At 42.7% G+C, this 57,671-nt stretch carries 55 protein-coding genes (1 of these 55 running past the window's edge); 44 read left to right on the top strand and 11 right to left on the bottom strand.

Annotated elements, in window-relative coordinates:
* Both ABG082_RS01565 and ABG082_RS01570 read left to right on the top strand, forming a co-directional pair.
* Positions 1–907: the 3' portion of a response regulator gene (locus tag ABG082_RS01565; RefSeq protein WP_008342149.1), read on the top strand. Its footprint begins 32 nt before the window's first position; the window shows 907 of its 939 coding nt (coding positions 33–939); its start codon lies beyond the left edge, outside the window; it ends in the stop codon at positions 905–907.
* 193 nt (positions 908–1,100) lie between these two features.
* A complete protein-coding gene (locus ABG082_RS01570; RefSeq protein ID WP_017366546.1) occupies positions 1,101–2,192 on the top strand; it encodes an SEC-C metal-binding domain-containing protein in 1,092 nt (363 codons plus the stop codon).
* Between the two features lie 48 nt (positions 2,193–2,240).
* Here the strand turns inward: ABG082_RS01570 and ABG082_RS01575 are convergent, their stop codons facing one another.
* A complete protein-coding gene (locus ABG082_RS01575) occupies positions 2,241–3,281 on the bottom strand; it encodes a DUF4352 domain-containing protein (RefSeq protein ID WP_017366547.1) in 1,041 nt (346 codons plus the stop codon).
* A 466-nt stretch (positions 3,282–3,747) separates the two neighbouring features.
* On the opposite strand from ABG082_RS01575, the gene ABG082_RS01580 reads away from it, so the two are divergent.
* Complete coding sequence (locus tag ABG082_RS01580) at positions 3,748–4,677, top strand: aldo/keto reductase (protein WP_008342143.1); 930 nt, start codon at positions 3,748–3,750, stop codon at positions 4,675–4,677.
* Between the two features lie 36 nt (positions 4,678–4,713).
* Here ABG082_RS01580 and ABG082_RS01585 read toward each other — a convergent pair whose 3' ends face one another.
* A complete protein-coding gene (locus tag ABG082_RS01585; RefSeq protein WP_348936449.1) occupies positions 4,714–5,679 on the bottom strand; it encodes a GHKL domain-containing protein in 966 nt (321 codons plus the stop codon).
* A gap of 11 nt (positions 5,680–5,690) precedes the next feature.
* Entirely contained in the window at positions 5,691–6,392 is a 702-nt protein-coding gene (locus ABG082_RS01590; RefSeq protein WP_007498366.1) for a LytTR family DNA-binding domain-containing protein, read from the bottom strand.
* 160 nt (positions 6,393–6,552) lie between these two features.
* Between ABG082_RS01590 and ABG082_RS01595 the strand changes: the two genes are divergently transcribed.
* The 4 genes from ABG082_RS01595 to ABG082_RS01610 all read left to right on the top strand — a co-directional run bounded on the left by ABG082_RS01595 (position 6,553) and on the right by ABG082_RS01610 (position 9,260).
* Positions 6,553–7,293: an ATP-binding cassette domain-containing protein gene (locus ABG082_RS01595; RefSeq protein ID WP_007498365.1), complete on the top strand. Its 741-nt coding sequence runs from the start codon at positions 6,553–6,555 to the stop codon at positions 7,291–7,293.
* Complete coding sequence (locus ABG082_RS01600) at positions 7,293–8,474, top strand: ABC transporter permease (RefSeq protein ID WP_046526598.1); 1,182 nt, start codon at positions 7,293–7,295, stop codon at positions 8,472–8,474. The genes ABG082_RS01595 and ABG082_RS01600 overlap by 1 nt, the downstream gene beginning before the upstream one ends.
* 173 nt (positions 8,475–8,647) lie before the next feature.
* On the top strand, positions 8,648–8,986 hold the full coding sequence (locus tag ABG082_RS01605; RefSeq protein WP_348936450.1) for a hypothetical protein: 339 nt from the start codon (positions 8,648–8,650) through the stop codon (positions 8,984–8,986).
* Between the two features lie 40 nt (positions 8,987–9,026).
* Positions 9,027–9,260 carry a hypothetical protein gene (locus ABG082_RS01610; RefSeq protein ID WP_249670463.1) on the top strand — a complete coding sequence of 78 codons (234 nt, stop codon included), beginning with the start codon at positions 9,027–9,029 and terminating at the stop codon, positions 9,258–9,260.
* A 29-nt stretch (positions 9,261–9,289) separates the two neighbouring features.
* Here ABG082_RS01610 and ABG082_RS01615 read toward each other — a convergent pair whose 3' ends face one another.
* Complete coding sequence (locus tag ABG082_RS01615; RefSeq protein ID WP_007498351.1) at positions 9,290–10,351, bottom strand: DUF4352 domain-containing protein; 1,062 nt, start codon at positions 10,349–10,351, stop codon at positions 9,290–9,292.
* Between the two features lie 539 nt (positions 10,352–10,890).
* Between ABG082_RS01615 and ABG082_RS01620 the strand changes: the two genes are divergently transcribed.
* Both ABG082_RS01620 and ABG082_RS01625 read left to right on the top strand, forming a co-directional pair.
* A complete protein-coding gene (locus ABG082_RS01620; RefSeq protein ID WP_008342138.1) occupies positions 10,891–11,319 on the top strand; it encodes a cell wall hydrolase in 429 nt (142 codons plus the stop codon).
* Positions 11,320–11,431: 112 nt separating this feature from the next.
* Positions 11,432–12,214: a glucose 1-dehydrogenase gene (locus ABG082_RS01625; protein WP_017366553.1), complete on the top strand. Its 783-nt coding sequence runs from the start codon at positions 11,432–11,434 to the stop codon at positions 12,212–12,214.
* Between the two features lie 19 nt (positions 12,215–12,233).
* Here the strand turns inward: ABG082_RS01625 and ABG082_RS01630 are convergent, their stop codons facing one another.
* A complete protein-coding gene (locus ABG082_RS01630) occupies positions 12,234–13,274 on the bottom strand; it encodes an acyltransferase family protein (RefSeq protein ID WP_057078603.1) in 1,041 nt (346 codons plus the stop codon).
* A gap of 212 nt (positions 13,275–13,486) precedes the next feature.
* Positions 13,487–14,479, bottom strand: a complete 993-nt coding sequence (locus tag ABG082_RS01635; protein ID WP_348936451.1) for an LLM class flavin-dependent oxidoreductase — start codon at positions 14,477–14,479, stop codon at positions 13,487–13,489.
* Between the two features lie 417 nt (positions 14,480–14,896).
* Here ABG082_RS01635 and ABG082_RS01640 point away from each other — a divergent pair, with 417 nt between their 5' ends.
* From ABG082_RS01640 to ABG082_RS01710, 15 genes are all read left to right on the top strand, one after another.
* Entirely contained in the window at positions 14,897–15,499 is a 603-nt protein-coding gene (locus tag ABG082_RS01640; RefSeq protein ID WP_017358594.1) for a TerD family protein, read from the top strand.
* Positions 15,500–15,519: 20 nt separating this feature from the next.
* Positions 15,520–16,101 carry a TerD family protein gene (locus ABG082_RS01645; RefSeq protein WP_008342133.1) on the top strand — a complete coding sequence of 194 codons (582 nt, stop codon included), beginning with the start codon at positions 15,520–15,522 and terminating at the stop codon, positions 16,099–16,101.
* Positions 16,102–16,142: 41 nt separating this feature from the next.
* Positions 16,143–16,721 (top strand): TerD family protein, encoded by a 579-nt coding sequence (locus ABG082_RS01650; protein ID WP_007498343.1) that lies wholly within the window; start codon positions 16,143–16,145, stop codon positions 16,719–16,721.
* 140 nt (positions 16,722–16,861) lie between these two features.
* Positions 16,862–17,641, top strand: coding sequence for a TerC family protein (locus ABG082_RS01655; RefSeq protein ID WP_008342130.1), 780 nt, complete (start codon positions 16,862–16,864; stop codon positions 17,639–17,641).
* An 82-nt stretch (positions 17,642–17,723) separates the two neighbouring features.
* Entirely contained in the window at positions 17,724–18,917 is a 1,194-nt protein-coding gene (locus tag ABG082_RS01660; protein WP_008342129.1) for an HpcH/HpaI aldolase/citrate lyase family protein, read from the top strand.
* Positions 18,901–20,232, top strand: coding sequence for a phosphoribosyltransferase family protein (locus ABG082_RS01665; protein WP_348936815.1), 1,332 nt, complete (start codon positions 18,901–18,903; stop codon positions 20,230–20,232). Before ABG082_RS01660 ends, ABG082_RS01665 begins: the two co-directional genes overlap by 17 nt.
* Positions 20,225–21,334, top strand: coding sequence for a cysteine protease StiP family protein (locus tag ABG082_RS01670; RefSeq protein WP_348936452.1), 1,110 nt, complete (start codon positions 20,225–20,227; stop codon positions 21,332–21,334). Before ABG082_RS01665 ends, ABG082_RS01670 begins: the two co-directional genes overlap by 8 nt.
* Positions 21,331–22,146, top strand: a complete 816-nt coding sequence (locus ABG082_RS01675) for an HAD family hydrolase (protein WP_348936453.1) — start codon at positions 21,331–21,333, stop codon at positions 22,144–22,146. Before ABG082_RS01670 ends, ABG082_RS01675 begins: the two co-directional genes overlap by 4 nt.
* A 70-nt stretch (positions 22,147–22,216) precedes the next feature.
* Positions 22,217–23,833, top strand: coding sequence for a YceG family protein (locus ABG082_RS01680; protein ID WP_035703101.1), 1,617 nt, complete (start codon positions 22,217–22,219; stop codon positions 23,831–23,833).
* A 14-nt stretch (positions 23,834–23,847) separates the two neighbouring features.
* Positions 23,848–24,942: a toxic anion resistance protein gene (locus ABG082_RS01685; RefSeq protein WP_007498324.1), complete on the top strand. Its 1,095-nt coding sequence runs from the start codon at positions 23,848–23,850 to the stop codon at positions 24,940–24,942.
* Between the two features lie 400 nt (positions 24,943–25,342).
* Positions 25,343–26,608: a glycine/proline betaine ABC transporter ATP-binding protein OpuAA gene (opuAA, locus tag ABG082_RS01690; RefSeq protein WP_008342124.1), complete on the top strand. Its 1,266-nt coding sequence runs from the start codon at positions 25,343–25,345 to the stop codon at positions 26,606–26,608.
* A gap of 10 nt (positions 26,609–26,618) precedes the next feature.
* A complete protein-coding gene (gene opuAB, locus ABG082_RS01695) occupies positions 26,619–27,464 on the top strand; it encodes a glycine/proline betaine ABC transporter permease subunit OpuAB (protein WP_029575460.1) in 846 nt (281 codons plus the stop codon).
* Positions 27,464–28,345, top strand: a complete 882-nt coding sequence (locus ABG082_RS01700; protein WP_008342122.1) for a glycine betaine ABC transporter substrate-binding protein — start codon at positions 27,464–27,466, stop codon at positions 28,343–28,345. The genes opuAB and ABG082_RS01700 overlap by 1 nt, the downstream gene beginning before the upstream one ends.
* A gap of 39 nt (positions 28,346–28,384) precedes the next feature.
* The gene (locus ABG082_RS01705) at positions 28,385–29,260 is read left to right on the top strand and encodes an alpha/beta hydrolase (RefSeq protein ID WP_348936454.1); all 876 of its coding nucleotides are present in this window, start codon (positions 28,385–28,387) and stop codon (positions 29,258–29,260) included.
* An 85-nt stretch (positions 29,261–29,345) separates the two neighbouring features.
* Positions 29,346–30,068 carry an SDR family oxidoreductase gene (locus ABG082_RS01710; RefSeq protein WP_019743827.1) on the top strand — a complete coding sequence of 241 codons (723 nt, stop codon included), beginning with the start codon at positions 29,346–29,348 and terminating at the stop codon, positions 30,066–30,068.
* 47 nt (positions 30,069–30,115) lie between these two features.
* Here the strand turns inward: ABG082_RS01710 and ABG082_RS01715 are convergent, their stop codons facing one another.
* On the bottom strand, positions 30,116–31,243 hold the full coding sequence (locus ABG082_RS01715; RefSeq protein ID WP_311754544.1) for a M20 peptidase aminoacylase family protein: 1,128 nt from the start codon (positions 31,241–31,243) through the stop codon (positions 30,116–30,118).
* A 153-nt stretch (positions 31,244–31,396) separates the two neighbouring features.
* Between ABG082_RS01715 and ABG082_RS01720 the strand changes: the two genes are divergently transcribed.
* From ABG082_RS01720 to ABG082_RS01730, 3 genes are all read left to right on the top strand, one after another.
* On the top strand, positions 31,397–32,827 hold the full coding sequence (locus ABG082_RS01720) for a YfcC family protein (protein ID WP_007498311.1): 1,431 nt from the start codon (positions 31,397–31,399) through the stop codon (positions 32,825–32,827).
* A 217-nt stretch (positions 32,828–33,044) separates the two neighbouring features.
* Positions 33,045–33,992: an L-lactate dehydrogenase gene (locus ABG082_RS01725; RefSeq protein ID WP_348936455.1), complete on the top strand. Its 948-nt coding sequence runs from the start codon at positions 33,045–33,047 to the stop codon at positions 33,990–33,992.
* A gap of 43 nt (positions 33,993–34,035) precedes the next feature.
* Positions 34,036–35,658 (top strand): L-lactate permease, encoded by a 1,623-nt coding sequence (locus ABG082_RS01730; protein ID WP_035390535.1) that lies wholly within the window; start codon positions 34,036–34,038, stop codon positions 35,656–35,658.
* A 51-nt stretch (positions 35,659–35,709) separates the two neighbouring features.
* Here ABG082_RS01730 and ABG082_RS01735 read toward each other — a convergent pair whose 3' ends face one another.
* Positions 35,710–36,699, bottom strand: coding sequence for a LacI family DNA-binding transcriptional regulator (locus tag ABG082_RS01735; RefSeq protein ID WP_348936456.1), 990 nt, complete (start codon positions 36,697–36,699; stop codon positions 35,710–35,712).
* Between the two features lie 109 nt (positions 36,700–36,808).
* Between ABG082_RS01735 and ABG082_RS01740 the strand changes: the two genes are divergently transcribed.
* The 6 genes from ABG082_RS01740 to ABG082_RS01765 all read left to right on the top strand — a co-directional run bounded on the left by ABG082_RS01740 (position 36,809) and on the right by ABG082_RS01765 (position 42,524).
* Entirely contained in the window at positions 36,809–38,134 is a 1,326-nt protein-coding gene (locus tag ABG082_RS01740; RefSeq protein WP_348936457.1) for a DegT/DnrJ/EryC1/StrS family aminotransferase, read from the top strand.
* Complete coding sequence (locus ABG082_RS01745; RefSeq protein ID WP_348936458.1) at positions 38,109–38,975, top strand: HAD-IIB family hydrolase; 867 nt, start codon at positions 38,109–38,111, stop codon at positions 38,973–38,975. Before ABG082_RS01740 ends, ABG082_RS01745 begins: the two co-directional genes overlap by 26 nt.
* Positions 38,972–40,018, top strand: coding sequence for a Gfo/Idh/MocA family oxidoreductase (locus tag ABG082_RS01750; RefSeq protein ID WP_008342113.1), 1,047 nt, complete (start codon positions 38,972–38,974; stop codon positions 40,016–40,018). The genes ABG082_RS01745 and ABG082_RS01750 overlap by 4 nt, the downstream gene beginning before the upstream one ends.
* A 57-nt stretch (positions 40,019–40,075) precedes the next feature.
* On the top strand, positions 40,076–41,263 hold the full coding sequence (locus ABG082_RS01755; protein ID WP_019743826.1) for an MFS transporter: 1,188 nt from the start codon (positions 40,076–40,078) through the stop codon (positions 41,261–41,263).
* Between the two features lie 125 nt (positions 41,264–41,388).
* Positions 41,389–42,018, top strand: a complete 630-nt coding sequence (locus ABG082_RS01760; protein WP_008342111.1) for a LysE family translocator — start codon at positions 41,389–41,391, stop codon at positions 42,016–42,018.
* Positions 42,019–42,137: 119 nt separating this feature from the next.
* Positions 42,138–42,524 (top strand): UPF0715 family protein, encoded by a 387-nt coding sequence (locus ABG082_RS01765; RefSeq protein WP_050826910.1) that lies wholly within the window; start codon positions 42,138–42,140, stop codon positions 42,522–42,524.
* Here the strand turns inward: ABG082_RS01765 and ABG082_RS01770 are convergent.
* The gene (locus tag ABG082_RS01770; protein WP_008342109.1) at positions 42,519–42,800 is read right to left on the bottom strand and encodes a DUF2651 family protein; all 282 of its coding nucleotides are present in this window, start codon (positions 42,798–42,800) and stop codon (positions 42,519–42,521) included. The two genes, ABG082_RS01765 and ABG082_RS01770, sit on opposite strands and share 6 nt — an antisense overlap.
* A gap of 230 nt (positions 42,801–43,030) precedes the next feature.
* Between ABG082_RS01770 and ABG082_RS01775 the strand changes: the two genes are divergently transcribed.
* Positions 43,031–43,789: a YqcI/YcgG family protein gene (locus ABG082_RS01775; protein WP_017366569.1), complete on the top strand. Its 759-nt coding sequence runs from the start codon at positions 43,031–43,033 to the stop codon at positions 43,787–43,789.
* Here ABG082_RS01775 and ABG082_RS01780 read toward each other — a convergent pair.
* A complete protein-coding gene (locus tag ABG082_RS01780) occupies positions 43,784–45,133 on the bottom strand; it encodes an amino acid permease (RefSeq protein ID WP_008342107.1) in 1,350 nt (449 codons plus the stop codon). The two genes, ABG082_RS01775 and ABG082_RS01780, sit on opposite strands and share 6 nt — an antisense overlap.
* Positions 45,134–45,215: 82 nt before the next feature.
* Between ABG082_RS01780 and ABG082_RS01785 the strand changes: the two genes are divergently transcribed.
* From ABG082_RS01785 to ABG082_RS01825, 9 genes are all read left to right on the top strand, one after another.
* Positions 45,216–45,812, top strand: coding sequence for an urea carboxylase-associated family protein (locus tag ABG082_RS01785; protein ID WP_008342104.1), 597 nt, complete (start codon positions 45,216–45,218; stop codon positions 45,810–45,812).
* 195 nt (positions 45,813–46,007) lie between these two features.
* Positions 46,008–46,829: an ammonia-dependent NAD(+) synthetase gene (gene nadE, locus ABG082_RS01790; protein ID WP_007498287.1), complete on the top strand. Its 822-nt coding sequence runs from the start codon at positions 46,008–46,010 to the stop codon at positions 46,827–46,829.
* A gap of 324 nt (positions 46,830–47,153) precedes the next feature.
* A complete protein-coding gene (locus tag ABG082_RS01795; RefSeq protein ID WP_008342102.1) occupies positions 47,154–48,011 on the top strand; it encodes a citryl-CoA lyase in 858 nt (285 codons plus the stop codon).
* Positions 48,008–49,441: an aldehyde dehydrogenase family protein gene (locus ABG082_RS01800; RefSeq protein ID WP_348936459.1), complete on the top strand. Its 1,434-nt coding sequence runs from the start codon at positions 48,008–48,010 to the stop codon at positions 49,439–49,441. Before ABG082_RS01795 ends, ABG082_RS01800 begins: the two co-directional genes overlap by 4 nt.
* 9 nt (positions 49,442–49,450) lie before the next feature.
* Positions 49,451–50,224 carry a type I 3-dehydroquinate dehydratase gene (aroD, locus tag ABG082_RS01805; protein ID WP_348936460.1) on the top strand — a complete coding sequence of 258 codons (774 nt, stop codon included), beginning with the start codon at positions 49,451–49,453 and terminating at the stop codon, positions 50,222–50,224.
* Between the two features lie 38 nt (positions 50,225–50,262).
* Positions 50,263–52,023, top strand: a complete 1,761-nt coding sequence (locus ABG082_RS01810; RefSeq protein WP_348936461.1) for a thiamine pyrophosphate-binding protein — start codon at positions 50,263–50,265, stop codon at positions 52,021–52,023.
* 23 nt (positions 52,024–52,046) lie between these two features.
* Positions 52,047–52,427: a cupin domain-containing protein gene (locus ABG082_RS01815; RefSeq protein ID WP_008342095.1), complete on the top strand. Its 381-nt coding sequence runs from the start codon at positions 52,047–52,049 to the stop codon at positions 52,425–52,427.
* Between the two features lie 87 nt (positions 52,428–52,514).
* Positions 52,515–53,717, top strand: a complete 1,203-nt coding sequence (locus tag ABG082_RS01820; protein ID WP_017358567.1) for a CoA transferase — start codon at positions 52,515–52,517, stop codon at positions 53,715–53,717.
* A gap of 45 nt (positions 53,718–53,762) precedes the next feature.
* A complete protein-coding gene (locus tag ABG082_RS01825) occupies positions 53,763–55,073 on the top strand; it encodes an MFS transporter (RefSeq protein WP_317328570.1) in 1,311 nt (436 codons plus the stop codon).
* Between the two features lie 240 nt (positions 55,074–55,313).
* On the opposite strand, the gene ABG082_RS01830 is transcribed toward ABG082_RS01825, so the two are convergent.
* The gene (locus tag ABG082_RS01830; protein WP_008342085.1) at positions 55,314–56,675 is read right to left on the bottom strand and encodes a hypothetical protein; all 1,362 of its coding nucleotides are present in this window, start codon (positions 56,673–56,675) and stop codon (positions 55,314–55,316) included.
* Positions 56,676–56,818: 143 nt separating this feature from the next.
* Between ABG082_RS01830 and ABG082_RS01835 the strand changes: the two genes are divergently transcribed.
* Positions 56,819–57,592: an IclR family transcriptional regulator gene (locus tag ABG082_RS01835; protein WP_348936462.1), complete on the top strand. Its 774-nt coding sequence runs from the start codon at positions 56,819–56,821 to the stop codon at positions 57,590–57,592.
* Positions 57,593–57,671 lie beyond the last annotated feature (79 nt).

Raw genomic sequence — 57,671 nt, forward strand, 5'->3', positions numbered from 1 at the left:
AATACGCTCGATTTTAGGTCAAATCATCGAGGATGAGGATTTGGGAGAGGTCGTGGATGAGGCTGATGACGGCGTTGGATTAGAGGCGCATTCATTGAACCTGAAAAAAGTAGACATCCTTCTGATTGATCTTTTAATGCCAGCTAGAGACGGCATTCAAACCATACGTCATATTCACCCTGAATTCAAAGGCAAGGTCATCATGATATCTCAAGTAGAAGCAAAAGAGATGATGGCAGAAGCCTATGAACTTGGAATTGAATATTATATTCATAAACCTGTCAATCGAATTGAAATTGTCAGTGTCATTCGAAAGGTCATGGAGCGGATCAAGCTGGAAAAATCAATTTACGATATTCAAGCTTCTCTTCGGCATGTGCTGCCATTAGAGCCAGTGATTTCTCATGAGACAGGTACTGGATCAAAGCGAAGAACGATGAAAGAGGCAGGAGAATTCCTCCTATCTGAATTAGGAATTGTCGGAGAGAGTGGCTCTAAGGATTTACTAGAGATATTGATCTACTTACATGAAACGCAGACAGCCAATTCTCATGAGGTGAATTTTCCGCCATTAAAGCAGCTATTTATCAAAACGGCGGAACGAAAGCTTGGTCGTGGTGCGTCGGATGTGGAAGTGATGCGGGAAGTGAAAGCAGCAGAGCAGCGAATTAGACGAGCCATCCATCATTCCTTAAATCATTTCGCATCACTAGGGCTTACAGATTTTTCAAACCCTAAATTTGAGCACTATGCGTCGAAGTTTTTTGATTTCACTGATGTCAGCCAAAGAATGAAAGAAATGCAGAAGACTTCTTCATCCGCAGGGTCAACAGGCAGAGTCAATACGAAAAAGTTCGTGCAAATCTTTTATTTTGAAGCAAAGCAGCTATTCGAAGGAATGAGCTGAGGGAAATCTATTGGAATGATTGGAGAAAATAAACAGAGACAGAGTGCTTTTGACTATGAGCCGCCTTGCTCTTTTAGACGTCTTTGTTATTTATCTGATCATTCTGATTTTTCTTTTTTCTTGAAAATAAAACTCTCCTGTGCAATCGTTTGTTAAAATAGTGAGGTTAGACTAGAATGTCGGAGGTTTTATTTTGGGAAAAATTAAACGAAATGCGCTCTGCCCATGCGGAAGCGGAAAAAAATATAAACATTGCTGTGGTCAAAAGTCAGGCGGAGAACAAACGTCTGAGCTTGTGTTTAAGGAAGCTGTACAAGTTCAAAAGGATTTAATGAATTATGCGTTCTCTAAGCATCAGAGAGCGATCAATCAATTCATTAATGAGTTTTCTTTCCTAGCAGATATGGATAAAGAAACGCAACAAATCTCAGTCTTTCATTTGAGTGTATGGGGCATCTTCTTCCGCCCATTAACAGATAAGAAAGAGACCATCTTCCAAGAATTCCTGACAAAAAAAGCAGAAGATATTACCCGGCCTAAAACAAGACAAGTGGTTGAATCTTGGACAGACATGGAGCCATCTTTGCTTTTATTAAATGAAAAAACGGACGAGTCTCTTTACTTTGAGAATATGGTGACAGCTGAGAAGGTTGAAGTTGATGTGAAGCCGGATCAAACCGTGCTGCCAGAGAAAGGTAGCCTTGTTCTTGGTTTCCCTGTTCAGTTTGAAGAAAAAGCAGAGTTTTTCATTCAATATACAATGTTCGCGAAAGAGTTTACTGATACGCTTCTTCTTCAAGTTCGCCAGCTCGTTGAAGCACATGAGGCAAACGGAGGAGCACGTAGTACATTTATGAGAGAAGCCTTCCCTGAAGTGCTGAAGTGTATGTTTGCGAAGCAAGAAGTTGAAGAAACAGAAGCGCCTGCTCAAACAGAAGGAAATACAGTAGGACTATCAGCAGATCGTATGGAATGGGCTAGTGACGTTCAGCTGGAAACAGCCAAGCTGATTGAAGACGGGATGAAAGAGCACGGTGACCAAAGCCTGACAGATGGCGCTTTAACGGTTTGGAAAGCTTACTGTGATCAGAAAGCACCTGTGATCCGTAAAGCGGCGTCATTTGCTGCAGGAATCGAATATTATATTCATTCACTTGCAAGCGATGCCCCGCTTTCTCAAGCACAAGTTGCTAAAAAGTATGGAATTAGTGCGTCCACTGTATCGAGCCGATTTAAAGACATTGAAAAAGCGGTCAAAGAAGAGCAAGAGACGACTGTATCATAGCATGAAAAAAGACGCGGCACCTTTCAAGGAGCCAGCGTCTTTTTTTCATCATCTTGTTTTAATAAAACCACTCATGTATTGCTCTGTATTATAATCATTGAGGTCAATTTTCCACTGACCATCTCCGTTACGTTTCATTTTCACTTCATACTCAGCAGGGCTTGAGACTGGAGGAAGCTTTTCAAACTCAGATGCGTACATATTCAAGCTTTTCTTATACAATTCTTCTTTCGAACGGATTTTGCCGTTGTAAAACTCATCTCTTTGTTTGTCTAGTTTGTCTTTTAAGTTAGAAGCATCAATACCGGTTACTTGAGCGACAACCTTCGCTTCGTCATCTGAGATGGTTTTCACACTTGTTTCCACTTTCGCTTTATCCTTCATTGTATTTTGCATGCGTTTGTACATGGATAAAATATCGCGGTCACTGACTTCGTTTCCGTATATGCCTGCACTTCTCTTGAAGTCTTTCACAAACATTTCGTGATATTTATTAACGACATCTGATTGATTGTCACCTGTTAATTCTGAGAATTGATCATTCTTTTTGTCAAAAACAATGATATCTGTATAAGCAGATAGTGCTTTTGCTGGGTTATCTAGCTTTTTCGCTGTATCCAGTATCTTTTCGCCATCTAGTTCAATTTCGATCGAATCGCTGTTTTTCTTGATGCTATCTTGGTACACGAACTGATATTTTTTGCCTTTATCTACTAGGAAATAAAGAGCTCCTGATAGTGATTTCCCTTTGTTCAATGACCCAAGATCAAGGCGGTCTTTACTGCCGTAGAATTTTAAATCAGAGACTTTGGCATCGTCCTGATAAAGGGTGAAATCAGAGTTATATAATGAAAGGGCTTTGTCACCTTTGTTCGTGATCGTCAGGTTGACTTTTAACACCAATTCATTGTCCCGCAGGGTAGTTGTTGAGTCTTCTGGTAACGTATATTCGTAGCTATTCACTTTTACCTCTGCTGTTTTTGTTGATTTTTGGTCAGCCTTTGTTGATTTTGCTGAGCTCTGGCAGGCTGCAGAGATGATCATCACGAATGAAATCATGAGGAGTGCACTTATTTTTTTAAGATTCACAGTTGATGCTCCTTTGCTTTTCTTTCGTCATTTTCTTCCCGCTATCTGACTAAGAAAAAAGAAACAGATAGAATGGTATATTCGGGTGTTAAAGGGGAAAATCTCCTAATGACGATTTGCACTATTCATTCTATCGAATTTCATTCGTGATGAGGAATAGGTTTTAGTCCCTATCTTTAATAGATTTTTACACAAATACCTATAAAAAACGGAATTTAATAAGTAAAATATACTAGTTAATAAGAATTAATTTATCTATTTATCATGGGTTTTAAATGTTTTTTGTATAAAATTCTTGAAATGGAGGTAGTTTTCATTTCAAAAGATGTGTTAGAATTCACATCGCAAAACTTTTTTCTTTCAAAGCGTCCACCTCCAGATTGATTTTCAGAGAGCAGAATACTTGAATGTTGAAAATGATTCATGGGAAAATAAGGATGATTAAGCAGATAAGGGAGATGAGCTTTTGAAAAAAGTAACGCTTGGACGAACTGATTTACAGGTGAATCCGATAGGGCTTGGAACAAATGCAGTAGGCGGGCATAATTTATTCCCGAATCTGAGTGAAGATGCAGGGCGGGAGCTAGTAGAAACAGCTCTTGATCATGGTGTCAATTTCTTAGATTCTGCTTTTATTTATGGGCTGGGCCGTTCAGAAGAATTGATTGGCGAGATCATTGCCAAAAGAGGCGGCAGAAAAGAACTGGTTCTTGCGACAAAAGGGGCTCATAAAGAAGTAAACGGACAAATTGAACTGGATAATAGCCGAGATTTCTTAAGACAGCAGGTCGAAGACAGCCTGAAGAGGCTGCAAACTGATTATATTGATTTGTACTATATGCATTTCCCAGACGGTCGCACGCCGCTGGATGAAGTAGCCGGTACTTTAAAGGAATTGAAGGATGAGGGGAAAATCCGGGCAATTGGGGCATCAAACCTTGATTTTGAACAGCTTCAAACCTTTAATCGAGATGGATACCTAGACGTGCTTCAATCAGAGTATTCTCTGCTGAAACGTCAGGCCGAGCAAGACCTTCTCCCATACTGCGTGGAGCATGGGATTTCCTTTATCCCTTATTTTCCATTGGCGTCAGGCCTGTTGACCGGGAAGTTTACAAAGGATGCGACATTTGATGATATTCGAGCAAAGGACCCGCTTTTCCAAGGTGATGCTTTCCTTCAAAACCTCGAAAAAGTAGACAAGCTGAAGGCCATTGCGCAATCAAAACATGCCGAAACAGCACATGTAGCGCTGGCGTGGCTATTGGCGCAGGATGGCATTGATGCCATAATTCCGGGTGCAAAACGAGCCGAGCAAGTCTTACAAAACTTGAAAACAAACGATGTTCAGTTAACAAAAGAAGAAATCAACGAAATCGATCAGATCTTTTCATAATATAAAAAATAAGGTGCCAAGCAGCACCTTATTTTTTTATGCCATTGTGAGAGGAATCTTGATCACGAGCCTCAGGTTTGGAGAACGATACGTAAAATCAAGCGTGCCGTCTGCCTTTTCAACAAGCTGATGAATGATATAAGTACCCATACCTTGATGATCACCGCCTTTTGTCGAGCGGCCAAACGTCTTAAACAGATGATCTAATACGTGTTTTTCCATTCCCTTCGTACTGTTTTCACAATGAATCAAAAAGAGCCCGCTCCGTATGGAAGTCGTGACCGAGATGCTTCCTTCGTTCCCAGCTTGCTTCGCTTCAATGGCTGCATCTAATGCGTTATCAAGCAGGTTGCCAGTAAAACTCACCTGATCTGCCTTAGAAAAAGGCAGAGAAGAAAAGGGTGCTTGAAGATCTAGTGAAAGGGCGATGTCCTCTTTTTCAGCCCGCTGGAAAAAGGAATGAAGGGTTGAGGCCAAATAAGCATTTTCCCCTTTGATCCAAGGGAAATGTTTCACATATTGCTGAATCAAATCTTTGATCTCATGCTCGTCATTCGATGCGGAAAAGGCATTTAAATGTCTAGCTGTTTCATGGTGTTTACTTCGCAGCTCAAGCAGCAAGTCATTGGTTCTCGACTCAGCATGAATCAGCTCTTGAAGCCGTCCATTTAATCGTTGCTCCGTTTGCATCATCTTGAAGGAAAGGAGATCGGCTGTCAAAATGATGATGACAGTTAAAAGATGGCTTAGTCCATTTCCGTGCGTGAGAAAAAGTGAAATTCCTGAACAGGTGATGAGCACAAAAGCGCCTAATATCACGTAACCACTCATACCTAGCCAAAACCTTTTGTAAATGAAAAAGGTGTAAAGGCACATGATGCAAAAGGTCAGAAGCCACACCATGCTTGATGACAAAGGCAGAACAGCTTTAGCAGCAGCATGAACTGCAAGACCCAGCCAGATGAGCGTATATATGCGAAATCCAAGATAAAAAGCGTTCACGTTCGTTCTCCTTAAAAGTAGTATTTCTTAAAGTATTCTAATTGCTGCTTCGTCATCATAGCTTTTTTATCAGTTCCTTCAAAAGACACGATAAATGAATTTTTGGCATACGCCGAAAAGTTCTTAATGTAATGAATATTGATGATAAACGACCGGTGGGAGCGGATAAAGTCTTTCTCAGCTAAATCACCTTTTAACTCGTTGAGAGTTTGGTATGTTTGAATATCTCCTGTTGTTGTGACAATGGTCGTCGACCTGCCAGTACGTTCAACAAAGATGACATCCTTTTTTTGCAGTACATGGATATCTGATTGCTGCTTGATGAGAAGCCGTCCGTGAATGCTTTTCTCCTGCTTGGTGGACATGTAGCGCTCTAAAGATTTGGCAATTCGATCAGCTTGATAAGGCTTCATAATATAATCATGGACATTCAAATCAAAGGCATGGACAGCATACCCACTGTTTCCCGTCACAAAAACAACATCCACATTCAGTGCGTGAGAGTGAATAAGGTCTGCTAATTCATAGCCTGACATGCCAGGCATCTCAATGTCTGCAAACAATAGATCAATGTCGCCCTGTTTGACCTTCTCATATGCATCCTCCGCTGACTGCGTCACAAAAACGATGTCAACGGCATCCATTCTGCCGACAATGGCATGCAGCTTTTCTAAATCCACTCGGTAATCATCGACAAGACCTACTTTTATCATAAAAATCACCTATGACTCTTCTTATTATTTGTCTATTTTACCATTTGTTTTTTAAAATGGATCATTTCAAGACAGAAAAAGGACGTTTCGCGACATTTTTATGTCAGACAGGCGGTATTTTTTCTATCATAGACGTAGATAGTCGAAAGGGGCGAACCAAATGATTACTCTCAGCGATTGCAGCTGCTGGTTTACAGATAAGAAAAAAGTCGTAAAGGCGATGAAACATATGACGTTCTCCGTGAAGGAAGGAGAAGTCGTCGGCATCTTAGGAGAAAATGGTGCGGGGAAAACCACATTATTACGCGCCGTTGCGACATTATTGGAGCCTACTCATGGAACAGTCAATGTTGCAGGCTTTGATACAGTCAAAGAAGCAACTGAAGTGAAGAAGCGGATTGGGGTCTTATTTGGCGGCGAGACGGGACTTTATGACCGTTTGACGGCTCGTGAAAACCTTGAATACTTTGGGAAATTATATGGCTTAGATCAGCATGAAATCAAAGCAAGAATTGAGGATTTAGCAAAGCGCTTCGGGATGAGGCAGTACATGGATCGCAAGGTAAAAGGATTTTCAAGAGGGATGAAACAAAAGGTGGCGATTGCCAGAACATTGATTCATGACCCTGACATTATTTTGTTTGACGAACCGACAACAGGTTTAGATATCACATCGAGTAATATTTTCAGAGAGTTTATTCATCAGTTGAAACAGCAAAATAAAACGATTCTATTTTCAAGCCACATCATGGAAGAAGTCAGCCTGCTTTGTGACAGTGTCATGATGATCCATCAAGGGGAGCTCGTGTACAAAGGAACGCTTCCAGAATTATATGCACAGGAACAAAGTGAAGACTTGAATTACATCTTTATGTCGAAGCTCGCAAGGGGGAATGCATAATGTGGAAAACCGTCTTTTTAAAAGAAATGACAGATTCGCTCAGAGATAGAAAAACGCTGCTCTTAACAGTGTTGATCCCTCTTTTGACGATGCTAGGACTCGTGTTTTTCTACGAAAGCATGATCGCTGATCCAGGCGATAAAACATATACAGTCGCAATCAATGAAAAGCTTCCGTCCGATATGAATGACATGATCAAAGAAGTGAAAAACCTGAAACTTGAAACATTTGATGACCCGCAGCAAGCCGTTAAAGACGGTGAGGCAAATGCTTATCTAGAAATGCCAAAAGATGCAGGCGATATGCTTCAGCATCAAACATCGTTTGCCATTAAAGTCCATGGGTATCCAACAGATGATGATTCAGTGATTGCGGTTCAAATGCTGCAATCATTGCTTGAACAATATCAAAATCAAGTCGTAGAAAAGCGTTTAGCACAGGATCAGATCAAATCGTCAGTGATTCATCCGTTTGAGGTGCAATCGGTTGATGTGCAAGAAGGAGAGGACGGGGATGGAGAAAACGGGGTGACCACCATGCTGCTGTCGATTCTCCTTCCAATGATTTTAGTGACGTCCGTGATCTCAGGTGCTTTGCCAGCTGCGCTTGATATCGTAGCAGGTGAAAAGGATAGAAAGTCAATTGAAGCTTTATTCCTGACACCGGCCAGCAGACTTCAGCTTTTAATTGGAAAATGGCTAGCTGTTTCTATGTTTGGTATATTAAGTGGCATTGTGGCGATTGGCATGCTGCTGCTCTCTACATTGCTCTTTACAGAAAAGCTGAAACAAGCGCTGAACTTCGGAGATCAAGTGTGGAGCATCATCGGCGTTATGTTAGCGGCATTAATTATTTTCTCATTCATGGTATCAATGATTGAACTGCTGCTCAGTGTCGTTTCAAGCTCAGTGAAAGAAGCACAATCGTACATGTCCATGATCATTACACTAGGTGTGATTCCGATGTTTTTCACCATGAGAGCAGGCGCTACGCAGCTAGATACGTATTACTTTGCTATCCCATTCCTTAATATTCATGCACTATGTAAGCAATTGATGTTTGGCATCGTTGACCCAATGTCAATTGCCCTGACGCTCGGCTCCTCGGCGCTGACAGTGATGATCTTGTTTGTCATCGTGAGAAGTTTGTTTATGAAAGAGAAATGGATGCTGGCGAAATAGAAAGATCATTTCATTGATAAAGATGAAGAACTTGTAGATTTTTTCTACAAGTTTTTTGTTTTGTATGTTTAAATGAGTGATAAAAATTGGGTCACAATGTGAAGGAGGTTATAGAATAAAAATGCTCAGTCGTGTAAAATTTTACTTGATTTTACTTAAAAGGGGTTTTGTATATGAGTTATCAAGTAGAAGACGATGATGTTTTGGGATTATGTAATATATATGCTCAGCAAACACATCATTTTGAAGCTTTCATTTTAGGGAATAAAAAAGGACTGATAGAATTGAGAAATGCAATTGATAGAGCTTTAGAAACAGGTAGTTCTGTTGCACATGTATTCCCATCTGATTTTGAAGGCTATGAAACTTATATTGCTTTAGTAAACGATGAGCAAAGGTTCGAGAAATTAATCACTCCTTATGTAGAGGAATACATGCAAGAAGACGATGCTATTGATCCAATTGACATCATAAGAGAATATGATGCTGAAAAAGGGAATTCCTCTTCATAATATGCTTCCTTTTGTCAGTATAAGCCTTCCCGATAAGGAGATGCGAGAATTGCCAACAGTCTTCAGTTATGGAATCGCCTGCTTCATCGCTTTTCTATTAATCACTTTCGTTCTTACCCATAAAAAACTAGAAAAGAAACTTGATCTGACGATTTTGATCATAGTAGCCATCATATTATTGATGGTGAACGTCTTGTGGATATGGGTCACGCTTTTCTTCTTTACTTGTATATATGTTGGAACCAAATATAGACATCAATCGAAAAAAGACTAAAAAAACCCCCGGGAAACGGGGGTTTTTCTTTAGTTCTTGATGAACTTTTCAACCAATGAGCTTGTTTTGTAGTCGTTCAAATCAAGTTTCCATTGGTCGATATCGTTTTTCTTCATGTTCACTTCTACTGTTTCTTCAGAAGATGATGGTCCTAATTTTTTAAATTCATCTGGATAGATAGAAAGTAGATATTTCTGTGCATCATCATAAGATGCTGTACGGTTTTTGCTGTAGAATTCAGTTGCTTTTTCTTTTAAACGATCGACAAGCGGGCTTGCATCAATTGGTGTAAGTGTCACAGTCACGACAGCTTTATCACCGCTGATTGATTTTGTTTTCGTTGATACTTTTGATTTTTCAGCTAATGTTTCTTTTACAGCTTTTAGAAGCTTATCAAGGTTTTCGTCTTTTGCTGAGCTAGATGAAATACCAGAAGAAGAAATGTAGCCTTGTTTGAATGATTTATCAAATTCGTTTACGACAGTTGATTTGTTATCACCTGTTAGTTTTTCGAAATCGTCATTTTTCTTACCAAAAATCATGACATCAATATAAGAAGAAAGGGCTTTTGCAGACGCTTGAAGTGTATCTGCCTTTTTCATCAAGTCTTTTCCTTTAATATCGAATTCTAGTGTTTTGTCATCTTTTTTCGATCCAGAACCAGGCTCTGTGTAAACCAATTGATAGTCTTTTTCTTTATCAACCACAAAGAAAAGACCGCCTTTTGATACTTTACCCGCATTTAGAGAGCTTGAAGATAATACTTCGTTGTAGTCATCAGGAGAGATGGTAGACACCTGAGCGTCATCTTGGTAAAGCGTAAAGTTGCTTTTATCCACATTCAATGGTTCTTTGCTGATGTTTTTTACAGATACATTCACTTTTAGGACATATTGATCATCCTGAACAGATGTATCGTATTGAGGTGGTAAAGTGTACTCAGCACTTTCTACTTTTACTTCAGCTGCATCAAGAGATTTTTTTGTATCGCTTTCTTTCGCAGCAGTTTTGTCTTTTCCACCACTACAAGCAGCAGCGACAACAGTTACACACAAAATCAGAAGAAACAGGGATAATTTCTTTTTAAACATGAGATGTTTTCCTCCTCGGGTTTTATGGTGAATTTCATTGGAAATCTTTAGTTCATATCATTCTTTTTGCACAAAAAGAAAAATACTGTATGTTTTTTACTGTAGAATGAAGCGAAAGTACTGTCAATACCTCAGTGCGTTCGAAAGGTTCATCCACTTCAAGTAGTAAAAATGACACTAAGTTGAGAGGAGAAATGTGTATTTTATTGTTTGAAATCTCCTGTAAAAACTCAACATTTTATATTTTAAGGTTTTGAGTCGGATTATTGAATAGGTTCAAATGACTGTTTTTGAAGAAGATGTAGCAAATAGAAGGATTTTTATGACTTGTAAATGAGTCGTTAGTAATGAATATTTTTTCCTGTGATGTGTATGATCACTAGGTTTGTGTGTTGTTGACATAGAGACACTTGTCCAGCGAAATGTTGAGGTATTTAGACAGGCTCTCGACACGGAATGTGTCTTTTCCCTTCAAAATGGCAGTCATCTACACAGAAACCCTACATAAAATAAAAGAGAAATGAATGGGAGGTGGATGTATGGCAGTGGTAAGAGCGACAAGCTCTGATATTGATTTAATGGCCAGACTGCTGAGAGCCGAAGCGGAAGGTGAAGGGAAACAAGGGATGCTGCTTGTAGGAAATGTAGGCATCAATCGTTTGCGTGCCAACTGTTCTGACTTTAAAGGGCTGCGTACGATTCCACAAATGATTTATCAGGAGCATGCGTTTGAGGCAGTCACACATGGCTATTTTTATCAGCGAGCACGAGAAAGTGAAAAGACACTTGCACGGAGGAACATTAATGGTGAACGATTTTGGCCTGCGAAATTCAGTCTTTGGTATTTCAAACCGCCTGGAAATTGTCCATCCACTTGGTACAATCAGCCGTTTGTGGCAAGGTATAAGTCACATTGCTTTTACCAGCCCACAGCTGAAACTTGCGAGAATGTTTATAACACCTTTTAGCTTGATGAACAGCACAATCCTTTGTATTCAAGAGGATTGTGTTTTTCTTTTTTTCAAAATGGGTAACCATTGTGTATCAACAAGATGAAGCACGTGATTGGAGGAAATGAAGATGTATCAAGACTTAAAAGGGAAAACAGCCATTGTGACAGGTTCTTCTAAAGGCATAGGACAAGCCATCGCCTTGAGATTTGGACAAGAACAAATGAACGTGGTTGTGAATTATAAAGGCGATGAAGAGGGTGCTGAAGAAACGGTACAAGCCATTCAGCAGCATGGAGGTAGGGCGGTGAAAGTACACGCAGATGTCTCCAAAGAGGAAGGAATTCAGGCGTTAATGGATGCCGCGCTGGAGAATTTTAACGCACTAGATGTGTTCGTCAATAATTCAGGATTTAATGGTGAAGAAGCAATGCCGCATGAAATGACGTTGGAACAATGGCAAAAGGTCATTGATGTGAATATCACAGGCTCATTTTTAGGAGCAAAGGCAGCGATCGCCTATATGATGGAGCATGATGTGAAAGGATCAATCTTGAATATATCCAGTGTCCATCAAGAGATCCCGCGTCCGTTCAATGTTCATTACTCTACTTCTAAAGGAGGAATGAATATGATGACGAAGACGCTGGCTCTTGATTATGCCGAAGCGGGTATTCGGGTCAATGCGATTGCACCAGGTACAATGGCAACGGAATCAAATGACGACCTTCAAGATGAACAGAAAAAACAAAAGCAGCTTGAGAAAATTCCAATGAGAACGTTTGGCGATCCAAAGGAGATTGGGTCCGCCGCTGCATTTCTCGTATCGAAAGAAGCTGCCTATATTACAGGTACTACATTATTCGTTGATGGAGGAATGACGCTTTATCCTTCTCAATTAAATGATGAATAATAGAAAAACATCCGCCCCATTAGCCGGCGGATGTTTTTTCTTTGTAGCGGTGTGCTGACTTTGCTGGTTTGCCGAGCAGCATAGGATACTTGCTCAAGAAAGAGATACATGGCACCATGAGCAGCAATGTACCGATCGTATAAAAGAGCGTCCAAGAAAGCTGCGCTGTATCAGAGATATTGATGCCTAGCCCATAATAAACAAATGCCTTCATGATATCGATACCGGCAAATTGCAGGACGAGAATCACAATGGAATGACGTCCGAGATACGTCAATATCGTGGACGTTTTCAATTTGAAGCTTAAATAAATGACAGCAGATGAACCGAGCAGTGCACAAGCATAAAAAATGAATAGATCCCCATAGTCATTCACCCGCATATCAATTCGTGAATTAAAGCTTTGCATATATGCAGTCAGTACAAGCAGACCTGTACATAACAGAAGGGTAGGATCTGTTTTTAATTCCACAAACCATTGTTTTGCTAAAAATCCAATTGAATAAAACACAACAGCCGTTAACGCAACGTTGGCGTTCCAAGGGAGACTCTGGTTTAACAATAGCGTGGAAGCATATCCGGCTCCGCCGCAAAGGACGGTCAGTAACATCAATACAGCTGGTTTTCCTTTTGTCAGACGATGCATCAAGAAAAACAACATTTCCACTAAAAAGAGCGTCGTTAAAAACCAGATGGCTGGGTTATGTGTCAGTCTTGCTTCATCGGCATTTGAAATGAAAATTCCCGTAAATGGAACGAAGGGATCAATATCTGTTTGCCCTTTAAAGGCGAAAAATCGGGTCACCGTGAACCAGAAAACGTACGTAATAATGGAGAAATAGAGATAAGGTAAGAGCAAGCTTTTCGCTTTTTTCTGTATAAATGACATAGCAGGTTGTGAGGATGATCGAAACATCATACCTGATAGTAAAAAGAAGAGTGGCATATGAAAAGAATATATAAATTGCTTGAATGAATCAGGAATGGGTACATGTGCCATAACGACGAGCAGAATGCCGATTCCTTTAGCCGCATCCACCCAGTCGAGTCGCTTTTTCATGGCCAGTCATCTCCTTCCTTCTCAGCATTGTAAACCATTACTTCATATGTACCTCTACTATATAAAAGGTACACCTACAATGCATTTACAGTTCGCTAACGATTAGAAGACACATTTGCGATCAGATGACAGAAGGAAGCTTTTTGACATCTCGATGTTACATTTCCCATTTTTTATGACAATGTAAAAAAGAAGCCAACGAAAGATTGGCTTCAAAATAGTTCTGCGATTCGTTCAAAGGAACGCTGCTTTTCCATTGGATCAAATGAATTGTTTAATATCATGATCTCGCCTGTTTGATAGCGGTCCATTAAGATTTGCAGCTGTTCTTTCACTGTTTGCTTTGAGCCAACAATCATTCGCTGGCGGTTTTGTAACACTTTTTTCTTTTCTTGCTCAGTGTAATGATAGTTCTCTGCTTCTTCTATAGAAGGAACGCGACTGTCCAGCCCTTTTTCAACCCGAAGCAGCCATAAATCTGTACTGGTGGCAATGCGGCTTGCTTCCTCGTCTGTGTCTGCGCAGATCACAAAGGCAGCAAACATAGACTGAGGCTGACGTGAGAAAACGGATGGAGAAAAGTGTGACCGATACGCTTCAAAAGCTTGCCTGCCTCGTGCAGGATGAATAAAATGTCCGAAAATATAGTTGATTCCAAGTGATGCTGCCTGGATGGCACTGTTTTCCCCGAGTCCAAGCAGCCAGACTGGCGGATAAGAATCAATGAGCGGAGCCGCTTTCACTCCTGCATGCCGATGACCAGAAGGCAGGCTGTCAGATAAGTAAAAAAGAAGGTCCTCCAGCTGGCGGTCAAATTGAGACAGTTCTTTCTTCACGCCGTCTGTCAAAGCGAGTCTCGTCCGTTCAATTCCGCCTGGGGATTTACCAACCCCGATCTCAATCCGCCCAGGGTAAAGGGCTTCAAGCTGGCGGGTGACTTCTGCTACTTTAAAAGGGCTGTACTGCGGGAGTAAAATACCCCCGGAGCCTGTGCGCAAAGTCGATGTATGTGAAGCAATATGTGCCATTAATATTTCAGGCGCTGTACTCGCGAGTCCTCTCGTGCTGTGGTGTTCAGCAAACCAATACCGCTCATACCCTAGTGTTTCCGCAAGCTTGGCCAGCTCTGTCGTATGAACCAATGTTTCTTGTGCGGACTGGCCTTTAGGGATGGCGACTTGATCTAATATATGAAGTGATGGCATCATCAACACCCTTTCATCAATACGTTGAATTCTATTCATAAGTATAAAGAAAGACATGAACGGAAGGAAATGAAAGGGTTTATCACAGCTATGTACATGAATTTTCTATATCAACATATGAAGTGGATGCGAGCCCTGTTTTTAAGCGAGAGGCTGTGTAACGGGAACATTCGACAATGTTTCACATGAAACACTTCTTTTACGACATGAATCATTTTTGCCATGGATCTTTCTTTAAAAAAATATCATCATATTGAAACCTCTTTTATACATAGATCGTATATACTAGTAAATAGAAAAAAGAGTAAGAGGCTCCAATGTCATTTCATGAATTTTGTCGAATTTTCATGTATGATGATTTTAATAGGGTCCATCGCTTAATAAATAGATTTTTATTATGCTGGAGGAGTGATTGATTTGGCGATTACATTAGAAAAAGGTCAACGTATTGATTTAACAAAAGGAAAAGCAGGACTAACCAATATTCTAGTTGGACTTGGCTGGGACCCTGTGTCACAAGGTGGCGGTTTTCTTGGAAAGCTGTTTGGCGGCGGAGGCGGCGCTGATATTGATTGTGACGCTTCAGTGCTGATGCTGAAAAATGATAAGTTTGTTGAAAATAAAGATTTGATTTACTTTGGCAACTTGAAAAGCAAATGCGGCAGTGTTGAGCATACAGGTGACAACCTGACAGGTGAAGGAGACGGAGATGATGAACAAGTCCTCGTCAACTTAAGCAAGGTGCCAGGCAATGTGAATAAATTGGTGTTCGTTGTGAACATTTATGATGCACTTAGAAGAAACCAACACTTTGGTATGATTCAAAATGCTTACATCCGAATTGTTGACCGTTCAAACAATCAAGAATTAGTGAAATATAATTTAAAAGATGAATATGCAGGTAAAACATCATTAATCGTTGGAGAGCTTTATCGCCACGAGAATGAGTGGAAGTTTGCAGCTGTAGGAAATGGTACAAACGATGCGAAGCTTGCCGATATTACGAGAAACTACATTTAATTAGAAGGGAGAGGTTCCTAGTGGGAATTTCTTTAGCAAAAGGTCAAAAAATTGATTTAACAAAAACGAATCCAGGTTTAACAAAAGTAGTCGTAGGTCTTGGCTGGGATGTAAACAAGTATGATGGCGGACATGACTTTGATCTAGACGCAAGCGTATTCCTTTTAGATGCAGCAGGGAAAGCAAACTCTCCATCTGACTTTGTCTTCTACAATCAAACAACTGGCGGTGGCGGAAGTATCGTACATACAGGCGATAACCGTACAGGTGAAGGAGACGGAGATGACGAGCAGGTCAATGTTGATCTTTCAACTGTACCAGCAAGTATTGAGAAAATCTCCTTCGTCATTACAATCCATGATGCAGAAGCACGCAGCCAAAACTTTGGACAGGTGTCTAACGCTTACGTCCGTATTTTAAATGCGGCATCAAATGAAGAGCTCATTCGCTATGATTTGGCAGAAGACTTTTCAATTGAAACAGCGATTATTGTAGGTGAATTATACCGTCATGGCGGAGAGTGGAAATTCTCAGCTGTTGGATCAGGCTATCAAGGCGGACTTGCCCGCATTGCAACAGACTTCGGCTTAGATATCGGGTAACGCACGTTTTCATATTTTCAGAAGATAGGAGAGATACGAATATGGCGATTCAGCTTTCAAAAGGACAACGTGTCGATTTAACGAAAACCAACCCAGGGCTGACAAAAGTGATGATCGGACTTGGCTGGGATACGAATAAATATTCAGGCGGAGCCGAATTTGATTTGGACGCTTCGGCTTTCTTAGTAGATGCAAACAATCGTTGTCAACAAGACACAGACTTTGTGTTCTATAATAATCTGCAGCATCCAAGCGGCAGTGTCACTCATACCGGTGATAACCGTACGGGTGAAGGAGATGGAGATGACGAGCAAATTCTCGTTGATTTCTCGAAAATTCCTGCTAACATTGATCGTATCGGAATTACAGTTACGATTCATGATGCAGAGGCGCGCAGCCAGAATTTTGGACAAGTCTCTAATGCGTTTGTTCGTGTTGTAAATGAAGAGGGCGGGGAAGAATTGATTCGTTTTGATTTAGGGGAGGACTTCTCAATTGAAACAGCTGTCGTCGTATGCGAACTATATAGACACGGCAGCGATTGGAAGTTTAACGCAATCGGAAGCGGATTCTCTGGCGGACTTGCAGCTCTTTGTCAAAATTATGGGTTAGAAGTGTAAAGAGAAGAAACAACTTCATTCAAGAGGCGCTGCCAATGACTCATATGAGGGTATTTTCCAAAGTGAGAAAGAAACAGCGATCAAGAATAACAGCAGGCGAAAGCCTGCTGATGCTTCTACGCTTATAGGAGGAAAACCAGTTGGACATTTTGAAACATATGTTGGACACGTATGCCTCGTTTTTTGATTGGCATATGTGGGCAGAGGTATTAACAGACCCTGTCTCTTGGGGGCTTATTGGGACCCTTGTCGTGCTTGAAGGTTTGTTGTCAGCGGATAACGCACTTGTATTAGCTGTTATGGTGAAACATTTACCTGAAAAACAGCGTAAAAAGGCATTAACCTACGGATTAATTGGCGCTTATTTCTTCCGTTTTCTATTCATTGGCGTAGGGATGCTGCTTATTAAGTTTTGGTGGATTAAGGTTCTAGGCGCTGCATACTTAGCTTGGCTGGTCATTAAGCACTTCTGGTTAGGTGACGGAGATGACGAAGCGAAGGAATTGAAAAAAGAAGGCTGGATGATTCGTGTATTTGGCGTCTTCTGGGCAACTGTTATTTCTGTAGAAATTATGGACCTTGCCTTCTCGGTAGACAGTATTCTTGCTGCATTCGCTGTATCTGAGGAAGTATGGATTCTTCTTTTAGGTGGAATGCTTGGAATTCTCATGATGCGTACAGTGGCACAATTATTCCTTGTACTCATCGACCGTATACCTGAGCTTGAGAATACTGCATTTATTCTCATTGGAATTATTGCCATCAAAATGGGCTTAAGTGCTGCTCATATTGAAATCCCGCATCTCGCATTCTTTGCGATTATTATCCTAGCGTTTATCGGAACGTTTATTGTTCATAAAATCAATAAGAAGAAGCATCAAGGTGTAACAAACGAAGCTGCGGCTTCAAAAGAAGAATAGGACGATCAAAAAGGAATGGAGTTGACTAGCGGCTCCATCCTTTTTTGAATCATCAAGTCATTACAACAGGAGGTGGCACTGCATGCGATATTTTCGTTTTTTATCAGAGACGAGGCAGCACGATATTTTTTTTAAGCGGCCGGCGGCAGTTCATTCATTGACGCCAAGGCATGTACTTGCGCATGCATTAGGTGCTACTTTGTATATGCCTGCGACAAGACAGGATGTAGCAGACATGCTGCTTTCGCAGAAATATGAAGCGCTTTGCTCTGTTGTGTTTTGCTTGGAGGACGCCATTGGTGATCAGGAAGTGGACATGGCTGAACAGAATATAGTGGCACAATTGACCTGCCTTTCTGAGACAATTCATCAATCTCCAGAAATGGCTGAGCATTTGCCGCTTTTATTTATTCGGGTTCGTTCGCCCAAACAGCTGCTCAAAATGGCAGATTTGCTCGGTTCCTCTCTTCATTTACTGACTGGTTTTGTGTTTCCAAAGTGCTCCGTTCACAATGCAAAGGAATATGTAGACAGTTTGAAACGAGCTTCAGCACAAACTCAGAAAACACTATACGGAATGCCCATTTTAGAAACACCAGATTTATTAGAAAAAGAAACGAGATATCAGGTGTTGTCTGAGTTAAAGCAGATCATGCTGAATGATGAGGAATATATTTTGAATATTCGCATTGGGGCAACGGATCTGTGTGGATTGTACGGCATTCGCCGTGATCGCGAGACCACCATTTATGAGATCAGAGTCATTGCTGAGTTGATCACAGATATCATCAATTATTTTGGTCGTTCATTTGTGATATCAGGAGCTGTATGGGAGCATTTTGGACCGGCACGAAAAGAACAAAATCCATTCATCCGTGCAATTTCTAAGAGCGGTGAGTCTTTATCATCTGAGCTCGATCATATGCAAGGTCTGCTCAAAGAGACAAGGCTGGATGTGGTAAACGGTATTCATGGCAAGACAGTCATCCATCCAACGCATCTCAAGCCAGTTCAAAGCATGTACGTTGTCACAAAGGAAGAGTACATGGATGCATTAAGTATTTTAGAGCATGCAGATGGTACAGTCGGCGTGATGAAGAGTACCTTTTCTAATAAAATGAACGAAACGAAGCCGCACTATCGCTGGGCGGAAAACATTTTAATGAAGTCAGACATTTACGGGGTGTTTCATGAAAATAGAAGCTATATCGACATACTCACAGAAGCAGAAGCCGCATACGCTGAACATCTTGGAACATATGGAGGTGGAGCTTAACCTCAAAGAAGGTACGCTTCAGCTTGAAAAAGAACATCTTTTTGACATGGCCGCACGGGTGAACAAAAAGAGAGCCTTTTTATTTGTTAGTAAGGTGCTCGGGAAACATATGCCTGTTCACCCGTTGAAACCACTCCTCGTCTCAGGTCTTTTGGCAATGGCTTATGCAAAAGAACAAACAGGCAAGACGCCCCCGCACCAAGACTGTGTAGTAGATGCTCTAAAAACGGATGATCATGCTAAGTTAATCGAAGCCTATGCAGCGCTCAAACAAGAGAAGCTGCCGGCAAGTAACGAGCCGATAGTAATTGGTTTTGCTGAAACGGCAACAGCGCTTGGTCATGGTGTGTATGACGTCATAGAAGGAGCATCTTATATCCATACAACACGTGAACAGCTGTTGGATCTTGATCCTTCACTCGTATTTGAAGAAGAACATTCTCATGCCACGGATCAGCTTTGCTATGCAGACGACGTCTTACTTCGTACGGATCGTCCAATTGTGCTAGTAGATGATGAGGTCACGACAGGCCGAACAAATATGAATATTATTCGGGATCTGCACGCAAAGCACCCTAGATCCTCTTATACGATTCTATCCATTTTAGATTGGAGAACAGAGGAGCACGAGGAAGCGATGCTCCAGCTTCAAGAGGAGCTAGGGGTAAATATCACATCATTATCTTTATTAAAAGGGCAGATGATGTTTCGGGGGACAACACTGGATGAGCCTACTTATTCATATGAGATTGCTGCGCAAGAGAAAAGACCTGAACTCTCTTTTCATTCTCTTCAATCCTTCTTTAAGCAAGTGCCATATTCACTTTCCCATGCAGTCAATCCGGCGGGGCATTCGCCGTATATACATGAAACAGGTCGTTTCGGTTTAAGCGCAGTGGATACGGTCGCCATTGATCAAGCAGCTGCTAAGGCTGGGCTGAAGCTCCAGCAAGAGCGAAAAGGGAAACAGACCCTTTGCTTAGGGACAGGAGAATTGATGTATGTGCCGATGAGGCTTGCAGCTCATATGGGCGAAGGTGTCCTTTTTCATTCGACGACAAGAAGTCCGATTCATCCGGTTGAAAAGGAAGGGTACGCTGTTCAAAACGGATTCGCATTTTTGAGTCCAGAGGATGCCCGCATTCAGCACTACGTGTACAATATCCCTAAAGATCAGTACGATGATGTCTTTTTGTTTTTTGAGAAAAAGGTGTCTCAAGAAGCTTTGATGCCGCTGATCCACTTATTTGCTGAGCGGCATGTGAAGCATGTGCATATTGTGACTTTATCAGATGAGGTGAAGGTGAATGGCTAACGTGTATACAAAGATGGGAAGCTATCCAGAGCAGGACGTAACCTTCTTACTCAAGGATTTATCATCGATTGAGATGGAGAAAAGTACAGAAGAGCGGGAGCGCTCTATTCAAAGCGGTGCCCATTACTCAGAAATGCTGCCAATTGAATATAAGCCGACGGCATCTTATATGGACTTATTCTATCAATCTCTTGAAGAAAGTAAGCAAAAGGTAGCGGAAGCCGTAGCGGTTGTCGCAGAACAAATTGTGAAAAAGCGAGGCTTTCAAACCGTTCTTTGCAGCTTGGCACGGGCTGGGACACCAATCGGGGTGCTCATTAAACGGTATATCAGAAAGACGTATGGTCTCGATTTGCCGCATTATAGCATCTCTATTATTCGTGACCGCGGAATAGATGAGAATGCGCTGCATTATATACTCAAAGAACATCCAGGTTTTGAGATTGCCTTTATTGACGGTTGGACCGGAAAGGGTGCTATTTCCAAAGAGCTTCAACAAGCGGTGCTTGATTTTGAACAGAAATATGGAATTCGTCTTTCGAGTGAGCTGGCTGTGCTTGCTGATCCTGGTTATTGTACGAGTGTTTACGGAACGAGAGAGGATTTCCTCATTCCAAGTGCCTGCTTGAATTCAACGGTATCTGGCCTAGTTAGTCGAACGGTGCTAAACAACCGCTGGATCCATGCCGATGATTTCCATGGGGCCAAGTATTATGAAGAGCTCATTGATGAGGATGTCTCCAATCTGTACGTTAATACAATTGAAGAAGCATTTTCTGAACTTAATGCAAATGTACAAGAGAAAGCAGAGACCCTGCTCGCACAAGGAACGCCTCCTGACTGGCGGGGGATGACCTCCATTGAAGAAATTGGTCAGGAGTTCCAAATTGACAATACGCATTTGATTAAGCCGGGCGTCGGTGAGACGACCCGTGTGCTGCTCAGAAGAGTTCCTTGGAAAATACTCATTCAGCCAGGATCTCGGGAAAAGCTCAAGCACATTTTACTACTCGCAGAGGACAGAGGCGTGCCCGTGATTGAATATGCCAACATGTCCTACACATGCTGTGGGCTCATCCGCCCGTTGGAGCAATCGTCATGAAGAATATCGCATTTGCCAGTGATTTAGACCGGACACTGATATACTCACATCGAATGCTGGAGCAGTATGCATACAAGGGAGCATACGAATTAATTGAGGTGCTGGATGACCGGCCGCTTTCCTATGTGTCGATTGAAACGAAAGCATCCTTACAGGCAATTCATCAAGCAGGTTGGTTTATCCCAGTGACGACAAGAACGACAGCACAATTTGAACGAATCACTCTCTTTCAGCAAGAGATCAAACCAGAGTATGCCGTCACGACAAACGGGGGCTGTATCCTTCATCACGGCAAGCCGTTTGAGGAGTGGCAGGCGATTGTAGATGAGAGACTGCAAGAGTGTATGCCGGTGAGAGATATGCTGCGGGCGATCTCTGAACTTCCGGTTGCCGCTTGGGTTAAACGTACTCGAACAGCTGAGGGAAGATTTCTTTATTTAATTATGAAAGACGAGTTTCTTTCTCATATTCCGCTTGCTGAATTAAGGCTGTGGGGTGAGGAGAGAGGCTGGCAGGTTTCCCTTCAGGGCCGGAAGCTATATTTTATTCCAAAGCCGCTCAATAAGTGGGCTGCTGTTGCTTTTCTAAAAGAAAGGCTACACCTTGAATATGTATATGGTGCGGGCGACTCCTTGTTAGATGTTGATCTCATACGTCAAGCGGATAAAGGCTTCGCTCCGAGTCATGGGGAAGTCTTAGATGTTGATCTATCGCTTGAACCGACGACAGCCTCTGGCATGGCGGCGGCAGACGAAATCGCCGCTTCTGTCGCAAAGAAGATGAACACGGCAAAAAAGCCTTCGATTCGATAGCAGAAGTAGAAGGCTGAATGATATGATAGTAGTAGCTTTCGAGAAAATATAGGAGAAAGGAAGGAGCGGCGTGAGTTATAAAGAAATCAACGTAACCCAGACACGGGCGAAACAGGAAGCCTGGAAAAACCTGCTGAAAAAGCCGCTCCCTGAACGAGACGGCTACGTCAAGGACGAGCACACCTTATCCTTGCCGCGTCTCGCCGCCCGCGTCCTTGGAACTCCGCATGATGCAACCGATTATTTTATTTATTTACATGAATTATACGAAACTGACGGCATGCATATTTTAAGTGAAACCCTCAACCGGCATATTGAGCCGGAGCACTTTCAAGCGCTCCAGCGGATTCATATGATTAATCAGGAAGAAAAGGGATTGTCCGTGAATCGATTTGTGGCTTTCTTAGATGGTGAACAGCTCATTGTCCGTCATCCAAACCCAGTGATGAACCGGCATATCCGCCTTTCGTTAATCCAGGTGTTTGAACATTTCAAGCAGCTGCATGAAGGGGGATTCCAGCATCCTGATTTCCGCCGCGTGCTGCTAGATGTGGTGAAGTTTTCAAATAATCATCTAGGACCATGGCTGAAGGAAGGAAATTTGGAAGAAAAAATGCCAGCTGTCATTTGGTATGGAGAGGCGAATAAAAGTCAGCTTTATTTTCTTTACTATGTCATGCTGATTGGCTGTGATGTGGTGCTGTTTCATCCAGAAGGCAAGGATCAATTTCGTGAATTAGATCCAGAAGAAAAGCTGACTTTTATTGATCAGTATCCAGGGACGTCAAAGCTTGAACCGTTCCCTACTGAAAAGCCTGAGAGGAAATCAACGGTGGCGTACCGTTCGACAAGAGAGCTTGAAGAGGTACTTCACACAGAAGATTCCATGCTGTATAAGCCATGGCAATTCAGAGATCATACTCCTCATTCCATTACGCTAAAGACAACGTATGATGAGCTGTTTTTAATTGCAAAGGAACGGTCGTTTATCCGCCCGAATTTCAAAGCAGACCGTGACACCATACAGATTCCGAATCTTTTTGCGAAGATGATGGGGGTGACGAGAGACAAGCGAGAATATTGGGACCGTATCCATACGCTAATGGAGGGGAAAGAAACGAAAACGATCCGTCATTTCCCTTTCACACAAGAAGTGTCTTCGAATTATCAATTTCATTATCAGCATGCACTTTCTAAAGCAGGAGAGGTTGACCCTGATTTGTTAATGAAAAGCAATGTGTGGCAGTTCTCGCATTTATATGAGGGCACGCAACGTGCGATCGCAGAGGCCATTTCTCGCATATGTCAGCATCCGAAGCTGTTAAAAGAAGGGCATGAGACCGAATTAGATGTGCGTATTTATTTATTCAAGCAGCTTCTGCATATGAACCAAGATGTAATTGAACTCATTCAAACCTTTGATTATGCCCAGACTGTACCGAAAGTGATTTTATACCATACGGAATATAATGGTGAGCTGACTCGTTCTGATGCGGCTGCCCTGATTTTCCTAAATGAAATGGGTGTGGATCTCTTCGTGTATCATCCCGCCGGCTATCAGTGTATAGAGCGGTATATTGACGATCAATTATTTGATACACATTGGCTTGATGAAATGGTCATGAACCAAGAGTTTAAAGAGCCGTCTATTGTGAGAAAGTTATTTCAATCCATTAAAAACCGATAAGGAGATCAAAGCTTATGACAAATACAAACGGAAATGACATCATTTCAATTGATAAAGAGGAAATCACGATTGAAAAGGCAGACGATATTCGCGTTCAGCTGCGCAATGAACCAGAAGTCCAAAACATTGCGAGACAGATTGATGCCAAAAATCAGCTTGAACTGCTTGAATACGGGAAACAGCCGGCTGTCGAAATCTCTAAGTTTTCTGATCGTATCCTCTCTATGATGCGTTCAACAAGTGTCACAGACTCAGGAACGATGCTTACACAGCTTGGAAAGATTATGGATCGTTTTGATAAAAATGATTTTGACGAGCCGAAGGGCGGTTTGTTGTCAAAAATCTTTAAACGCGGCGGTAGCATGATCGAAAAGATTTTCAGCAAATATCAAACGCTCGGTGCAGAAATTGAAAAAATCAATGTGGAAATCAGTAAATACAAAGATGAAATGACCAAATCGACGGTTACGCTTGAAGAAATGTATGAGCATAACATTCAATACTATATGGAGCTTGAAAAGTATGTCGTCGCAGGGCAAATGAAGATCGAAGAATTAAAACAATTGGTTCCTTCTTATGAAGAAAAAGCGGCGGGGGGAAACCAGCTGGCACAAATGGAGCTGGATACGCTTCGTAATGGGATTCAAGCGCTTGAAGAGCGTGTATATGATCTTGATATGGCACGGATGGTGGCACTTCAAACGGCACCGCAAATCCGTTTGCTGCAGCGTGGTAATACGAAATTAATCGGGAAAATTAACTCTGCCTTCATCATTACGATTCCGATTTTCAAAAATGGAATCATTCAAGCGGTAACAGCGAAGAGACAAAAGCTTGTGGCTGATTCCATGAGTGAACTGGACAGAAGAACGAATGAAATGCTGAAACGAAATGCTGAAAATATCTCAAGTCAAAGTGTTGAGATTGCTAAATTATCAGGTCGTCCAAGCATCGACATTGAAACGATCGAATCATCCTTCAATACGATTGTACAAGGGATGAAAGAGACGAAGCAGATTGAAGAAGAAAACAAACGATTACGTGAGGACGGAACAAAACGTATGCTTGAGCTTCAAGATAATATTAAGAAAGCTGCCCTAGAGTCCTAAAAAAACAGGCTGTCTGTAACTAAAGTTGCAGGCAGTTTTTTCATGAATTTGATTAAAATTTGAGGAAAAAGGTTTTTATGTGACCTTTTTCGGGTAAATCCTGTTCAGGGGCATGGTTCACCCATGAAAGAAAAAGTCCGCTATCACAAGGATTCGACTTATTTTTTAGCACAATAAGGAATTTCCAGTAAAATATTGTCTGGTGAGAGAAAATACCCCGTAAAATATGTAGTTTATGAAGCATTCTATAGGATTTACGAGTAATACGGCGTATAAACTGTAATCACCAGACCTCTATATGGAATTCATACATATTGTACGGAAATAAGCGAATTCTAAAGATTGTTCGCATCATAACGCTTATGTTACGGTTATAAAGATGCTAATTTGGAGGGAAAAAATGAATTCTGAAGAGAGAAAGATCAAAATCAAGATAAATAATGTATCTAAAATTTTCGGTAAAAATGCTAAAAAAGCATCTCAAATGCTTGAAAAAGGGAAGACAAAAAGAGAAATCCTAAAAGAGACCGGCGCAACAGTTGGTGTCAATCGAGCAAATTTTGATGTTTATGACGGCGAGATATTTGTCATCATGGGGCTATCAGGGAGCGGAAAGTCCACACTTGTGCGGCTGCTAAATAGGTTAATCGAACCAACCTCCGGAGAAATTTATATTGATGGGGATATGATAACAAATATGTCAAAGGATCAATTGCGTGAAGTCAGACGGAAAAAGATCAGCATGGTCTTCCAAAACTTCGCATTGTTCCCGCATCGTACCATTCTGGAGAATACAGAATACGGGCTTGAATTGCAAGGTGTAGAGAAAGAACAGCGCCGCTCTAAAGCGCTTGAATCTTTAAAGCTTGTTGGACTTGAAGGTTTTGAAGAGCAGTATCCAAATCAATTAAGTGGCGGTATGCAGCAGCGTGTTGGATTGGCACGTGCACTAGCTAATGACCCTGATATTTTGTTAATGGATGAAGCATTCAGCGCACTAGATCCATTAATTCGTAAAGACATGCAGGATGAATTGCTTGAGCTTCATACGTCTGTAGGAAAAACAATTATTTTCATCACGCATGATTTAGATGAAGCGCTTCGTATTGGCGACCGCATTGTCCTCATGAAAGACGGGAATATCGTTCAAATCGGAACACCAGAAGAAATTCTGATGAACCCATCGAACGAGTATGTTGAACGTTTCGTTGAAGATGTAGACCTTTCTAAAGTATTAACCGCTGGTCATATTATGAAACGTGCAGAAACAGTTCAGCTTGATAAAGGGGCACGTGTTGCGCTCACGCTCATGAAGAACCTTGGTATTTCGTCTATCTATGCAGTAGATAAGAAAAAGCATTTATTAGGTGTTATTTCTGCACAAGCAGCGAAAAAAGCGGCAGAAACGGGTGCGTCGCTAGAAACTGTTCTTGATAAAGAATTTACGACAGTATTGGAATCAACGTATTTAACAGAGATCTTTGACGCGGTGTCTGATGCGAACATTCCAATTGCCGTTGTAGATGAGAAAAACAGAATGAAGGGTATTGTGGTCAGAGGTGCATTGATTGGTGCATTATCAGGTAATGATGAATATATCAACATGTCTTCTAACGAGCTAGAGGAAATTAAAGCACAAGAGCCTTCTGCACAGGAGGTAGAATAAGATGTTTAGTATGAGTGATTTACCTAGAATTCCGTTCGCGGATTATATCGATCAATTTGTTGACTGGTTAACATTAACCTTTGGTGGTTTCTTTGATGGCATCACAAATGGATTAGCTGGAACAGTAAATGGTATTGTAGCTGCACTTGGCGTGATTCCATCTATTATTTTAACGCTTATCTTTGCCGGCATTGCTTGGTGGATCAGTACAAGAGGAGTTGCTCTTTTCACACTTATTGGATTCTTACTGATCGACTATTTAGGCTACTGGCAGCCAATGCTGCAAACACTTGCGCTCGTTCTGACAGCTGTGGTCATTTCTATCGTGATCGGGGTTCCGATCGGTATTTGGGCATCACAGAAGGAAACGGTGCGTAAAATTGTCACACCTATTTTAGACTTAATGCAGACAATGCCTGCATTCGTATACCTTTTACCAGCGATCTTCTTCTTTAATATTGGAGTTGTTCCTGGCGTTGTGGCATCGGTTATTTTCTCTATGCCGCCAACGATTCGTATGACCATTCTCGGTATTAAACAAGTACCAGCGGATTTGATTGAAGCAACAGAGGCTTTTGGTTCTACGACATTCCAGCGTTTGTTCAAAGTTCAGCTTCCACTTGCTACAAAAACCATCTTAGCTGGGATTAACCAAAGTATCATGCTTGCTCTATCCATGGTCGTCATTGCGGCAATGGTAGGTGCACCAGGACTTGGTTCGGAAGTATATAGTGCAGTAACTCAGCTGAAAACAGGGATTGGTTTTGAAGCTGGTATTGCCATTGTTATCGTAGCGATCACACTAGATCGTATTACACAAAACATTAAAACGAAAAAAACCAGGGGGAATGCTTAATGTGGAAAAAGTCTCTCTACATTGGGATGACCGCCCTGCTCGTCTTTTTACTAGCGGCTTGTGGTGCACAATCAGATTCAAATGCAAGTGCAGCACAGCAGGTCAATAAAACGATTATCGGGATTGATCCGGGTTCAGGTATTATGGCCTTAACCGATCAAGCGAAAAAGGATTACGGTTTAGAGGATTGGACGGTTGTATCTGCCTCAAGTGCAGCGATGACAGCGACATTGAAGAAATCGTATGACCGTAAAAAACCGATTATCATCACTGGCTGGAATCCTCACTGGATGTTTTCCCGCTACGATTTGAAATATTTAGATGATCCGAAAAAATCATATGGTGACGAAGAAGAAATTCACACCATTTCTCGTAAAGGATTTGCGAAGGATCAGCCGGAAGCAGCCAAAATGCTCAGTCAGTTTAAATGGTCTCAAGATGACATGGGTGAAGTGATGCTTGATATTCAGGATGGCGTCAAACCAAAGGATGCTGCTGTTAAATATGTGAAAAAGCATAAAGATCAAGTAGCGAAATGGACAAAAGGCGTGAAAAAGTCAAACGGTGACAAAATCAATCTTGCCTACGTTGCGTGGGATAGTGAGATTGCAAGTACCAATGTGGCCGCAGAGGTATTGCGTGAACTTGGCTTTAAAGTGACCTTGACTCAGGTTGAAGCGGGCCCAATGTGGACTGCAATTGCAACCGGAAGTGCTGATGCATCATTATCTGCATGGCTTCCAAATACGCATAAAACGTATGCAGCGAAGTTTAAAGGAAAATATGATGATCTCGGTACAAGTATGAAGGGTCTTCGCATGGGTCTCGTTGTTCCGACTTATATGAAAAACGTCAACTCGATCGAAGATTTGAAAAAATAGCCAATTGTATAACAGTTCCCTTATAATAGAAGGGAGCATATGGAAAAAACAGTCTGCTCAAAAAGCGACTGCTTTTTCTTATATATAAGGATGGTGGATGAGTTGTCGATGGTGGAAAAACCAATGATGATTTTCCTGCACGGTGGAGGCGTAAGCAGCTGGATGTGGCAGGAGCATATGGAAATATTCAAGGAAACGTATGAATGCTATACCCCTGATTTTATCGGACACGGGACAAGAGCAAATGAAAAGTCGTTTTCCATGCGAGAAAGTGCTCTTGAAATCATTTCATGGATAAAGGAGCATGCACATGGTCGTACAGTCATTCTAATTGGCTTCTCTCTAGGTGCACAGGTAGCCGTTGATGTGTTATCGAGAGAGCCAGACATCGCAGACATCGCCATCATCAATAGCGCCCTTGTGTTGCCATTACCATGGCTCTATTTGATGGTAAGACCCATTTTACCTCTTACATATCCGTTATTAAAGAAAGATTGGTTCATCCAGCTGCAAGCAGAAAAGATGGGACTTCCAAACGATGTACTGGATCATTATGCAGCGGATTCCAAACAATTGCAGAAGAAGACGCTGCTTACGATGTTTCAAGAAAACCTTCATTACAAGCTCCCTGACACGTTTCAACAAGCGAAGGCACGGATTCTTTTGACAGTGGGAGAAAAGGAAAAGGGCATTATGACTAGGTCAGCAGAAAAAATCACGAATGCACACCCGAATGCAGTGGGGGTCATCGTTCCTGACATTGGACATACGTTTACTTTTGAAAAGAAAGAACTTTTTGTCGACATGATCAAAAGCTTTATAGAAGAGCGTGCGTTACCAGCGGAATTAAAGGAAATAAGGAAGCTAGGCCATTTAGAAAGTGAAGATGAGCATAAAAGGGGCAGGCATGTATAAGACATTGTATGATATAGGTATAAAACGCTTACAGATGAATTGGTGTATGGATGGAAGCTGGTAAGTGAGCCATGAAGGAGGAAGCATGAGTAAAAACTATATCATATTTGGTGCGAGTCAAGGATTAGGGGATGCCTTTGTAAAAGGTCTTCCTTCAAGTGGAGATACAGTATGGATTGTGTCACGAAGTGAACCAAGCAGTTTGAACATAGACGATGGGGTGCGTAGAATCTGGCTGAAGATCGATTTATCAAGCCAAACCCATATCCCTTTTATGCTCGAAGCATTGAAGGATCAGACAATTGATGTACTCATTTATAACGTCGGTTTATGGGAGAAACGCGGCTTTGAAGATGATTATTCTTTCGATCATGATCAACCGGAGGATATCGCTCATTTAATCAATGTGAACGTTACCTCAACGATTACCTACATCCAAGCTCTGCTCCCGCACGTAAGGACATCTGAGAATGGAAAGATCATCGTCATTGGTTCTACTGCGGGACTTGACCATACGAATTTGTCTCAGGTTTCTTTTGTTGCTTCTAAATTTGGGCTTCGTGGTATTGTGAACGCACTAAGAGAGCACGTAAGGAAAGATAAAATATCCGTTACCTGTATCAATCCAGGGGAGCTGGCGGCAGAAGTTCCGTACGAAGATGGCGCTGAAAAAGCCATTGCTCTGTATGATGAAACGAGAATACCTGTACAAGATATTGTCGAGCTGGCGAGATGTGTTATTCATCTATCCAGGGTGTCCTGTGTCAAAGAAATCAATGTCCCGGCAATGACAGATGTGAATGCGTAAAATAAAGGAGACCACCCGCTTCAGGAAAGACGGGTGGTTTTTTTATTTTACGATGAATGCTGCTGAAGTGTTTTGTATACAGCTTCCGTCAAAATCTCAATGCCGGTAAAAATCGCAGAGCGATCGAATGTCATATAAGGGTGATGAAGCCCAGGTTTTAAATCACAGCCTAAACCGAGCATCGTCGATTTAATATGAGGAAGCTTTGCTGCATAAAAATGAAAGTCCTCTCCGCCTGTCGTTACGATCGGTGGATCGAGCTGTTCTTTGCCTAGCACTTGCTCTATGGCATGTGACATGATCTCCACAGCTTCTTCATTTAATGTCGCAGCTGGAAGACGATGATCAGTTGAAAGTGTGATAGAGGCGCCAAAAGCATCCGCTACAGAATGGCATGCTCTTTCAATTTCCTTTTCTAATTCATCCATCACTTCGTTTGTCTGTGCCCGAACGTCGAGTGTAAAAGAGGCCTTGCCAGGGATGATGTTGGAGCTGCCGCCACCTGCATTTAAATTGGTCATTTTCACAGAATGGGCGACTCGTGGATCGACATGGATATGTGCCAGTCTCTGCACAAGCGTAGATGCAACTTCGATGACGTTGACCCCAAGGTGCGGGCGTGCACCGTGTGCTTCCTCCCCTAGAATGGTTCCGACGTAATGATTACTTGATCCGTGCAAAATGGCAGGAGCGCAGCGTCCGTTTAAGGTTTCTTGAATTGGGCGCACATGCACCCCGTATAAATAATCGACGTCAGCTAACACACCTTTTTCGATCATCTTTAAAGCGCCGCCGCCTCTTTCTTCGGCAGGCTGAAAAATGAATCGGATCGTGCCACTTGGGAGTTCTTTTTCTTTCAATGCCATGAATGTCCCAAGTGCCATCGTCATATGAGCATCGTGTCCGCATGAATGGTTGGCTTGAAATACGCCATCTACTTCCTGCCACAATGCGTCAATATCGGCTCTCACAGCGACTACTGGTGCGCCTTCCCCAATTTCACCGATTACCCCTGTACAGTCTTCAAATGTTCTCGTTTTACAGCCTGCTTTCTTTAATAGATCTTCAATATAAGCCGTCGTATTTGTCTCTTCCCAGCTGATTTCTGGATGGGCGTGCAGATGTTCAAAGATGTCTGTCACGGTTTGTTTCATCTCGTTTGTCAAAGTTGTCATGAGAAGCCTCCTTGCTGACAGATAATCTGCCAAAACATTCTTTTAGTGAAATAATATTGATCTTAAATATCATCAGTGTTTATAATATAACACATCATTTGATTATTCAGAAAATTAAGTGAAATTCCGATCGGGACAAAGGGGTTTTGACAGATGAAAACAGCGACAGTATCAGCACCTGAGAAACAAAAAAGAAAACTTCAGATGCCGGATGCGTATGTACTCTTATTTATGATTGCTTTAATTTGTACGATCGCAACGTATTTTGTACCAGCCGGTGAATTTGATCGGAAAACGTCAGGAGAGATCACAACAGCTGTTCCTGGCAGTTATCACCGTATTGATCAATCACCAGTTAGTCCGGTTGGTTTTTTTACAGCGATTCAAGAAGGGATGGTTGGTTCATCCTCTATTATTTTTCTGATTCTTTTTACTGGCGGAACCATTGCAATTTTGGAAAAGACAGGTGCCATTAACGGGATGATTCACAATGTCATCAGCCGGTTCCAAACGAAACAGCTATTGTTTATTTGTATTGTTGGCGGATTGTTTTCTGTACTTGGGACGACCGGAATTGTGGTGAACTCGGTCATTGGCTTTATTCCTATTGGAATCATTGTGGCACGTTCTTTAAAGTGGGATGCAGTGGCGGGAGCGGCGGTTATTTACATCGGCTGTTATGCAGGTTTTAACGCAACCATTTTGTCTCCATCTCCATTAGGCTTATCACAAACGATTGCAGAACTGCCGATTTTTTCTGGTATTGGTCTGCGTGTCATCATTTATCTTTGTTTTCTTCTATCTAGTATTGTGTACATCTATTTATATACAAAACGCCTGAAAAATAAAGAAAAGGGGAGCCTGCTTGGTGACGAGTGGTTTCCTGCTAAAGGGCTTGGAGGAGCTGATGCGGAATCTGTGGACAAGCCTGAATTCACCGGCAGACATAAGCTGATTTTAGCGGTGTGTGGTTTGTCGCTTGGGGGTTTTTTGTATGGTGCGCTTCAGCTTGGCTGGACCGATAAGGAAATGGCTGGTGTGTTTATTTTCATGGCAATTGCTGCTGGCCTGCTTGGCGGATTAGCTGCCAATGATATTGCAAAAACGTTTATTGTCGGCTGTCAAAGCCTTGTATACGGCGCACTCATTGTCGGCATGGCACGCTGCATTTCAGTCATTTTGGAAAACGGCAAGCTGCTTGATACTGTGGTGAATGGGCTTGCGAGTATGCTGACAGGGTTTAGTCCAATCGCTGGTGCGATCGGCATGTATATCGCCAGTGCGCTCCTTCACTTTTTGATTTCATCAGGGTCAGGGGAAGCGGTTGTCTTTATACCGATTCTTGCGCCGCTTGCTGATTTAATGGGTATCACGAGACAAGTAGCGGTAGAAGCAGTGATGCTCGGTGAAGGGGTGGTCAACTGCGTGAATCCGACTTCAGGTGTGTTGATGGCTGTCTTGGCTGCAAGTGGGATTCCTTACGTGAAATGGCTGCGTTTTATGGTGCCGCTTGCGCTCATTTGGTTCGTCATCGGCCTTGTCTTTATTTGTATCGGTGTCATGATCAATTGGGGACCTTATTAAATAAGAAAGAAGCTGCCAAAGAGTGTTTGGCAGCTTTTTTCTTATGAGAAAATGTATGGGGACAGCGGTTTAAAACCACAATAAGAGTGTTCACAAAATGGCTACATTATTTTTTTGAGCAATCCCCTTGCAAAAGTTTGTGAAGTGTTGCACAATAAGAATGTGAAATACTTCACATAAGAAAAACAACCTAGTTTTACTCAGGAGGATGAGATAAATGACAAACGAAAAAGTAAACAAAGTAGCACTTATTGGAGCAGGTTTTGTCGGCAGCAGTTATGCCTTTACATTAATAAATCAAGCAATCACAGATGAATTGGTAGTCATCGATTTGAATCAAGATAAAGCAATGGGTGACGTCATGGATTTAAACCACGGGAAAGCATTCGCCCCGCATCCTGTGAATACTTGGTATGGAGATTATGAGGATTGTCAGGATGCTGACATTGTATGTATCTGTGCTGGTGCAAACCAAAAGCCAGGTGAAACGAGACTTGACCTTGTTGAGAAAAATTTAAATATATTTAAAGGCATTGTAGACAATGTGATGAAAAGTGGATTCGATGGTATTTTCTTAGTTGCTACGAACCCAGTTGATATTTTGACTTATGCGACTTGGAAATTCAGCGGACTACCAAAAGAACGAGTGATTGGCAGTGGAACAACGCTTGATACGGCAAGATTCAGATACATGCTTAGTGAGTACTTTGAAGCAGCGGCGCACAATGTGCATGCGTACATCATTGGAGAGCATGGGGATACAGAGCTTGCTGTTTGGAGCCATGCGAATATCGGAAGTGTACCGATCACAGAATTAATGAAGAGAAATGACCAATACAAACAAGAAGATTTAGACGACATCATGGAAAATGTCCGTCATGCCGCTTACCAAATCATTGAGAAAAAAGGCGCGACTTATTACGGCGTAGCGATGAGTTTAGCCCGTATTACTAGAGCCATTTTGCACAATGAAAACAGCATTTTGACTGTCAGCACTTATTTAGATGGAGAATACGGAGCAGAAGATGTCTACATTGGTGTACCTGCCCTCGTGAATCGAAATGGTGCAACTGAAGTGATGGAGCTCGCACTGAATGACACAGAAAAAGAAAAATTCACGCGCAGTGTGAATGTGTTAAAAGAGATTTTAGCTCCTCATTTTTAATCAATCAAAGGCAACCTATCTGAGCAGAAAAGGATGAATCACTATGTGGCAGCAAATATATGATCCGTTTGGTAATGAGTTCGTTAGTGCATTGGTGGCCATGCTTCCAATCTTGTTTTTCCTACTTGCATTGACTGTATTTAAGTTAAAAGGGGTATTAGCCGCTTGTTTTACCTTGATTGTCAGTTTTGTAACAGCTGTTTTCTTCTTTCATATGCCAATTGAAAAAGCATTATCTGCTGTGGTGCTCGGTGTATCTAATGGGCTGTGGCCAATTGGATATATCGTCATCATGGCCGTATGGCTCTATAAAATTGCTGTGAAGTCTGGAAAGTTCGATGTCATTCGTTCTAGTATTGCAGGAATTTCTCAAGATCAACGGTTACAGCTCTTATTAATTGGTTTTAGTTTTAACGCATTTTTAGAGGGAGCCGCTGGATTCGGTGTACCGATTGCGATTAGTGCCGCTCTTTTAACAGAGCTTGGGTTTAAACCACTAAAAGCCGCCATGCTCTGCTTGATTGCAAATGCTGCGTCTGGCGCTTTTGGTGCAGTAGGTATCCCGGTTATTACAGGGGCGCAAATGGGAAATATGACGCCGCTTGAGCTGTCTCAAACCCTTGTGTACACCATTCCGTTTATTTCTTTCTGTATCCCGTTTCTGCTGATTCTCATTGTAGACGGCTTTAAAGGGATCAAAGAAACGCTTCCAGCCTTGCTTGTTGTGAGTGGAAGCTACGCGATTCTGCAGGCTGTTACAATGGTCACCATGGGTCCTGAGCTTGCCAATATTATTTCAGCTTTAGCGAGTATGGGAATTCTGGCACTATTTCTTCGAAAATGGCAGCCAAAACACATTTACCGTGAAGAAGGCGCGCCGGCCATTGAACAAAAACAAACGTTTAGCGGAGTTGAGGTGCTGAAGGCTTGGTCTCCGTTTTATATCTTAACGGCTGTCATTACAGTATGGAGTCTGCCTGCATTTAAAGCATTGTTTGCTGAGGGAGGCCCGCTTAATTGGACAACCATTTTAGTGAAAATGCCGTTTCTGCATCAGCAAATTGTGAAATTACCGCCAATTGCTCAAACAGAAACACCGATTGATGCGATCTTTAAAATTGATGTTATTAGTGCAACAGGTACCGCCATTCTAATTGCGGTGATGCTGACAGGATTGTTCAGCAGACATATTACATTAAAAGAAGGGTCTGCCTGCTTGAATGCAGCGGTCAAAGAGCTTTGGGTTCCTGTTCTTACGATTTGTTTTGTCATGGGCTTTGCCAATTTGGCGAACTTTGCAGGCCTAAGTTCTGCTATCGGACTAGCGCTTGCTAAAACAGGCGATTTATTCCCGCTTGTCAGCCCAGTGCTTGGCTGGATCGGCGTGTTTATTACGGGATCTGTTGTGAGTAACAATGCCTTATTCGGTAACCTTCAAGCAGTCACCGCTTCTCAAATCGGCTCTCAGGCAGGTTTGTTAATCGGGGCAAATACGACCGGCGGTGTGATGGCGAAATTAATTTCTCCACAATCTATTGCCATTGCAACAGCAGCTGTTGGAGAAACAGGTAAAGAATCTGAGCTCTTCCAAAAAACAGTGAAGTACAGCTTCATTTTGCTCGGCATCGTATGTATATGGACATTCATTCTTGCTCAATTTGTATAGGTTGATCGATTGATTGAAAAATGAAAGACTGAGAGATTTCTCAGTCTTTTTTTATGTGGATTCTCGTGTGACAAGCCGAGTAGGCAGCTGAATATGTTCACGTTGTAATGGTTTTTGATCTTGCAGCAGCTGAATCATTTGTTTGACAGACTGCTGGCCAAGCTCGACGATGGGGATGTCGATGGTCGTGATCGTTGGAGCTGTCACCTCGCAAATGTCTTGGTTGTCATAACCGATCACCGCTAAATCCTTAGGAATGTGATATCCATATGAAATGGCTTGTTTAATGAGGCCTGCTGCCACTTGATCATTGCCGGTGAAAATCGCATCCGGCGCATCCGGCATCCGGTGGATTAAGTCCATCAAACGAAAGCCGTCTTCAATGGTAAAAGCCTCGCCGAACAGCCAATCTTCTTTAAGCGGCAAACCGTGATCAGAAAGCGCATCAAGATAGCCTTGCTTTCTTTGTTTTTGCGCTTCACTGCTTTCTGTATCAAAGCAAAATCCAATGGACGTACGCCCTGATTGAATCAAGTAGTCAACCGCTTTATAGGCAGCTTCCCGCTCATCATATCCGATAATCGGAATGTCTGCTGTTTGATGATACTCATTTGCCATGACGATCGGGCCGTTTGCTAAAAATGGATCGATTGTTTCCCACTTATTTTCTAACGCCCCCAATATGACACCATCTACTTCTTTTCTTTTTAATAATTGAAGCCCTTCAAGTTCTACTGATTCTTGATAAAACGTCTGGAGCACGATGGCTTTATACCCTTGATCCAGTGCTTCCTTTGAAATGCCTTTAATCAATTGTGCAAAAAAAGGATGGTCCACAGCTGGAACAGACACAGCAATGGTTTTTGTCTGATGTGACCGAAGGGTGCGGGCTGCTGAGCTTGGTGTATACTCCATTTCCTTCATCACCTGTAAAATGTGCTGTCGCTTTTCTTCTGATACATATGGATGGTTGTTCAGCACCCGAGAAACAGTGGTCGTTGAAACCCCGCAGCGTTTGGCAATTTCATAAATTGTACACATATTAACAAATCCTTTACACAAAGTTATTGTTCTGAAATCGATAACATCATTTACAATGTGAAACAAGTTAAATATTAACAAATGGAATTGATTAATTGGAGGGAATGGAATGCAATTATTGACGAAGATATCAGGTAAAAGCAAGGATTATCTACCGTTGCTGGATATGATCAATCAAGGTGTTCAAGTAAAGGCTGATTCAGTTGAAAAGAATCTAGCGAATGATAAGCTTGCTGCGTTCCTTGAGCAAGATATTGCGCGTACGGGTTTGGAAAAAATTCTCTTCCATTATAAACAAAATAAGGAAAAAAAGATACCGTTCCTGCCGGTCGATAAACTGATTTCGGAGGATGAGATCGATGATATTATGCAGGTGCTGAAAGAAGTATTAAGTTCAGGCCGTTTTACATCAGGCCCTTATATTCCAAAGTTTGAAAAGACGCTCGCAGCGTACTTAGGGAAAAAATATGTCATTGCCACATCAAGTGGAACAGATGCCTTGATGATCAGTTTAATATCAGCAGGCGTCCACCCTGGAGATGAGGTCATCCTACCTGCCAACAGCTTTGCTGCAACAGAAAATGCAGTGCTTGCGATTGGTGCGGTTCCAGTCTATGCCGATATTGATCCAGACACCTACTGCCTAGCGCCGAATGAAATAGAAAAGCATATCACAGATAAGACAGTATGTATTCTCCCGGTTCATTTGTATGGAAAGCAAGCGGATATGAAGGCCATTTCGACGATTGCGAAACGGCATGGTCTATCCATCATTGAGGATGGATGTCAGGCGATTGGCAGCAGCGGGCTTGGGGCATTTGGGGATGGACTTGTTCTCAGCTTTAACCCGTACAAAAACCTTGGAGTTTGCGGGAAGGCTGGAGCCATCGCAACAAATGATGAAGCCTTAGCCGAAAAATGCATGGAAATCAGCTATCACGGTTTTGAACCAGGAAAGAAAAATGTCAAGCGCAGTGACTATGGCTTTAATTCCAAGATTGATAACTTACAGGCCGCAATCGGGCTAGAACGAATGAAATATTTAGGTTTACAAAACTTTAAACGCTTTTACTTGGCAAAGAGATACATAGATCAGCTGCAAACGCTGGAAGACGAAGGCTACATAAAGCTTCCGAAGCTGACAGAGGATCACGTATGGCATCTATTCCCGATGAGAGTGGTGAAGGGAAGCCGAGATGAGCTGGCAGAGCAATTACTGGAAATGGGCATAGAAACAGACGTCTATTACCCGATTTTATCGCATCAGCATCAAACGAATCTTGTTTCTCAAAAGTATAGACAAACGGAACTACCACATACGGAAAAAGCCGTACAGCAATTACTTCACTTGCCGCTTTACCCAGGAATGCCGCTGCAAGATCAGGAGAAAGTCATCGAGGGGGTCCATCATGTTATCAAATCTTCCATTCAATAAAAAGCTGCTGCATCAACCGCAACATCCGCAATGGATCGTCTTCTGTGATTTCGATGAAACCTATTATTCTCACGGAATGACCGAGGAGCAGAGAGAGGATGTAAAGCGCCTGGAAGCTTTTGTGGCAGAAAAGAGCGAAGCCGGACAGCTCATGCTGGGCTGGGTGACGGGAAGCAGCCTCGATTCTGTTACGAGCAAAATGGAGAAAGGCGGTTTCTATCAATTCCCGCATTTTATTGCGTCGAATTTAGGAACTGAAATTGTGTATACATCAGATGGGAAATTTGGACAGCCGGATGCAGAATGGATGAAACGGCTTGATGCACAGGGCTTTTCAGACGAAAAAATCGAAGATATTCTGCAAAGCGTACGTGAAAAGGGGATCACTCTTAGGCCGCAAACGCAGCTGGGCAGCTCTGGGTATAAAAAGAATTTCTATTATCAGGAGCAGGATGAACGGACAGACCTTCATCATCTATCATTCATCCAAACACTTGCGAAGGAGCGGGGAGTGGCGGTGAACATCAACAAATGCAACCCGCTTGCGGGAGACCCGGCGGATTGCTATGACGTTGATTTTTTACCAGTGGCAACAGGGAAGGATGAAATCGTTCGGTTTATGCTGAATCAATATAACCTGTCAAAAGATAAGGGCTTTGCTTTTGGTGATAGTGGGAATGACCTGCGGATGCTTCAATCCGTCACGCACGGCTTTCTTGTCCAAAATGCAACAGCCGAAGCCAAACGGCACCATCATCAAATTTGTCATCATGGGTATGCAAAAGGAATCTATGAAACATTGAAAACAGTGATGTATAAACATGAGGAGGCACATTCATGAAGAAAATTGGAATTGTTGGAGCAGGGAATATTGCAAAAGCACATGCTAGAGCATTATCAACGATCAAAGGTGCAGAATTATCTGGGGTCTATGACTTGCACGAATCCGTTGCACAAGGATTTATTAAACAGTACGGCGGACGGGTGTATTCCAGTATCGAAACACTAGCGGATGCATCAGATGGATTGATCATTGCTTCCCCTAACTTCTGTCACAAGGACCATGCCCTTCAGGCGCTTAGAGCGGGACAGCCGATTTTATGTGAAAAACCGATGGCTGTATCGTTAAAAGAAGCGAAGGAAATGGTGGAGACAGCCAAACAGTTCCAGGTTCAAGCCAGTATGGGCTTTAACTATCGCTATTTATCCTTTGTGAATATTTTGAAGAACTTGATTGCCAATGGTGAATTAGGACGCGTTTTGACAGTACGGACACATTTTAAAAAAAATAGTGCCCTTAGAAGAAAGACATTTTCGTGGAGAGACAGCGGCGAAAGTCTGCGTACAAGTGGTGCATTAGGAGATTTAGGGATTCATTTGATTGATATGCTGTGGTACTTATTTGGCAGTGAAATGAAAAAAGAATCCCTTAATACGAAGATGCTGACACATGTAAAGGAAAAGGAAGAGAAAAAGGTACAGGTCGATGACCATACCGAAATTTTTGGGCAAATGGAGAATCAAGTGTTCTTTCATTTGGTGACGTCCAAAAGTACGCAGCCCGAGGAATGTGGATTTAGTGTAGAAGTGGTGGGGCATGACAAGGTTTTCAAATACCATACAAACATGAAAAACGAATATGAGATCAGTGATGGCTTGTGTGTAGAGCGTCATCAAATGCCGCAAACATTGCTGACAGATCCGCCGAATGAATTTTATGGATGGTCTGATACATTCCGTGATCAGCTGATGCATTGGGTGAATACAGATCCTTATCCATCTCATATGAAGGTGGCCGATTTTGCAGATGGTTATCGCGCGCAGGCTGCGCTGAATACGTGCTTCGAGAGGGAAGAGGCTGCCGTCTCTGCCCGCGCATATTAATGAAGAGGTGGAGCGGAGGATATCATGACTCCGCTCCTTTTTAGAGGAAGTGAAAAGATGAAAAAGGTGTTTTATTTTGGCTGTATCTTTTATTTTTTTATTGGGACCATTCATGTGTTTTTTGGCAGTTTAACGCCTTATTTGCTGTCTAGTTATGATAAGGGTCCTGGGGAATTATCTTCTTTAATCTTCTTTCAGTTTATTGGCTTTTTGACAGGCGTTCTTTTGTCGCCCATTCTTGTGAGGAAAAAAGGCTACGGCGCTGTTCTGACGATGGGATTGCTGCTGATGATCGGAGCGCTTCTTCTTGGCCTTTTGGTACCAGGTTGGACGATTCTTGTGGTGGCAGGTTTTTTCCTTGGGAGCGGTGCAGGCAGTCTTGAGACGACGGCCGGGGCGTATGTCATTTCAATGGCAAACAGTGCAAAGCGAATCAGCATCATGGAGGTCTTTTTTGGATTAGGTGCGCTATTATTTCCTCTATTGATTCTGCTGACTGTAACAGAGGAAACGTGGCATTATGTGTTTTTATTTCAAGTCGGTGCACTGACTTTTTTCCTTATGCTGTGGCTTACTTTTATGAATAAACTCCCTCGTGGGCAGATGGCGGCTCCTGTTCAAGACATGAAGAAACCGTCCTTGCTGTTTGATCGAGGGAATCGAATGATTGTGGTGCTTATGATCTGTTTTGCGTTTTTCTACGCAGGAATTGAAACGAACTTTGCGAACTTTTTACCGTCGATCATGCTGGAAAAAGGGGGAGACAACTGGGGTCTTTTTGCGGTCTCTACTTTTTGGACAGCGATCGTCATTGGCAGAACTGTCATTGCGAGAAAAGCCGATCAGCTGCATCCGCTGCGTTTTTTAAAACTAAGTGCAGCACTTATGATTGTGCTGCTCGCCGTATTTGCTCTAGCCACCCACATCGCTGCGCAGCTGATTCTTATCTTTTTCATCGGTCTGTGCGCAGCTGGCATGTTCCCCATTGCCTTGACGGCTTCTGCATTAATGATTGAAAATGCCATCGACGAGGCAACGAGTTATTTTATTGCCGCCGCTAGTTTAGGTGGAGCCTGTTTGTCCTTTTTGATTGGGTTTAGCCTTGAGTGGGCAGGTGCGGCAAGCGCCGTCTTTGTTTTCGCCTTTTTAGCTGTTCTCCTTTTTGCGGCTGCCATTCAAATGAATCGATCTCGGAAAAAAGAAACCATACCCACACAGCCGCCGGCGATGAAAGCCGATCGATAAGCAGCTGATCTGGTGGCTCCTCCTTTTGTATAGCTTATCTTCAGAAAAGGTGACGAAGGACTTGTACTAAAACAACGAAAGCGTGAATAACATGTACAAGTCAGCATCAAAAGGAGGACGTCTATGTGGCGGTGTTTTTTGGTTATATCTTTTTAGGGTTGTCACTTTCAGCGCCTGTTGGGCCAGTCAATGCAGCCCAAATCGACAGAGGGATTAAAAGTGGATTTTGGCACGCTTGGATTTTTGGTGTGGGGGCTATGGCTGCGGATATTGTCTATATGATCCTCATCTATTTTGGTGTCGCCCAGCTTTTGACTGCACCTCTTGTGAAAACCTTTTTGTGGCTGTTCGGCTTTTTCGTTCTGACCTATACCGGTATTGAAAGCCTTCGTAAAATCAATTTGCATGAAAGCCCAAAGAAGGACGGAGGAAACACGTCGATCGGGCATTCGTTCATGACGGGATTTTTCATTTCCCTTTCCAATCCGCTTAGTATATTATTTTGGCTTGGGATCTATGGCAGTATTTTAGCCAATACGATTGAAAAGTACGGGGCATCTCAAATGCTGATGTACAGCATCGCTATTTTCATCGGCATGCTCTTATGGGATTTCTGTATGGCGCTGCTCGCCAGTACGTTTAGACGATATTTAAATGAACGGATTTTGCACGGCTTATCCGTTCTGGCAGGTCTCTCTTTACTCGGCTTCGGTGCTTACTTTGGATATCAAGGGATCATGGCGCTCATTGGATAGAATGGTTGATAAGAAAAAGGGCTAAAATCTAAATCATTTTAGCCCTTTTTCATATTTGACAATAATAGGACACTCTTCAATAATGATGGAAGATACATAAAATTGAAGGAGTTTTTGCCATGCGTATGTTCCTGCCAGCATTCAACTATGTGTGTATGCTGATTTTGTCTGTGATCACAGCGACATTCGTTTATACCATGTTGTTTGCCCCACCTGAATCCAGATTCAGTTATGTGGAGGTCACCAGTCTTTTTATTTTGATCGCGTATGTCCTATTTGCTGCACCTATCCAAATGGTTTTACACCGTCATCCTGAGAAGTTTCGGCGCCGTGATTTATTGGTTTATTTTATCGGGGCGTGGGTGGTTTGTTCGGCGCTTGCTTTATGGATTGATTATGGTGTTGTCGTCTTTATTAGCTACAAAGTTTATCTATTTAGCTTTTGCGCGGCCTTTATTTATTGGCTGCTTGATTCAGTCTTTTTAAAGAAGAAGAATCAATCATAAAGGTTTTTCCCGTTTTTTCTCCTGAAAATGAACGTGTATGACCTTCGAGAATCCGCTTGATACAAAAGCAAGAGCCGTCATCAGAAGGACCCAGTATAGATTGCTAAGGTCAAATCCAGTATAAACGAAGATGAAAATCATCGAGATCACGGACGTTAATATGAGGACAGGCCATATCCGTTTAAATAGCAGATAACCAACAAATCCCCAAAGGAAAGCCATCACTGGTAGTGTAAATAAGATCAGATACATCGGATGGAGAAAAAGAAGACGCATGTCATTCACCCATTTCTTTTATGATGACCGACTCTATTAGATAGAGGCGGCTAAATGATGATATGCAGAAGCATACTCATACATGATTAGATAAATGGAAGTGAATTCCTGCTTCATTCTTTCAAATAAACCACCTTGTGAATGTCCAGTGAAAGTCGTTGAAGGACAGTCACCACAGCTTTTTCCTCCTCATAGGCTATGGAGAAGACGCTAAAACGAGGTGGAAAAAAATGGCCCAGCTGTATGCAAAAAGTTGCCTTGATCAAAATCTACGATCACTAGATGAATGGAAGCAGGATGCTTTCACACAGTTTGGAGAAATGGTCGGGGATGAGGCAGATACATTTCCGTGTGTACCAGGCAGACAAGGATTTTTTCTCGATCATTTGCGTTATGGATTTGTCGGTGATCCGCGGGGAGAAGAGGCCGTGAATGAATTAGCAGAGCTTTTAAGGGAATACCAAAGCTGCTCTAGGGAAACCGGTCAATATGCTTCGTTCATTTGCTTTTTTGAAACACCGCAGGATATGAAGGAGTATTCGCTCGAAGAGTATGAGGAGCAGTTTTGGTCGATGGTTCAGCAATTACATCAAAAGGATGAAATGAAATGGCCAGAGGAAATTCCATCAGATCCTGAAAATCATGAATGGGAGTTTTGTTTTCATGGGGAGCCTTATTTTATTTTATGCGCGACACCAGCGCATAAGCTAAGAAAAAGCCGTCATTTTCCTTATGTGATGTGGGCCTTTCAACCAAGGTGGGTGTTTGAAAAGATGAACGGTTCCACCACATTTGGTCAAAAAATGAGTAAACTCGTTCGGAAGAGGCTGAAGGCGTATGATCAAGTTGATGTACATCCAGCATTAAAATGGTATGGGGATCAGAAAAATTTAGAATGGAAACAATATTTTCTCTCAGATGATGAGGCGGAGAAACCAGCCTCCGCCAAATGTCCATTTACTGCTTTAAAAAACATGATGAAATTATGATGCGGCCTGATCCTGTTTCCACTTTTTTCTCATAAAGAGTACCATGATGCCAATTACAGCAATGATTCCAAGGCTAATAAAAAAGCCAGGTCGTCCGCTTGCCTCTGTCAGAGTGCCTGAAACAGCTGCACCAATTAAGATCAGGGCAAGAACCATTTCGCACGTTTGGCGAGTGGATGGCTTTGACAGCTTTTTGCTTGAAAGCAGAATAAACACCCATGTGTACAAAAGAGTTAAACCGGCTGCTGTTGTGAGATGCTCGTAAATGTGTTTGGACAAAAAGAGTGCCAGCAAAATCGAGACAATCAACCCTGCAGCAGTTAAAAGAATTGAAGACCATCTGACATGAGATGGTTCTTTTTGTTTAAAACAAGCAGGTGCATCCTGATGCTCCGACATCGTGCCAAGCAGCGTCGTGACCGCATAGAGGGAGGCAACCAATGTGGAAAACCCGGCAATAATGAAAATGCCATTAAAGATATGAAGAAAAATGGATAAATGAAATGGCTCCAGTGATGTAATAAATGGACTGCTATTCTCGTTAAAGGCTGTCACTGGAACAAGCAAAAGCGCAAGTCCGATGGAGACGATATAAATGACAGCAAGAATGATCAGCATCACACGTCCAGATTTTGCGGCGTCCTTCGGGTCTTTTAAATGAACCGCCATCAGCCCCATGACTTCAATCCCCCCGAAAGCATAAAACGCATAAATTAGCCCATTCCATAAACCGAGCGGACCGAGCGGCATCCATTCGTGGTCTTTATTTGGCAGGTGTAGGGTGGGCCTATGCTCTGTGAGAATGCCGCATAAAACAAGAACGGCAAGAATCATAAACAGCAGAATCGCCCCGGTCTTCAGCACGGCAAGGACATTTTCCGTCTTTTGAAAAGAAGAAAGCCCAATGATAATCACAAGCAGGGCAAGAGCGGAATAAATCGCTGAAAACACCCATAGTGGAATGGATGGAAACCAGTGACGAGTAAAAAGAGAAATCGCCGTCAGCTGACTCCCTGTGATGAGCATTTCTGAAAACCAATACACCCAGCCATTACTAAAACCCGCCCAGCGCCCATAGGCTTTTCGGGCATAGGAACAAAATGATCCCTTATCTGGGTTTTCGGCTGTCATCGCAGCCAGGTGTTTAAAGACGAGATATGTGCCGACTGCCGCAAGCAAAAATGAAATGCAGACGGAATAACCGGACTTTGTAATGGCGATGCTGGAACCAAGGAAGAAACCAGTGCCGATTGTACAGCCGACTCCGATAAGAGAAAGCTGCCACCAAGATAAAGATTGTTCTTCTTTCAATGCATGTGCAACACCTTTCTGATTCAATAGCATTAGCTTGTGACCGCCTCTTTTTTTTATACATGATCAAGAGGACGTTTTGGGCATACTGTCAACATGGAAAGGAGTGCATGTGATGAACGGAGAATACGTGATTTTACCAAAGGATGGGCTTGGTTTTCGGTTAGGAAAAGGACAATGTATGCGAGTGGTTGATGTCGAAGGGCAGCAAGTAGCAGATGTGATGGCCTATCATGAAAAGGATTTTTATGAAAAATTTGATCAAGGCGCTACAATGGATAGCCTGTTCTCTTCCAAGGTGAAAAAGGGAGATCAGCTTTATTCTAATTTATATAAACCAATGTTTACGGTCATCGAAGATACAGTCGAATGTCATGATTTATATATGCCTGCGTGCCGGCAAGAAATGTATCAGCTCTTATATGGGCGTACGCACCTAGAGGTCATGCATACATGCTACGATAATCTCAGGACGGCCTTTGAGCCATTCGGGATTCCAAAAGAGGATATGTATTATCCTTTTAATGTCTTTATGAATACAGTCATTGATGATAAAGGAAAGTTGTCTGTCGAGCTGCCAAAATCGCTCTCCGGTGATTACATCCGCCTGCGTGCAGAAATGGACCTCATTGTCGCGGTGTCTGCATGTCCTGCCGACATTGGAAAATGCAATGGCTCAAGCTGTACATCCATCCGAGTGGAGATCGATTGAAAAGGAGAGACCAGTCAAAGCGGCTTGGTCTATTTCGTTTGTGAATGTTTGATCATTTATGAAAAAGGGGAACGTCTAAAAAATATCCTTTATCAAAACATGATATAATAAAGTGGCTAAAATCGTAGGTAAATCAATTGAAATGGAAGTAAAACCTGTTCTCTTCATGTAGAGGATGCTTAGGAGGAAAAGTGTATGAGTTTGCAGAAAAAAATCAGCCAAGAGTTGCATGTGCAGCCCTCAATTGACCCAAAGCAGGAGATCGAAAAACGGGTTGGATTTCTAAAGGCTTACTTGAAAAAGACCGGTGCAAAAGGATTCGTTCTCGGTATTAGCGGCGGACAGGATTCAACGCTTGCCGGCCGTCTCGCTCAGCTCGCTGTAAGTGAGCTTCGTCAAGAAGGAAAAGAGGATGCTGTCTTTATTGCAGTCCGTCTTCCGCATGGCACGCAGCAGGATGAAGACGATGCGCAGCTGGCTCTATCATTTATTCAGCCGGACAAGTCTTGGAAATATGATATCGCGCCTGCCGTGACGGCATTCAGTGAACAATACCAAAAGGAAACAGGCGGTGCGCTGTCTGATTTTAATAAAGGGAACGTCAAAGCACGCATGAGAATGATCGCACAGTATGCCGTCGGTGGACAGGAAGGCTTACTTGTCATTGGAACGGATCATGCAGCCGAAGCTGTGACGGGCTTTTTCACGAAGTATGGGGATGGCGGTGCAGATGTCCTTCCGCTCACAGGTTTAACGAAACGCCAAGGACGGTTGCTGCTTGAGACCCTTCAGGCGCCGGAGCGATTATACTTAAAGAAACCGACAGCCGATCTGCTGGATGACAAGCCTCAGCAAACGGATGAAACAGAACTTGGTATTACGTACAATGAAATTGATGATTACTTAGAAGGAAAACCAGTTTCAGATCAAGCAGCAGAAGCGATTGAAAAACGCTATGTTCAATCAGAACATAAACGTCAAGTACCAGCTTCTATGTTTGATGACTGGTGGAAATAAAATAAGTGACCTCTCCAGAAGATGGAGGGGTCTTTTTATGTCAAATTTCAGCTGAATTTGACAGAATGAATCGGAAATGGTTCATTAATTAGTAGAACGATCTACATAAGTCTGTTTGACTAAATAAAGGATATATTGAAGAATAAGTGGTGAAATAATTAGTTCGATTCACTTAATTTCTCATCAAAAGACAGTATTTTCAGAAAAAATGATTGACGATAAAAACGAATGCGCTTACAATGAAAACACATTCCAAAAAGTGAAATTGAATTCCACTAGACGGAATTAAAGGAGTCGTTCATCTCCAAATAAGAGGCTAAAGGAATGATTCACACGATGAAAAATCGAAGTGCACTGGAAATATACAAAGAAGGAGGCGCTTGGTGGGAGACTGAGATTAGTCATATTCAAAAAAATTCAATTGAACTTCGGGGCTATCCAATTGAAGAGCTTATTGGTCAATTATCGTATCCACAAATGCTTTATTTACTGCTTGTTGGTGAATTACTAGATGATTCGAAGGCAACTCTTTTTGAAAGTGTTCTGGTCGCAGGTGCGGATCATGGGCCAAGGGCACCGTCTATTGCAGCGGCAAGAATGGCGGTTACATGCGGCATTTCGTTTAATTCCTCTGTTGCAACAGGGGTGAATCTATTAGGTGATATTCATGGCGGAGCCGGAGAAAAGGCGATGCGTATGTTATACGAAGCCAAAGCGGTTTATGATGCACAAAAAGATATGAAGTCTGCTGCAAAGCAAGTATGTCAGACGTGGTTAGCTCGCAAGGAAAAAATTCCGGGAATCGGCCATCAGCTGCATGATGATGATCCGAGAGTGAGACGGCTGTATGAGCTGAGTCAAACATATGTGCAGCAAGGTGATATCAGCGGAACGTACTTACGGTTAGCTGAGGCGATTAGACATGAACTAGAACAATTAAAAGGGAAAAAAATTACGATGAACATAGATGGTGTATCTGCTGCGATCCAATGTGAATTAAGCATTCCAGCTGAAGCGGCAAAAGGCATCTTTTCCTTATCCAGAGGAATGGGCATCGTGGCGCATGCATATGAAGAGCTGACAAAAGGTGCCCTAGTGAAAGGCCCTTGTCCGAATGAAGAAAGACTGGTTCGTTATGCGGGGGTCGGGACGCGTCACTTGAAGGAGGGTGAGAAAATTTGAGTGAATTGAAAGCGTTGTCATATATAAACGGCGAATGGCTGGATGCAAACCATGGCAAAGAAGATATCATCAATCCATACTCTGGGGAAATGATCGGTACATCCTATCTTGCATCCTCAGAAGATATAGAACAGGCGCTTTCTATTGCGCAGCAAGCTAAAAAACAAATAGCGGCAATATCAGCATTAGAACGCTCAACGCTTCTAACAAAGGCAGCCGCCTTATTGGAAGAACAAAAAGAGCATTTTGCAAAACTCATTTCTTTAGAATTAGGCAAACCGCTTAAAAATACAAGAGATGAAGTCTCACGATCAATTGAAACGCTGGCGCAGTCAGCCGAAGAAGCCAATCGACTAATCGGTGAGACCATTCCTGGCAATGTATCTTCCCGTGGACAGAGAGCAATGGCGATGACATTTAAAGTGCCGGTTGGGGTTGTGCTGGCGATTACGCCTTTTAATGCGCCTCTCAACTTAATTTGTCACAAAATCGGTCCAGCTTTTGCGGCAGGGAATGCCATTATTTTAAAACCAGCACCGCAAACATCAGCTGTTGCTACAGCGTTTGTTAAGCTCCTGCTTGAAGCAGGGTTTCCTGAAAAGAGCCTGCAGCTTGTGATTGGAGGAGTAGACGCCGGCAGACAGTTAGTCACTGATGAAAGAACCAATCTTGTTTCTTTTACTGGCGGTGCGGTGGGCGGAGAACATATTTCAAACTCTGCTGGATTAAAAAAGGTACTGCTGGAACTCGGAGGAAATGGAGCGACGATTGTTCATCATGATGCAGATATCGAGCAAGCCGCATCTCTTTGCGCTAAAACGGGCTTTAGCAACTCTGGTCAAAGCTGTATTTCTGTTCAAAGAATTTATGTTCACAAGCAAATTTTGTCGACATTTACTGAGACACTTAAACAAAAAGTAGAACAGCTCGTCGTTGGAGATCCGCTGTCTAGTGAAAGTGATATCGGCTGTATGGTTGATGTACAGGCAGCAAAACGTGTGGAGGCATGGATACATGAGGCAGAGAAAATGGGTGCCGAGCTTCTATCTGGAGGACAACGAAATGGCGCAAGCATCACACCGGCTATTTTGCTAAACCCTCCAAAACAAGCCAAGGTTGTCTGTGAAGAAGTGTTCGGTCCAGTTGTCAGTGTCCTTCCATATGAGGAGCTGGATGAGGCAATCAAAGAAGCAAACGATAGTCGATACGGTCTGCAGGCAGGCGTCTTTACGAATCAGCTAGATGTTGCGTTACACGCAGCAAAAGAGCTTGAAACTGGCGGCGTAGTCATCAATGGGACATCGAATTTCAGACTAGATCACTGGCCATATGGCGGGATTAAACGAAGCGGTATTGGAAGGGAAGGCCCGCGTTTCGCCATCGAGGAGATGACCGAAACCAAAATGGTTGTGCTGCCAAATGGGCTATAAAGGGGGAAGATGGATGTGAATGTCTTTCAGCAAAAGGTAAAGAGTGCGCAGACAGGCGGTCAGCCGATGATTTGTACGCCGCTCATTGGACAAACAAAGGAAGAATTGTTTCTTGAAGTTGAGGTGTTAGCTGAGAAGAAGCCTGATGTGATAGAGTGGCGAGCGGATTTTTTCAATCACCTCAATGACAAGGAACAAGTCATCACCACCCTGAAAGGGATGATTGAAAAGGCAGATAACATCCCATTTTTATTCACCATTCGTTCTGAAAAAGAGGGCGGCGAATGCATCTCACTCTCAGAGGATGAAAAGGTTTCCCTGCTTGTCGAGCTTTGTGCCACTCAGCTTGTGGCTGCCGTTGATTTTGAATTAATGCATGATGTCTCGCATATGCAGCAAGTCAGTCAGGCGGCTAAGAGAAACGGGGTCATCTTGATTGTGTCGTACCACGATTTCCAGCGTACCCCGGAGGCAGATCGGCTTGTGGAGCTATTCACCAATGCAGAATCGGTTGGCGCCGATATCGCAAAGATCGCCGTCATGCCGCATTCCTATGAGGATGCACTGACACTGCTCTTTGCGACAGGCAAGGCGAAAAAGCATCTGTCCATCCCCGTTATTTCGATGGCGATGGGGGAATATGGTGCCTTCACAAGAATGGTAGGTGGACTCTTTGGGTCTGTCATGACCTTTGCTGTAGGGAAAGAAAGCTCGGCACCTGGACAAGTTGCAATACAGGATTTGAATGCCGTTCTATCGATTGTGTTTTCAAAGAATCAGTGAGTAGCAGATTCATAGCTGCACCGTGAGAGGAGAGAAACATGAAGAAGAATATATCTACACAGGTCATTCAGTATTTAGAAAATCGAGGAGTTGAGCATATCTTCGGTCTGTGCGGTCATACGAATATTGCTTTTTTATCAGCCCTAGAAAAAAGCCGTATTCAATTTGTGAATGTTAGACATGAACAGATAGCGGCGCATGCAGCAGACGGTTATGCACGAGCGAAAAAACAGACGGCTGTTGTGCTCAGTCACTTAGGTCCTGGACTCACCAATGCGGCAACAGGCGTAGCGAATGCCGCACTCGATTCCATTCCAATGGTTGTCATTGCAGGAGATGTTCCAAGTCATTACTACGGAAAGCACCCACACCAAGAAATCAATCTTCATTCCGATGCTTCTCAATACGAAATTTATCGCCCATTTGTGAAAAGAGCATGGCGAGTCGACATTCCAGAATTATTTCCAGAAATTTTATCAAAAGCGTTTCAGTTAGCTGAAAGCGGCCGCCCTGGGCCAGTCCTGATTTCAGTTCCGATGGATGTGTTCTCAAAAGACCTAGATGTGTCGTTATTTGAACAAATCGCTCATCATACAAACACCGTTGAAAAACCATCTATTGATGATCAAACAGCGAATCGGATATTAGATCGATTGCTGCAGGCAGACAAACCGCTCTTATATGTAGGGGGAGGCATTTTACTAGCCGATGCAGCAGAAGAGTTAAAGGCATTTTCTGACCATTTGAGCATCCCTGTTGCCCATTCTCTGATGGGGAAAGGGGCGATGCCGGATGATCATCCAATGACCCTTGGCATGACAGGATTTTGGGGAACGAAATTTATCAATGATCAGTGTAAAGAAGCGGATTATATATTGGCATTAGGCACCCGTTTTGCTGAAGCAGATGCGAGTTCGTGGGAATCGGAGTATACGTTCAATTTCCAATCAACCAAGCTCATTCATATTGACATTGATCCGAATGAAATTGGCCGGAACTATCCTGTTGAAATTGGAGCGGTAGCAGATCTCAAGCAGGCGTTGACTGTACTCAATCGTGTGGCGAAAGAAAGGCTGCCAGAAGGTCTGGATCGCCCTCAATTGAAAAAAGACATTGCGGCATATCGTGAGGAATTTCAGAAGAGCAATTTGACGAATATTCAAGACGAGTCTTTCCCAATGAAACCACAGCGTATTTTGCAGGAAGTGCGAGAAGTATTGCCGCCGGATGCTTTCATTACAACCGATGTTGGCTGGAATAAAAATGGGGTCGGACAGCAATTTCCTGTATACACGCCAGGCACTATTTTAACCCCAGGTGGTTTTGCGACGATGGGATTTGGCGCTCCCGCTGCACTTGGAGCAAAGATTGCCCAGCCTGACCGTGTCGTTGTATCACTTGTTGGGGACGGCGGATTCGGTCAAAATCCATCTGTTCTCGCAACAGCCATGGAAGAAAACATTCCTGTCGTGTGGATTGTGATGAACAATAGTGCGTTTGGGACGATCGCCGGCTTGCAAATGGCACACTATGAAACGACATACGGCACTGTTTTTAGAAAAGATGGAGAAAGCTATTCACCTGATTTTGCAGCCATTGCGAGAGGTTATGGGATGAAGGGAATCAAAATTACGGCGGCTTCTGAATTCAAAGAAGCTTTGGCTGAAGCGATCGCCTCTCAGGAACCATGTGTCATTGATGTAGCGATGAAAAATGATCCAGTGCCTACTGATGGACATTGGAACATTAATGATATTTATTCACCAAATACAAAACGCTCACATGTCAGTGTGAACTAAACATTACTAGGGAGGAATAAACAATGAAAATTAAAGTATTAAATCCATTTCAAGACGGTCATCCATTATGGTTAGGTTTAGATCATCCAGAAGAGAAAATGATTCGGAAAGTGTTTCAAACGATAACACCAGATACCGTAGGGTCAGAGCATATGATGGCAGGTCTCACTATTTTTGAGCCGGGCGAAGCAAGCTCGGTACACAATCATCCGGGTTCAGAGGAATTTGATTATGTGATTAAAGGGTCTGGCGAAGTCATTTGCGATGGAGAAAGACAATCATTTAAACAAAATGACTTTATGTTTATTCCAGATGGTGTCTCACATCAGCATGTGAACACAGGGGACGAACCTTTATGGCTGATTTGGCTCTATACACCGCAAGGGCAGCTTCCGAAGGACTAAAAAAACCTTGCACGAGAGAAAGAAGAAAAGGGGCTAAAATAGAAAGCATTTTAGCCCTTTATCAATTGAATGAAAGGGAGTCAAGCAATGAATAAGAATACACCGCTTGAAGGAATCAAAATATTAGATGTTTCTACGATGATTGCTGCACCATACGGCGCGGTGCTTCTAGGGGATTTTGGTGCAGAGGTCATTAAAGTCGAGATTCCTGGAAAAGGGGATACACTGCGGCATGTTGGTCCTTTTGCAGATGGTGAACCTTTGAGGTGGTCAGGGCTTTCAAGGAATAAGAAATCTCTTACACTCGATTTGCACAAAGAAGAAGCAAAAGACATTTTTAAAAAGCTTGCAGCGCAGGTTGATGTGATCATTGAAAATTTTCGTCCAGGAACACTAGAAAAATGGGACGTTGGGTACGATGTATTAAAAGAAATCAACCCTCGTTTAATTATGATTCGTGTTTCGGGTTATGGGCAAACCGGTCCGTTTAAGGACAAGGCGGGATTTGGTACACCTGCGACGGCGTTTAGCGGCTTTACATATATTCAAGGGTTTCCAGATCGGCATCCAGTCAGCCCTTCCTTTTCCCTTACGGATTATATCGCAGGAATTTATGTGGCGTTTGCCACTGTGACAGCGATGTATTACCGTGACACACATTCAGAAGGAACTGGGCAAATGGTGGATTTGGCTCTCTATGAATCTGTGTTCCGCATGTTAGAATTTTTGGTTGCTGAATATGACAAGCTAGGGAAGGTGCGTGAGCGTTCACCAGGGTTAAGCGGTCATTCAAGCCCTGCCGGCACCTATGAGACAAAGGACGGCCATTATTTGGTTCTTGTGACGAGTACAGATTCGACCTTTAATCGATTGGCAGAGGCGATGAATCGCTTAGATTTACTTGAGAACGAGAAATTCTCTGTGAATGCAGCCAGGCTGAAGCATAACGATGAAATGGATGCGATCGTCTCGCAGTGGATTGCGTCCAAAACAAGAGATGACGTCCTAGACATTCTAGATACACATGGTGTGCCTGTGAGTCCGATTCTAAGCATTCGGGATATCTTTGAGCATCCGCAATTTAAAGCACGAGAAAATATTGTCGAGGTGCATCATCCGCGTCTTGGAAAAGTGAAGGTGCCTGGGATCATTCCGAAGTTTGAAAAAACCCCCGGCCGTATTCGCCATATTGCGCCTGATTTAGGTGAACATAATTATGAAATTTTAACGAAAATGCTTGGCTTCACAGAAGAAGAGTGTAAACAGTTAGAAGAAAAAGGGGTCATTTAAGACACTCAACCGATCCGCACGCTGCGGAAACAAAGGAGGATGGTTATGAAAGTGCATTCAGAACTGAAGGGGAACGACTTGCGGCCTACTTATGCGAAACCAACAAAAGCTCGTTTCGGCATCTTGATTCTGTTGTTTTTTATTACCGCTATTAATTATATTGATCGAGCCAGTGTATCCATTGTTGCACCTGCGATTCAGTCTTCATTGCAATTAAACCCTGCCTTATTAGGCCTCATCTTTTCAGCATTTAGCTGGACCTATACAGCCATGCAGATCCCTGGCGGCTTTATTCTTGATAAGTTTGGATCAAAGGTAACGTATGGAATATCACTCATTACTTGGTCTATTTTCACCGGTTTACAGGCGTTTGCGAACAGCTTTGCCTTCTTATTTGGCTGCCGTTTGTTTATCGGAATTACAGAATCTCCCGCATTTCCTGCGAATAACCGCATTGTGACCACTTGGTTTCCAAGGCGGGAACGCGCATTTGCAACAGGGGTTTATACCGCTGGAGAGTATGTGGGGCTTGCATTTGCGACACCTCTTCTTTTTTGGATCATGACAACTTTCGATTGGAGAACCGTCTTTATCACGGCAGGTGCGCTCGGTATTATATTTGCTTTCTTTTGGTACAAGTATTATCACGAACCGAAAGAGCATCCAAAGATCAATGAAGATGAGCTAGAATTGATCCGTCAAGGCGAAGGACTGACAGTGGCATCACAGGAGAAACTGAAATGGGCAGACTTTGCCGCACTTTTAAAATATCGTAAATTGATTGGACTCTATATTGGTCAATTTTCTGTTGCGTCTACCCTCTTTTTCTTTTTAACATGGTTTCCGACCTATTTAGCAGAGGCGAAAAATATGGCCTTTCTCAAAGTAGGTTTTGCGGCATCCCTGCCATACATCGCTGCATTCTTTGGGGTGCTGTTTGGAGGATATGTGTCTGACTGGCTGCTTAAAAAGGGTGTATCGGTCAATGTAGCGAGAAAGCTGCCGGTTGTGGTCGGTCTGCTTCTGACAAGTACCATTGTTTTAGCGAATTTTACAACGAATATCCCGCTTGTGCTGACTATTTTATCCATCGCCTCCTTTGCGCAAGGACTGTCTAATATCTCCTGGACCATGCTGTCTGAGGTGGCACCAAGAGAAATGGTCGGTCTGGCTGGCGGCGTATTCAACTTTTTTGCTAACTTATCCGGCATCATCACCCCGCTGATTATCGGATTCATTGTATCGGCGACAGGCTCTTACAACGGCGGTATTTTATTCGTCAGCTTAGTGGCATTAGGCGGAGCGTTGTCGTATATCTTTATTGTAGGTAAGATTGAGCGGATTCAATTAAAATAATAGAGAGCAAGAAAAAGAGAACTCATTGGGTTCTCTTTCAGCGTGTAGACAAACCCTCGCATTCGGTGTCAGTTCTGTGTGCCGGTGCTCACGAATGTCAAATTCGCTCCGCGCCGGTACTCGTCCTTCCTTGACTGCAAAGGTTTTCTATCACACTGAAAAAAGACAAAGGGCTAAAATCAAGTTCATTTTAGCCCTTTGTCAACAATCTTGAAAGAGAACTCATTGGGTTCTCTTTTTCTATGAATAAAAGATGACGGTGATGATCGTTGCACATGCGATACCCATGCTGATATAAAAACCAGCAAACCAGATATTCCATCGAGTGATTCGGTAAGGGTTGACCTTCATCAAATCGGCTAATAGGGAGACAGATACATTATATGGGCTAAACATGACCGTTGAGGTTCCAGCGATAATGAACATGATTGCGATGGGAAGGGCAGGCAGTTCATGAATGACAGGTGCCATCAAGCTCACTAATAGAGCAAGCGAAACGAGCGGGTGAAAACCGCAAAGAGCGGTGATGAGAAAATACAGCCCGATGACCCCATAAACCCAAATGGCATGATCTGATATACTGACGATAAATGCTTGAATCGGCTGCAGGCTGTTTGTGACAAGCAGCATATCGACAAAGAAGCCCGCACTTAAAAATAGACACATATAATTGGAGAGCTGACGGGTTCGTTCTTTCCAATGGGGAATAGAGACGGCTACATATTGTTTTCGTTTTTTGATGATAGACGAGAATAATAGAGCGAAAGGAATAATCGTCAGCACAACAGCGAACAGATAACCTTTCCCAACCCAGGCGTCAACAAGTGAAACGACTGTCATAAAACTGAGCAGCATGAAAGCAAGCTGAAGGGTTTTTCTCTTGATGCGATGAGGGTTGGAGTGAGCTTCCGCCGGCTGGATGATATGCGGCAATCGTTTGCTTTGACGAGAAAACAGCAACCAATCCGTCAACAGCACAAGCACCATTAAACAAAACGTAACGGGTGCAATCTGATAATATTTCAATTTGGTTGCATCAATGGTGACACTCACCAGTACTTCGACAGGACTCCAGCTAAGACATAGCGCATATGACCTTAAAAGATTGCGCGTATAAAGGTGCTGTTTGACTTGTTCCTGAAGGGCGTTCAGCGATGGTTTCAAGGATGTATATAATAAGGGAATCGTTGCGATATTTAAAAACATGCCAAGAACATGAGTGACAAATGAACTCTTGCGATAAAGCTGATTTGTGCTCGTTGTATGTAAGGTAAGCAGTTTATTTAATTGAGTATCGAAATGTCCAACGTGTATGAGAGAATGAATAAATGGCAGCATGAAAAATAAAGAAAGCAAGCCTAGCATGGAATGAAAATGAAGAAAAAGCGTATGCAAAGGCTGTTCTGACCAGAAAAATAACACCAATCCAATCAAGAGAAACATAGCACCCGTTTTCAAATAAAGCCCATTAGCCTTCTTAAAGGAAATGGTAAGCGAAGCAGCCGCCAGCAGACCAACCAAATAGGAGAGAATGGGAGCAGGGAATAGTTGATGAACGATGTATAAGCTAATAAGAAGTGTGAAAAGTAGCAGGTAGATCATGATATCTCCTCCATCAAAACATCTATTGGTTTTATTCCGTACAGTGGAATTTGTTTTCTTTTAGTGGAACATTTAAAATGGATTATAGCAAAATTGGTCAATCATGTCGATAAGAAATCAAAGGGGAAAAGGAGAAAGTGAACATGGCTGATAAGAAGTCAAAAGAAGAATCAGGATTGCGTACCGTTCAGCGCGCTTTGGATATTCTTTCTTGCTTTAGCGAAGAACGTCAAGAGTTGACGCTAACAGACATTTCAAAAGAGATGAACTTAGCAATGTCTACCACAACGAGACTGCTCAAGGCACTTGAAATGAATCATTTTGTGGAAAAGAACCAAGAGACAATGAAGTACCGGCTCGGTCAAAGACTTTATCTTCTCGGTTATATTGCTGGGAAGTCCATCAAATTGAGGGAACTGGCAAAACCGCTCATGTACACACTTCGTGATGAAACAAAGGAAACCGTCAACCTGTATGTGCTGGATCACAAAAGCAGGGTATGTATTGAACAAGCCGAAGGGCTGCAATCGATTCGGCATCTTGTGAAAATCGGTGAGAAGCTGCCGTTATACGCTGGTGCTGGTGGAAAGGTGCTGCTTGCTTTCCAAAGCGAAGAGTTTCAACAGCAAGTTTTCGCGTCTGAGGCTGATCACATGACGATGGAGGAATGGCGAAAAGAATGTCGTCATATTCTTGAAACGCACACCGCTTGCAGTATTGATGAACGGGAAGTCGGATCGGCGGCAGTGGCGGCACCGATCTTTAACATTCATGGGGAGGTGCAGGCATGTTTATCCATATCTGGACCGACCCAACGATTTACTGAAGATGTCATCTCTCAGCTGCAGCAAAAAGTGAAAGAGCATGCCGAGAAGCTCTCCGAACAGCTCGGTTACGTCGTCAAACACAATTTTTAAGAATGCCTATCTTTTCTCAGTCCATTTATCATATAATAGAAACATTATGTAGCATTCCTTGTCGTAAGGAGGACGTGTC

The sequence above is a fragment of the Bacillus sp. BS1807G30 genome, assembly GCF_040047675.1.
Taxonomy (GTDB): Bacteria; Bacillota; Bacilli; order Bacillales; family Bacillaceae; genus Bacillus; species Bacillus altitudinis.

Excerpts from the sequence above, each read along its gene's own strand:
- ABG082_RS01725 (WP_348936455.1), top strand. The coding sequence starts at position 33,045 with ATGACAAACGAAAAAGTAAACAAAGTAGCACTTATTGGAGCAGGTTTT.
- ABG082_RS01620 (WP_008342138.1), top strand. The coding sequence starts at position 10,891 with ATGGCAGTGGTAAGAGCGACAAGCTCTGATATTGATTTAATGGCCAGA.
- ABG082_RS01755 (WP_019743826.1), top strand. The coding sequence starts at position 40,076 with ATGAAAAAGGTGTTTTATTTTGGCTGTATCTTTTATTTTTTTATTGGG.
- ABG082_RS01830 (WP_008342085.1), bottom strand. The coding sequence starts at position 56,675 with ATGATCTACCTGCTACTTTTCACACTTCTTATTAGCTTATACATCGTT.
- ABG082_RS01590 (WP_007498366.1), bottom strand. The coding sequence starts at position 6,392 with ATGATAAAAGTAGGTCTTGTCGATGATTACCGAGTGGATTTAGAAAAG.
- ABG082_RS01605 (WP_348936450.1), top strand. The coding sequence starts at position 8,648 with ATGAGTTATCAAGTAGAAGACGATGATGTTTTGGGATTATGTAATATA.
- ABG082_RS01710 (WP_019743827.1), top strand. The coding sequence starts at position 29,346 with ATGAGTAAAAACTATATCATATTTGGTGCGAGTCAAGGATTAGGGGAT.
- ABG082_RS01715 (WP_311754544.1), bottom strand. The coding sequence starts at position 31,243 with ATGACAACTTTGACAAACGAGATGAAACAAACCGTGACAGACATCTTT.
- ABG082_RS01610 (WP_249670463.1), top strand. The coding sequence starts at position 9,027 with ATGCGAGAATTGCCAACAGTCTTCAGTTATGGAATCGCCTGCTTCATC.
- ABG082_RS01745 (WP_348936458.1), top strand. The coding sequence starts at position 38,109 with ATGTTATCAAATCTTCCATTCAATAAAAAGCTGCTGCATCAACCGCAA.
- aroD (WP_348936460.1), top strand. The coding sequence starts at position 49,451 with ATGGATGTGAATGTCTTTCAGCAAAAGGTAAAGAGTGCGCAGACAGGC.
- ABG082_RS01785 (WP_008342104.1), top strand. The coding sequence starts at position 45,216 with ATGAACGGAGAATACGTGATTTTACCAAAGGATGGGCTTGGTTTTCGG.
- ABG082_RS01630 (WP_057078603.1), bottom strand. The coding sequence starts at position 13,274 with ATGAAAAAGCGACTCGACTGGGTGGATGCGGCTAAAGGAATCGGCATT.
- ABG082_RS01700 (WP_008342122.1), top strand. The coding sequence starts at position 27,464 with ATGTGGAAAAAGTCTCTCTACATTGGGATGACCGCCCTGCTCGTCTTT.
- ABG082_RS01595 (WP_007498365.1), top strand. The coding sequence starts at position 6,553 with ATGATTACTCTCAGCGATTGCAGCTGCTGGTTTACAGATAAGAAAAAA.
- nadE (WP_007498287.1), top strand. The coding sequence starts at position 46,008 with ATGAGTTTGCAGAAAAAAATCAGCCAAGAGTTGCATGTGCAGCCCTCA.
- ABG082_RS01770 (WP_008342109.1), bottom strand. The coding sequence starts at position 42,800 with ATGCGTCTTCTTTTTCTCCATCCGATGTATCTGATCTTATTTACACTA.
- ABG082_RS01820 (WP_017358567.1), top strand. The coding sequence starts at position 52,515 with ATGAATAAGAATACACCGCTTGAAGGAATCAAAATATTAGATGTTTCT.
- ABG082_RS01765 (WP_050826910.1), top strand. The coding sequence starts at position 42,138 with ATGCGTATGTTCCTGCCAGCATTCAACTATGTGTGTATGCTGATTTTG.
- ABG082_RS01735 (WP_348936456.1), bottom strand. The coding sequence starts at position 36,699 with ATGTGTACAATTTATGAAATTGCCAAACGCTGCGGGGTTTCAACGACC.
- ABG082_RS01665 (WP_348936815.1), top strand. The coding sequence starts at position 18,901 with ATGGAGGTGGAGCTTAACCTCAAAGAAGGTACGCTTCAGCTTGAAAAA.
- ABG082_RS01615 (WP_007498351.1), bottom strand. The coding sequence starts at position 10,351 with ATGTTTAAAAAGAAATTATCCCTGTTTCTTCTGATTTTGTGTGTAACT.
- ABG082_RS01675 (WP_348936453.1), top strand. The coding sequence starts at position 21,331 with ATGAAGAATATCGCATTTGCCAGTGATTTAGACCGGACACTGATATAC.
- opuAA (WP_008342124.1), top strand. The coding sequence starts at position 25,343 with ATGAATTCTGAAGAGAGAAAGATCAAAATCAAGATAAATAATGTATCT.
- ABG082_RS01730 (WP_035390535.1), top strand. The coding sequence starts at position 34,036 with ATGTGGCAGCAAATATATGATCCGTTTGGTAATGAGTTCGTTAGTGCA.
- ABG082_RS01635 (WP_348936451.1), bottom strand. The coding sequence starts at position 14,479 with ATGCCATCACTTCATATATTAGATCAAGTCGCCATCCCTAAAGGCCAG.
- ABG082_RS01670 (WP_348936452.1), top strand. The coding sequence starts at position 20,225 with ATGGCTAACGTGTATACAAAGATGGGAAGCTATCCAGAGCAGGACGTA.
- ABG082_RS01650 (WP_007498343.1), top strand. The coding sequence starts at position 16,143 with ATGGCGATTCAGCTTTCAAAAGGACAACGTGTCGATTTAACGAAAACC.
- ABG082_RS01825 (WP_317328570.1), top strand. The coding sequence starts at position 53,763 with ATGAAAGTGCATTCAGAACTGAAGGGGAACGACTTGCGGCCTACTTAT.
- ABG082_RS01810 (WP_348936461.1), top strand. The coding sequence starts at position 50,263 with ATGAAGAAGAATATATCTACACAGGTCATTCAGTATTTAGAAAATCGA.
- opuAB (WP_029575460.1), top strand. The coding sequence starts at position 26,619 with ATGAGTGATTTACCTAGAATTCCGTTCGCGGATTATATCGATCAATTT.
- ABG082_RS01720 (WP_007498311.1), top strand. The coding sequence starts at position 31,397 with ATGAAAACAGCGACAGTATCAGCACCTGAGAAACAAAAAAGAAAACTT.
- ABG082_RS01660 (WP_008342129.1), top strand. The coding sequence starts at position 17,724 with ATGCGATATTTTCGTTTTTTATCAGAGACGAGGCAGCACGATATTTTT.
- ABG082_RS01835 (WP_348936462.1), top strand. The coding sequence starts at position 56,819 with ATGGCTGATAAGAAGTCAAAAGAAGAATCAGGATTGCGTACCGTTCAG.
- ABG082_RS01815 (WP_008342095.1), top strand. The coding sequence starts at position 52,047 with ATGAAAATTAAAGTATTAAATCCATTTCAAGACGGTCATCCATTATGG.
- ABG082_RS01625 (WP_017366553.1), top strand. The coding sequence starts at position 11,432 with ATGTATCAAGACTTAAAAGGGAAAACAGCCATTGTGACAGGTTCTTCT.
- ABG082_RS01750 (WP_008342113.1), top strand. The coding sequence starts at position 38,972 with ATGAAGAAAATTGGAATTGTTGGAGCAGGGAATATTGCAAAAGCACAT.
- ABG082_RS01705 (WP_348936454.1), top strand. The coding sequence starts at position 28,385 with ATGGAAAAAACAGTCTGCTCAAAAAGCGACTGCTTTTTCTTATATATA.
- ABG082_RS01780 (WP_008342107.1), bottom strand. The coding sequence starts at position 45,133 with ATGCTATTGAATCAGAAAGGTGTTGCACATGCATTGAAAGAAGAACAA.
- ABG082_RS01740 (WP_348936457.1), top strand. The coding sequence starts at position 36,809 with ATGCAATTATTGACGAAGATATCAGGTAAAAGCAAGGATTATCTACCG.
- ABG082_RS01600 (WP_046526598.1), top strand. The coding sequence starts at position 7,293 with ATGTGGAAAACCGTCTTTTTAAAAGAAATGACAGATTCGCTCAGAGAT.
- ABG082_RS01775 (WP_017366569.1), top strand. The coding sequence starts at position 43,031 with ATGGCCCAGCTGTATGCAAAAAGTTGCCTTGATCAAAATCTACGATCA.
- ABG082_RS01685 (WP_007498324.1), top strand. The coding sequence starts at position 23,848 with ATGACAAATACAAACGGAAATGACATCATTTCAATTGATAAAGAGGAA.
- ABG082_RS01795 (WP_008342102.1), top strand. The coding sequence starts at position 47,154 with ATGATTCACACGATGAAAAATCGAAGTGCACTGGAAATATACAAAGAA.